A 57,671-nucleotide genomic window follows, 5' to 3' on the forward strand; every position below is an offset into this window, starting at 1 on the left:
TACCGCTGACGACGTCAAACCCGGTGCAACGGTCTTCGCCATCCATCCCACCCAGAAGGGCAAGGACGGAAAGCCGATCCCCATTATCTCAACGCAGCGCGTGGGAGCCGGCAAGGTGATTTTCAACGCCACCGACGATCTCTGGCGGTGGCGGGACCTGGTAGGTGACCTGTACTATTCCCGTTACTGGGTTCAGGCCATTCGCTACCTGAGTCGTTCAAAGCTGCTCAACCAGGAACAGGCCATCGAACTCACCCTGGATCGTAAAACATACCAGCAGGGAGATACGGTCCAGTTTCGCGTCAAGTTTCTCGACGAACGACTAATCCCGGGCGACTCTGAACCGGTCACGGTCATGCTCGAGCGCAAAGGGGAAGCGTCGCGGCCCGTACAGCTGACGCCCCGGGAAACCGCCCCCAATATTTTTGAGGGCAGTTATTCGAACATCCCGGAAGGCGCTTATCATACCTGGGTCGCACATCCCATCCTGGAAGGGACGCCCCCCTCAGACGATTTTCGAGTCGAAATTTCCCAGCAGGAACTGTTGAACCGGGATATGGATCGCAGCGATCTGCAGAAAACAGCCCGCGAAACCCGCGGAACGTATTTTCATATCCTGGACGCGGAACAATTGCCGGAAGCGGTTCCCGCCGGTCATCCGATTCCACTGGAAAATGAAGAACCGATCCCGCTCTGGAATCGCTGGGAATTTCTGATTCTCTTCACTTTGCTGATCTCGGTAGAATGGCTCTTAAGAAAACGTTTTCGACTGGTATAATAATCCTTTAGCGTTCTGTCTCCTAATTGGCTGAATCCATAAACATGTCTCATTCCATTCGAGCACAACTCGAGCATCTGCACCAGAAGATCCGACAGCTTATCTGGCTGAACGGGGTCTGCTGGGGGCTGACGATCCTGCTCGCTCTGGGGTTGCTCGCCGTCGCACTGGACTGGAGTCTGAATATCACCGACCCCGCGATTCGGCTCATCCTGGGTCTGAGCATTGGGGCGGCCCTGGTCTCGACGGTCTGGAAACGACTGCTGATCCCCTTAAAGACCCCCATCACCGATCTGGACCTGGCACTTAAAATTGAAAAACGCTATCCGGCTCTGAAAGACAGTTTTTCGAGCAGCATCGAATTCGAAAACCAACCGGCGGCGCATTACGCAGGCTCTGCCCAGATGCGACAGGCCGTCATTCAGGAATCCTACCAGCGGGCAGCCCAGATCAATTTTCTGGAACTGATTGATACCCACCCGATTCGCAAAGTTATGATTTCGGCAGCCCTGCTCTGCCTGCTGGTGTCGGGTCTCGCGATCCTGCATCCCCGGCAGGTCATGCTGGGCTTTCAGCGTCTGATACTCCCCTTCTCCGCTCCGGAGTGGCCTCAGAGTGTGGAACTGCTGATTCTGGATGAAAATCTGGTGCCCATCGAAACCAGCCCCGGCAATCCGTATCAGGTTGTGGAAGGACAGACGTTTCAGTTCTTTGTCGAAAACCGCAAAGGCGCTCCGCCCGAAGACCTGATGCTTGAGTATCAGAACAGCCAGCAGTCCCAACTCCGCCCGCAGATCTATTCTGAGCCGCTGCGAATTGTTTCGGTCCCCGACACCGCCACCGGCGTGGAACGCGATCTGGGAACCGGTTCCCTCGTGGTCTCCAGTAAAACACTCAAACTGAGAGCGGTTGGCGGCGATGACACCAGCATGCCCTGGCTGACAATTGAGTCGGTCCCCCCGACCACCATCAAGCTCGAGAAGGTCACACTCACTCCCCCGGAATATTCGCAACAGAAAGAAACCAGCCTGCCCGCGGGCATTGGTCATTTCAAAGCGCTCGTAGGAACCAGGGTCCAGATCGCAGCCAGTTCGAATAAATTGCTCAAATCGGTCGCGCTACGCGTGAAAGATCAGCCGCCTAAATCTGTGCAACTGGATCAGGACCGCAGGCATTTCACAACTGAATTTACCGTGACGGAACCAGGCACCTATTCCTACTGGTTCGACATCGAGAACGATCAGGGATTCCGTCCTCCCTCGCCCGATCGATATGAAATCACGGCGGTCCTCGATGCGCTGCCCGAGGTCTTTCTGGAAAAACCCGACACCGACCTGCAGGTCACGCCCGACGCTCAGATCCCATTGGCGGTCGCGATCCGCGATGACCTCGGCATCGCCAGTGCATTGATTCGCTATCAAAAATCGTCACGCGAAGAATCACTCTCACGGGCACTCCGTACAGATCGTCCCACGGAAACGTTTCCACTCGGATTCCAATCGCAGCAGCCGGCTACGGATGTGATCATCAAAGAGAACTGGAACCTGGCAGAGCTCTCTCTGGAAGAAGGCGACCGGATCATTTTCCGCGCGGAAGCCACCGACTTCTTTCAACCAATTATATCCGGGGAAACCGAAAGTGGTGTCAAAACTGACCCGCATACCGGCAGCAGTATTTCGCGTGTGCTGACGATTGTCAGCCCCGACTATAAATCAAACGAGTTGGTCAACCGTCATGCACAGTTACTGGAAGAACTGACGCGTGTGCTCAAAGACCAGCGACTGCTCAATACGGAGATCAAGGATGTGCAGCATCAGCTGGAACGCGTCGGTCAGGCACGCACACAGGAGCTCGACACCATCAAGCAGGTCGAGATGGACCAGAAGCGGGTCGCTTCCCAGCTGGCCAGCCCGCGTACCGGCCTGGAACCGCGCGCGAAAGAACTGCTGCAGGAACTGGAATGGAACCGTCTTCAGGACCCAGGCATGCAACAGCGCCTGACGGAACTAAGTACCGAGCTCTCCCGGCTGAACCAGGAACTCTTTCCGCAGATCCAGGAACAGATGACGCAGGCCCGTAAGAAACTGCAGTCCTCTGTCGATCAGGCCCCCGAATCAAAGGATGACCAGAAACAGAAACCGGCTGCCGGAAAACAGACATCAACGGACCAGGCTCCCGCGAAAAAATCAGACCGTGATGCAGAACCACTGGAAGCCCTGACCAGAGCCGAACAGGGACAGCGGCAGGTGATCGACCGGTTGGGTACGATGCTGCAGTCACTCTCACAGTGGCAGAAGACCCGGGACCTGGTCTCCGAACTGGACGAACAGATCGCACAACAATCCGAAATTCAGGAACAGACCACGGAACTGGCCAAACGCACGATCACCCGTTCGTTTTCCAACCTGAATCTGCAGGACCAGGCCGACCTCGAAAAACTGGCCAGCCGCCAGGAACGACAGTCAGACCAGTTCAAATCCTTCCGTGACCTGCTGGATAACATCCAGGCGGAATCAAAAGCGAATTCCCAGACCGACCAGTTTGAGAAGCAGGCGGCCCTTGATTTCCTGCGGAAACAGTCGTTACCCGAAAAAATGCGACAAACGGCAGACCGACTCAAGCAGAACCAGGTGGGACAGGCGATCCAGGAACAGCAGCAGATTCAGGAGTCGATGCAGAAACTCAAAGACATCTTTGAGAACCAGGCAGAGGAATCTCCCGACCAGCTGATCAAGAAGCTGAAACAGTCCGAGCAGGAACTCAGCCAGTTGAAGCAGAAACAACAGGACCTGCTGCAGAAACTGAAGACGGCTGCACAGGACACGAACAAGTCAGAGCTGAAAAAAGAGCTGGAGCAACTCGCCAAACAGGAGCAGGCACTCAAGCAGCAACTGGACCAGTTGGAAAACCAGTTGCAGAAACTGAGCCTGCACCGGGCCTCCGATTCAGTTCGCCGTGCCAGCCAGCGACTGTCTAAAGTCAATGACTCCCTGAGCCAGGGACAGACAGGTCAGGCCGAACAGGAAATGCGCGAATCACTGGATGACCTCGAACAGGCCCAGCGCGAACTGGCTTCACGCAGACAGGAACTGGAAGAAACCCTCGCATTCGAGGAGTTCACAAAACTCGAATCGGAAATCGAGTCCCTGATCGAACGTCAACAGGCTGTGATTACCGAAACCAACCGCCTCGAAACAGTACGTAAAGAACGTGGCCGCTGGTCGCGGGGACAGCTCAAGTCACTCAGACAGCTCGCGGAAGCTGAGCGTGATTTACAAAACCAGACACAAACCTTCGTCGATAAGATGGCAGCGGCTCCGGTCTTTGGACTGGCGATTCGCAAAGTTCGCGATCAACTGGAAATCGCAGTGATCCGACTGGAAGAGCGACTCACGGACGAGGAAACCCTGGCCGCAGAAACCGGTGCCCAGAACAGGCTGAAGGAAATTCTGGCGATCCTCAAATATCGCAAGAGTATGCCGAATCAGGAATCAGGCGACGGTACACCATCACAACAGATGCCCACCGATCAGATTCCACTGGTGGCCCAGCTGCGGCTGCTCAAACTGCTTCAGGAAGAACTCCTGCAGCAGACGACTCGCTTTAATGAATCCGTCGATCAGCAGAAAGAGCTGACACCCGAGCAACAGGAACTGCGTAAACGTCTCTCCCGGGATCAGGCCGACCTGGCAGAACTGTCGCAGGAACTGATGTCACTTTTTATCGGCTCCCAGTCTGACGAATCAGAACCATTACCCGAGACTGTCCCATGAAATGCGTTGCCCTACCACAGACGATTCGCACGCTGTGCCTGCTCTATCTGGCCGGACTCGCCGTGTTTCTGTACTCTCCGAAACTGCACGCTGCAGATGAACTGCTGAAAAAGAAAACCAAATCTCAACCGACTGAGACAGAAAATCCGGATAAACAAAAAGAGAATAAGCTCAAACTTCCGGAGACGAAGCTGGATCTCCCCGACCCGGATAAGCTCCCCAAAGCCAAACCCGGAAATCAATTACCAGTTGAACCAATCATCAAAGAAATGCAACGGGCCAGCAAATTGATTTCCGAACAGAAGACCGGAAAAGAAACCCAGCAGATTCAGCGCGAGGTGGTGCGGAACCTGGAAGAGCTGATTCAACTGATCGAGTCGAGCCCCGGCAAAACCATCCAACGCATGAGTTCGGGGAAAGAATCGGAATCCTCTCAACAGTCCGAGCAGAAACAGGCACAGAAAGACCAGCAGGGTAAGAACCAGCAGAAAGGGGAACAGCTCTCGCAGGGGCCGGCAAAGGAATCGACTGACCGACAGAATCAGGGAAAAGCGACCTCAGGTCAACTCGCGGACCGGAACGCGTATATCAAAGATGCCTGGGGACACTTGCCTCCCGCGATGCGACAACAGCTTTTGAATATCTACACGGAAAAATTTCTTCCCCGCTACGAGGATCAGGTTAAGCGTTATTATGAAGCGTTGGCCGAAAAAAACAGACAACAGCGCTGAACCTGTTCGTCTATTGATTCCCCTCCCATAAAAAAAGCGGCCTCAGGTCGTTGATCGGAGGCCGCTCGCTGTGTCGTTGATTCAACCAATCTTAGGGAGGGACGACATTAAAGGTATCACTACGAAAGATTGTCGTATCGTAGCTGTTCCCGCTGTAAAGTCGCACATAGTTCCAGCGACGTGCGCCCCGTAGTGCAAACCCGGGTGTGGTAGCGAGTTCTGGTACACGATAGGCAGAGCGGCTCTGAGGTCGTGGATAACGGGCAGCGACTTCCGGTGGCAGCTGGTGGCTGTAATAGGATCGATTATACATCCAGCTTTCAGCACGAACCTGTTGAGGATTCGAACTGAATCCGGCAGCGCCACTGGCGACAGCAATCAACAGGATTAATTTCGCGGCCAGTCTTCTGATGCTGACTGATTCTGTGTGTTTCATGAGACTTACCTCTTTCTCCACTGACTCAGCATGTTGCGAAACATCAACACGCTGATTCCGTTTTGAAACGAATGTTGCTCTAAATCAACATTCACTCTTCAATGGGGGGATAGAAGAGGTAAGACGCAGATCCCATGCCGAACAGAGATCAGTCGAGCGGAATTCCCGCTTCCTTGTAGAGCTCTGCTTTTTTCTTTTTATCCTCCAGGACCAGAATGTTCCCGGATTCAGCATCGTAGCCATACATTTTATAGGGGGGCAGTGCTGCAAACTCGACCCGGTTCTCTTTCATCATCTGCATGTATTCGTCGTAAGTGGGGAATCGATCATTCAAGGCTTTATGGGCCTTAATCGCCTGTTGCATTCCCAGGGTACTCACGCGGGACGACATTGAGACATAAGCACTTCCGGCTTGAGAGAAGGGATCGACGCCTTTGATCTTCCCGTCGACGACACTGATCTCGGGATTCTCCAATGCTTTCTTCGCATCCACCACGACAGCGGTCGTCTTCTGCAGAATGCTCTTCTTCTGGTCTCCGCCCGCCGGCTGGGCTGCTGGTTCAGGAGCTGCCTGTTCTGCGGCGGCGGGCATCTCCTCAGCTGCCCGCGCGGGGGCCTGCCCCTGGGCTTCATTTCCATCGGCCATTCCCTGCTTCCGGGCGATATCCTGTGGATCCTGACATCCCAGACCGGCGATGAACAGAAGCAGAGACAGCAGACCTGCTCGCGACAAAAACCCGGATTTCAACTCGCTTTGATTCATCAACAACGCTCTTTCCAATATTTCAGAAAAACCCGCTTTAATTTTGCTTCCAATGGACTACTACATCTGTAAGACTGATTTGTTTCCTCAAACCACTCTCTACCATCAGACTCCCTCTGCTCACATTAAATACGATTCCACTTGTAATTCACCACAAATCTGGTGAATTATATATGTTTTTCAAAAATTTGACATTAGATCTCACTGCTCACCGAACAACTCTTTATAGCCACCTGAGGTATTTTCCTGCCAGGAGAAATACCTAGATGCAGGTAGCAGAGTTTAATCAGAGTCAGGTCAGGCTTTCCGTTCTCACCTGAAGTTTGCAAGACTTGTTTTAATGCCAGATTTTTCCGAGTATAGTAATCTTCTGGCTGAACAGCAGACTCAACTGAACGGAGCGCCTTGTCGGTATGTCCATTACGACCTCATCTTCGGATCAAAATTCCGGAGAGACCTTTACATCATTGCTGGAGCAGGAGCGATTACGAATATTCGGTTATATTCGTACGCTTGTACCCCACAATTCTGATGCCGAGGACGTATACCAGCATGTATGCCTGACGCTCTGGAATAAATTCGACGAGTTTGATCAGGAACGCGACTTCTTTGCCTGGGCCTGTGGAATTGTATACTTCACCGTCTGCAACTTTCGGAGAAGTAACCAGCGTGATCGGCACTATTTCAGCCAGGAGTTAATTGAAACGATGTCACAGGAGCGAATGCAACATCTGAGCAACTACAATCTCAGGCTGGAGCTCCTGCAAGACTGTTTCTACAGCTTGAGCCAGGCGGACCAGGATCTGCTGATCCATTCCACCCAGGAAAAACAATCGATCAAGGAGTTTGCCTGCAAAGCGGGTAAGACCGTGCAGACACTCTACAACCGTCTCAGCGCACTCAGACGTGAATTGGCGCAATGCGTCAAACGAAAACTGAAACAGGAGGGAAGCCTGAGATGAGCCTGCAGGAAATTCCCCCGGAGTTTGACGAACTCCTGAATCAGTTTCTGGAAGACGAGCTCTCTGCAGACGAGTTTGCCGCCTTCGAAAAGACGTTGCGGGAGAATCCCCAGGCGCGGACTTACTATTTCGACGTACTGGATGTCAATTCCGGCATCGCCAGAAACCGTACCGATCGACTTCGTGAACTCGATAGAGTGATCCTGCAGGGAATCAAGGCTCCTCAGCCGGCTCAAGAGACTGCGACTTCGCCCACCAGTCGCAGTGGCGGACATGCCGTCGCATTTCTCCTGGTAGCAGCAGCTTCGGTTTCAGTCCTTCTGCTCACAGAATGGATCATGACCGGCCACTTCTTCTGGAATCAACCCGAGCAGGTCGTACAACCAGACAATAAAGCCAGTGAAGATCCTCCGCTGGCATTGAGCGATTCTTACGTCGCCACACTTTCACGGTCCTTTGACTGCAAATGGGGAAATGAAAACCCGCCACGTTTCTCCGGCCAGAGACTGCTCTCCAAAAATTTAACCCTGCTGCAAGGCATCGCGGAATTCCGCTTTGACAGCGGCGTCAGGCTCGTACTGGAAGGACCGACGACCATCAGCATCGATTCTGCGACCTGTGCGAAAATCGCCTCCGGTTCGGTGGTGCTGCACGGTTACGAATCTTCTCCCGAGTTTGAACTGGTGACCCCGCAGGCTCGCTTCTATGACATCGGCACCGAGTATGGTGCCAAAGTCGCTGAAGACGGGGGAACCGAGCTGCATGTTTTCCAGGGAGCGGTTCGCGTTCAGCCTGGAATTGAGCTGGCTCAGATTTCCGCTCCCCTGGTCGTGAATGAGGGAAATGCCCGCCTGATCGAACCAGAAACCAATAAGGAAATCAACCTCGAACCAACGCGATTCAAACGCGAAGTTCCCGGCCAACCCAAGGCCCTGACCGCGGTCCGCAAGGAACTGCTGGCCTATGACAGTTTTCATCCCCCGAAAATTGCCGACCCGGCTCGCTTCTCTGACTGGCGTAATTCCGGTTTCGGCTGGACAACCCCCTGGCGCAGCCGGGCGCAAAAACTGAGCGAAGCCCCAGGAAAAAGCCTGCCCCAGCTTTCGCTTCAACCTGATCAGAAATCCAAAGACCAAACCGGCAGCATTGAACTGGAACGGGGCAACACCGCCTGGCGATCCCTGGAAAAACCGATTCGTCTCGATACAGATGTGCTGTACTACGTCAGCTTCTTCATCCAGCAGGCTGCAGAACCAACGGCGGCAGGACTCCATTACGGGAATATTTCGCTGCAGTCCGATCAGATCGATAAACTGACCGGTCAACGAGACAAGATCATGTTTGGGGTGAATTCCCAGAATTACCCCACCCTGCTACTGAAAGGGCAGACCCAGGAAAAAGCACCTCCCCTTCTGCCGGAAACGACTTACTTTTATGTAGCGAAAATCGTCGCCAGCGAGAATGCCCCCGACCAGATTTTCCTGCGTGTCTTTTATGAAGATGAAACCATTCCCGATCAGGAACCGCTGATCTGGACCTGCGTCTCCACGCCCTTCAAAGATTCCAACATCTACCCCCACCTTCGTATCCATGCCGGCAAATCCAGTAAATACCGGTTTGATGAACTACGAATCGGGTCTTCCTGGGAGTCTGTTGTGAATTTCCAGGACCCCAACAAGCTGCCTGAATAGAGTCTCTCTCATCAAGTCCCGTTGATACAACGAACGCGAACCGAGGGAAATCCCTGTAACCGAGTGAGCAATAAATCCCTTACCGATGCGCTCACTCAGCTCTTTTCACAAAAAATTAAAAAATGATTGTTTTCCTGAGTAGGTTTTATCGAGGGCAGAACAATTACCTGACAGCAGGCAAATGTTTTGTGGATCCAAGGGTAGTTTGAGTTCGTACTATCCCACTAGTCCCTGAACGGCGGGGGTCATGCACGTGACGGCATGGCCCCCTTCTTATTTGATACACAGCGTATTTTGAGAATCAGATCAGATCCTCAAACTGCTGTCGGATCAACACGCGGGCATGTTCCCGATCCTGCCTGCGAATGGCACTGGCCAGTTCCGCATGCTCCCAGACGATCCGTGCAGATCTACCTGAATCCAGGCGGTCAATTTCCGGCAGACTATGAAAATACTCCGCAAGAATCTGCTGCATGCCGGCGACATATTTGGAACCGGTCATCTCCAGCACCAGGGAGTGAAACGCCAGATCCAGCTCAACTGATCGCTCCCATTCCTGATCTTCCAGGCAGGACTGCATCTCAGCTACCAGCGCATCCAACTGGTCCATCTGTGATTCCGTCGCATTCTTGACCGCCAGCTCGATCGCACCGATTTCTAATACATACCGCAGCAATTTCAGTTCATCACGTTCATGCGATGAGACAGTGAGCAGCGGCAGACTTTCCGATAACAGCTGAACCAGGTCCGGCCGCCTCACGACCAGCCCTTTGCGCTGCTTCCCATCCAGAATCCCCAGGGCACGCAGGCGACTGACAGCCTCCCGGACGATCGTCCTTGAAACCTGATATTCTTCAGCCAGTTGCCCTTCCGTCATAAACACATGGCCCGCCGGCAGCTGCTCCTCAGCGATGCGCGTACGGATTTGCTCAGCCAGTCGGGTCGCCATCGTATTTTGCGAAGAATCGGTTTTCATGCCGATATTATCATACAATTAAAACCCACATGTCAATTATCTCAGCCTGGAGATCTGCCTATCTCCTCATAAAACAGAGAATTATGTTATTTTAGACTCATTCCAGACTCACCTCCGATGAGCCTTGCAGTTTTTTTTATCCTACAATATTTTATGATTGTTAACACCGTCAGCTTCCAATCACCGCCGCGTGCCATCGTTGACAAAGGAAATCCTTAATGCGAATCAGTCGCGTCAAACAGAAACTCAACCAGAATAAACCGGTCCTCTTTACCCAGCTGCATCTGCTAGACCCCAGCGTCTTTGAACTGACCAGCCTGATGGGCTTCGATGGCATCTGGATGGACATGGAACATCACACCTACAGTGTGGAGACCGCCAACCAGTTAATGCGGGCAGCCCGGATCGGAAGTTCTGACATTCTGGCCCGGCCGGCCAACGGCGAGTTCATGCGACTGGGACGCATGCTGGAAGCGGGTGCCCAGGGCATCATGTACCCGCGCTGCAGCAGCGCAGAAGAAGCAGCGGAAGTGGTGAAATGGTCCAAGTTTGCCCCTCTGGGAAAACGGGGATTCGACGGCGGCAATCCGGACATGCCTTATTGCACGATGCCGATGGGTGAGTACATTCAGCAGGCAAACGAAAATACATTTATCATCATCCAGCTGGAAGAACAGGCAGCGGTCGACCAGGCGGAAGCCATTGCAGCAGTCCCGGGAGTTGATGCACTGATGCTGGGGCCGGGTGACTTCTCGATCCTGGAAGGCTTCCCCGGACAATTTGACCATCCACGCCTCCAGGCTGCCATCGACGCCATTGCTGCCGCCGCCGCAAACCAGGGCAAACACTGGGGCATGCCGACCTTTAACACCGAACACGCACAAGTACTGCTCAGCAAAGGTGCCCGGCTGTTGTTCCACATGGCGGATATTATTTTCATCAAGAATGGCCTGGAACTGATGCAGCAGCAGTTCAGCCAGATTGGGTTCACGTTCGATAATCAGCTCAACAAACCAGCCACAGCCTACCTGGAGGGCAAGAGTGATGAACAGCAAGCTTCCCGATGACAAGACACTCTTCGACCAGCAACTGAAGCAGTTTATACCCCCGGGCAGCTTCGACGCCCATGCCCACTTCTATCGCCCCCAGGATGCTATTGCTGGACTGCCCTCCTCTGCTGAAAATGCACAGGGCTTCTCCGGCTGGCAGGAATACTGTGACAAGCAGGAACCCTGGATGGGCTCGCTCCGCCCCTCTGCGGGCCTGTTCTTTGCGATTCCGAATCCCAAACTGGAACGGGACGGGGCCAACGAGTACGTCCTCAATCAAATCAAAGATCAGCCCGGTTCGCGTGCCCTGCTACTGGTCACCCCCGCAGACGATCCCGCTGAAGTCGAAGCCAAAATCAAAGCAGGCCCCTACAGTGGATTCAAGGTCTATCATGTCTACGCCGACCGCCCAGACACCCTGGAAGCGGAGCCCCAGGAATTCATACCGGAATGGGCCTGGGAACTGTCCGAACAATATAGTCTGGCTATCATGCTGCACATGGTCCGCGCCCGTGCTGTCGCAGATCCAGTCAATCAGAGCTATATCCGCAACCGTTGCCTGCAGTACCCCAACGCAAAACTGATCCTGGCGCATGCCGCCCGTGGCTTCTGTGGTAATCATACCACCGAAGGCATCGCCTCTCTGCGCGGTCTGGATAACGTCTTCTTCGACACCTCCGCCGTCTGTGAAGCGCAACCTTTCGAAGCCATTCTCCGCGAGTTCGGCACTACCCGCCTGATGTTTGGAACCGACTTCTCCGTCAGCGAACTTACGGGACGCTGCGTGAGTATCGGCGATGGCTTTCTCTGGCTGGGGGATCAGAACGTTAACTGGGAAACATCCAAGTTTGCCCAACCGGCGCGTGTGGGACTCGAATCCCTGCTGGCCCTCAAACAGGCCTGCCACACACTCAGACTGAATGATGCCGACGTCGAACGTATTTTCGGCACCAACGCACGGCAGATGCTGGGCATCCAGACTGCCTCCCCGCAGAATCAGACCCAGGAAACCTATCGACGTGCGAAGCAGTTGATTCCCGGCGGCACACAGTTACTCAGCAAGCGTCCCGAAATGTTTGCCCCGGACTGCTGGCCCGGCTATTACCGGGAAGCCAGCGGCTGCGAAGTGATTGACCTCGACGGTAGAAAGTATCACGATCTGGCGACGTCCGGAATCGGCTCCTGCCTGCTGGGCTATCGCGACCCCGATGTGACTGACGCTGTCGTACGACGGGTGCAGCTCGGCTCCATGAGTTCGCTGAATGCCCCGGAAGAAGTCGAACTCGCTGCACTGCTGACGGAACTGCATCCCTGGTCCGACCAGACCCGCTTCTGTCGCACCGGCGGCGAATCGATGTCGATCGCTGTTCGAATCGCCCGCGCCTCGACCGGCCGCGATGAGGTCGCTTTGTGCGGCTATCACGGATGGAGCGACTGGTACCTGGCCACCAACCTGCCCCGCAAGTCAGCCGAAACGGGAACCACTCTCGACAAGCACCTGCTGCCCGGCCTGGAACCGGCGGGCGTTCCCATGGGACTGGCAGAGACGACACACCCTTTCACCTACAACGATATCGATGCCCTGAAACAGATCGTGAAGGAACGCGGTTCAAAACTGGCTGCTGTCGTAATGGAACCCACGCGCTACACTCACCCCGAACCAGGCTTTCTGGAAGCGGTTCGCGAGATCTGTGACGAGTGCGGGGCGGTGCTGGTGATCGATGAAATCACCACCGGCTGGCGACTGACGCTGGGCGGCGCACATCTGCATTACGGAATCGAGCCTGATATCGCCGTGTTTGCAAAAGCACTCGGCAACGGACACCCGATTGCAGCCATCATCGGCAGGCGGAGTGTCATGGATGCCGCCGAGAACTCTTTCATCTCCAGCACTTACTGGACCGAAGGCGTCGGTCCGACAGCGGCGCTGGCGACCATCAAAAAAATGCGGTCTGTCGATGTCCGTCAGCACATTAACCAGATCGGGGAAGCGTTTCGTGCCGGCTGGAGCGAGCTGGGAGCACGCCATCAACTGCCCGTCAAAGTCTTCGGGCATGCAGTTCTGCTGCATCATACGTTCGACCATCCTCAGGCTGCCGAACTGGGGACGCTGTTTACGATTCGCATGCTGGATCACGGTTTCCTGACCGGCAGTGGATTCTATCCGACACTCGCCCATGAGCAGCGGCATGTCGACGCATACTTCCAGGCAGCAGACGCCGTGTTCGCCGAACTGAAGCAGGCACTTGACCAGGATGACTTAATGGCGCGATTGAGTACTCCGATCCGACACTCCGGATTTGCCCGGCTGACCCCCAGCCCGAAAAGCTGAATCAGCCGCTGGACGCAGTGAGGTTGAGGGATCACAGTTGATCCCCGTGCTGTGTCAGCACTCACCTATTTTAACTGGTCGAGCGATATGAAATTCGGTGCGGAAGAAGATTCTGAACTCGAAGGACAGCCGCTGCAGGAGCCGCCGGCACAGCCCGGGCGTTGTTTGAAAAAATGTACCAGACGTCGCAGAATGCACAATCCGGCTGTCGCGACGCAGAGTAATACGATCACCAGTTGCCAGTCGATCTGATTCATTGTTTCACCTCATTCATAATGAGTACCTGATACCTTAGCAGAGCCTCGGAGACACTACTGTCAGATCAGTAACATTCCCACCTGATAGCAGACCAGTGCTCCCAGGTAGGCCAGCGTGGTCATATATGTAAAGGAGACGGCCGGCCAGAACCAGCTGTTGGTTTCGCGACGCATTACCATTAAAGTCGCAGCGCACTGCGCACACAGGGCAAAGAAGACCATGATGGAGACCGCCACCGGAATATTGAAGACCTTACTGCCATCGGGCCAGGTCGCGGATCGAATGGAACCGATCAGCCCTTCGTCATCTTCGCCCACATCACCACCCAGACTGTAGATCGTCCCCAGAGTCGAGATAATCACTTCACGCGCGGGGAAGGATGCGATAACCCCTACCCCGATTTTCCAGTCCCAGCCCAGCGGTTTGACAACTGGTGCGATAAAATGTCCTGCCTGTCCCAGAAAACTGTTTTCTACCAGCTGGCTGCTGATCTGATTCTGTTTCTCCGCCAGGATCTCCTGTTCTGCACTGAGTTCGGCCTGCTGTGCCTGCAGGCCTTTGACGGCAGCCGGCTCCAGTACCTCCGCATCAGCGATCTGTGTTTCCAGCTCTGCCAGTGAAGCGTCAATGGTTTCCAGTCGGGTTTCCACTTTGAACTGTTCGGTGTGGTCGCCCGGGAAATATCCGGCGGCCCAGATCAGAATCGATGTAGCAAAAATCAACGTTCCGGCTTTGACCACAAAGGACTTGGCCCGGTTATACACACGATAAAACACGTGCCGGGGAGAAGGCCACTTGTAACCAGGCAGTTCCATCACGAAGGGAGCGACTTCTCCTTTGAAGCAGATCCGCTTGAGGAACCAGGCGACTGGAATCGCGATCAGGGCGCCAATCGAGGACATCGCGAACAGCACGATTCCCTGCAATGAGACAAGAGGACTGCCTGCGATCGAAAAGTAAACAATATTCGGAATAAAGGCCGCGATGAACAGAGTGTAAACGGGCCAGCGGGCCGAGCAACTCATCAGGGGAGCGACCAGAATTGTCGTGAGACGTTCGTGACGGTTCTCGATCACCCGGGTCGCCATGATCCCGGGGACGGCACAGGCAAAGGACGACATCAGTGGAATAAACGACTTCCCACTCAGCCCCAGGCTGCGCATCAGGCGGTCCATGATGTATGCAGCCCGCGCCATGTAACCACTGTCTTCCAGAACGGCGATGAAGAAATAGAGGATCACGATCTGCGGCAGAAAGATGAGCACTCCTCCCACCCCGGCAATCACACCATCGACCAGCAGGCTACGCAGGGGACCGGGACCGACCAGTGCCTGGGCTGTCTCTTCCACAATACCCTGACCTGATTCGATATACTCCATCGCGGGACCAGCCCAGGTGAAGACTGACTGGAAGACAAAGAACATCAGAAGGAAAAAGAACAGAAATCCGAGGACCGGGTGAGTCAGCCAGCGGTCAATTTTATCGGATACTGTCTCCTGATGATCCTGGGGATGTGTGAGTACGCCGCTTAACTGCTCCCGTGCCCAGGCATACCGCACACGGGCTTCCATCGCGGGCACTACACACCCCGACTCTTTCAAGCGGGTGCGGGATTCATGCAGCTGATCAATCAGGCCGTTCTGAGTATGATCCTCGAAATAAGCTTCCACATAGCCGCCGACATCCAGCAGCAGTCGATCGACCAAAAAATCGGGTGGCGTCTGATTCTCTTCGTTTTTCAGCTTCTCCTGCAACAGTTTCCGCTCTGCATAAAAATTCTCGGGAAACAGTTGCTGTGCTGTATGTTGGCGACCGGGTTCAATCTCCAGGATCGCCTGTTTCACATCGGCGATCCCGACGCCATGATGCGCCTCCGTGCAGATGACGGGAACATTTAACTTCTTTGACAGACCGGCCGCATCAATCTCAATTCCGCGCGAGCGGGCCAGGTCGTACATATTTAGTACGAGGATTACCGGAATCGTCAGGTCCATAATCTGGCTGAAGAGATACAGATTGCGCTCCAGATTAGAGGCATCCGCGATACAGATAATCGCATCGGGCCGATCGACCTGTTTCTGGCGTCCCAATAGTACGTCGACAGCGACCATTTCATCGATCGAACGGGGAGCCAGACTGTAGGTACCCGGCAGGTCAACCAGATCCAGCTCACGTCCCTCCCAATGTACGTGCCCCACCTTCTTTTCGACGGTCACTCCGGGAAAGTTACCGATATGAGCATGTCCGCCGGAAAGCAGGTTAAACAGAGTACTTTTACCGGTATTCGGATTACCGATAATGGCAACCGTCATTTTTTTCTGTGAGGTAGCAGGGGAGTTGATCATGAACTTAAAATCAGAAAGCGGCGCTTTCGGCTGGAGGGATCGACTGGTTGTCTTCCGACGCAATGAGGAGACTCGAATTAAACGAGTTCAATCTCGACACACCGGGCTTCGTTCAGACGTAAAGAAAGTCGATAGCCACGAATCGCAAATTCAAGCGGGTCACCCAGAGGCGCTTTTCCCAGCAACTGAATCTGCTCACCGTCGATCAAACCCATCTCCATCAGCCGGATGGAAATCGCATCCTCACCGGTAATGTTGGTAATGCGTGCGATCTGGCCTTTTACGATCTCGTTTAACGTCATCTCTTTACTGGTCTCAACTTAAAGGGATACAGCCACATGCGATTGATATACGATTCGCTCGGAACACTCTAATATAAGGAAATTGAGACTCAGTTTCAACTCCTCAAATCAGGGAAAATGAAGGTTAGCAGATCGCTCTCCGAGTCACTCTTCTGAGCCTCGTTGTTGCCGTGACAGAAAAACTCTCCCGAATCTGTCCCCTGGCTCGACTGCGGCCAAACCAAAGTGTGCACATAAACACATACAATAACAAAGCTTATAAATTATCCTCACAATTTTTTAATGTATTAAGATTGTGATTACCCTTCATCAAACCTTAAAATAGTGGGGTGATGATTCGCGGGTATCAGGTTCAACTGATACCTTGACGGAGCTCACAGACTGAATTTTCTATGTTTTTGTAAATTCGATGTTAAATTCCGTCTGATTCAACACAAATATATTTAACCAATCTATCAGGGCCCTCAGGCCTACTCCCGCTTTCTTCCCAGACAATTCACTGCGAAGAGAGTCCCTATATCTGAAACATTTTCTTCAACAAAACTTATTTGTTGTTTTTCATTACTCGTTTTCAGGGAGTTCCAGTTCATGGAAAAAGTGTTGCTCAAAAAGAAGCGTGGATTCACGCTGATCGAACTGCTGGTGGTCATTGCAATCATCGCGATTCTGATTGCACTTCTGTTGCCGGCCGTTCAGCAGGCACGCGAAGCAGCGCGTCGCTCGCAGTGTAAAAACAATCTGAAGCAGATTGGTCTGGCACTGCACAACTATCACGATAACTTCCAGTGTTTTCCCCCTGGTGATATCCGTAGAACCTACGGATCCGGCGTCACATCCTGGACGACCAGTCAGTTGGGTTGGATTCCCCGCATCCTGCCATTCCTGGATCAGGCCCCGCTCTATAACCAGATCAACTGGGAAATGGAACACGGTGTCAGCGCCGCTCCGAACAGCAATATCCGTAGAGAGAAGCTGCCGGTTCTCCGCTGCCCCAGTGACTCATCTCGTCAACCGGACGGAAACTATGCCCCGACAAACTACATGGCCTGTCGCAGTCTGGCTCTGACTTCTGACACTGCCGTGAGTAACATCACGGGATCCAACCAGGATGTCAATTCCATGTTCCGTATGAACAACAGCGTTCGCATCCGCGACGTTGAAGACGGAACCACCAACACCATGATGGTCTCCGAAACCTTCGCCAGCGCTCCGATGTGTAGCGAGTTGCCGACCAACAACAGTTGTGCTGCGACCTGTGCCACCGTCTATGGCAGTAATACCACCGGCTCTCAACAGGGCTACTCCTGGTTCTACGCCTCGCTGTATCAGTCGCACTATTATTGCACGGTATATACACCTAACTCCAAGATTCCTGACTGCGGTGCCGGTTCGAGCTCTACCAACGCGCTCCTGTCTGCTCGCAGCAAACACGTTGGAGGCGTGCATGTGCTGCTGGCTGACGGATCAATCCGCTTCGCTTCAGACAACGTCGATATCAACATCTGGCGTAACCTGGGTAACTACAACGATGCCAATGTTCTGGGTGAATGGTAAGCTTCGCTTTTGATTCTTAACTGTGATCGATACCTCGTCACTTGTCACAAGTGGCGAGGTGTTTTTACTCTGACGATATTCACTTACTCAATTCATGTTCTTTTTGGAAAAAGATAACCGATGACCAGAATTCTACGCTCGCTCTTATTCGTAATCTGTCTGACACCATTCCAGTTTGGGTGTGGTGGCGGTGCCCCCATGACACCAGAAACCGAAGCCGACCCCGTTGAAGAACTGGATCCGTCAGTCGAAGCAGAAGCACAGAAGAATGCGATGAAAAACAAGTAGGCAGACCAGACGGTCTGATCGATTGTTTTCAACAAATTTAAGCCAGAGTCAGTGCGGAATCATCAGCAGGCTCTGGCTTGATTTATTTATTCTCTGTCTGCAGTAACCTCCGCTTTCAGTTCTCAAATCGGCAGTTCTAAAGCCTGAATCAACCTGAAATAGTGATCATTTAATTGCAGGAAAGCCGATGTGTATACTGGACTTCTCAGCCACATCCCCCTAATATTACCACATCTGAGCATGCAGCACCTTGTGCACATTTGCATGCCACATCGCAACACATGATGTTGTGGTCCTCTTATTCTTGAGTTGGCTCTATATCGCCTGCCAACACTCACTCGAATAAACACTACTCTGAAAATACGAATATCGCACCAGGCCTGTTGCTCCGGTTTCTAACCGCAGGTACCCGTGCGTTCTTATTTGAAATGTAATCTGTACGTCTCAATTCATAGTTTCAGGAGTTCAATGAATGAAAAAAACGTTGCTCAACCAAAAGCGTGGATTCACGCTGATCGAACTGCTGGTGGTGATTGCTATTATCGCTATCTTAATCGCGCTACTTTTGCCGGCAGTTCAACAGGCTCGTGAAGCCGCCCGACGCTCTCAGTGTAAGAACAATCTCAAACAGATTGGCCTGGCACTCCATAACTACCATGACAACTTCCGCATGTTCCCCCCTGGTGATGTTCGCCGTACTTACGGAGGTGTAAACTCTTGGGAAACCAGCATGCTGGGTTGGATTCCCCGAATTCTGCCTTTCCTGGACCAGGCACCACTCTACAACCAGATCAACTGGGAAATGGAGACCGGCGTCAGTGCGACTCCCAACAGTGAGCTGCGCAAAGAAAAACTGACGGTCGTGCGCTGCCCCAGTGATTCTTCTCGACAACCCTCAGGAAGTTACGCTCCGACGAACTACCTGGCCTGTCGTGGTATTACGATGAACACAACCAGCAACAAAGGGACTTCGATGTTCTGGAACAACAGTAATACCAGAATCCGCGATGTTGAAGACGGAACTACCAATACCCTGCTGGTTTCCGAGACCTTCGCGAGTGCCAAATTTTGTACGGAGCACCCATCCGATGCGAACAGTCCTTGCCCTGCTACCTGCACCGAGTACACCAGCGGCACACAACAGGGCTTTTCCTGGTTCTATGGTGTGAACTACGAAGGAACTTACTTCGGAACCCGTTACACACCGAACCATCCACAGCCCGACTGTGGAGCTGGTTCCAGTTCGCAGGCAGCCCACCTGGCAGCCCGCAGTAAACACACCGGTGGTGTGCATGCACTGCTGGGAGACGGATCAGTTCGCTTTGCATCCAGTAACATCGATTCGCAGATCTGGATCAACCTGGGTGACCCCCAGGATGGTAATGTGATCGGTGAATGGTAATCAGACCTGAAAAAGGTATGATCGATACTTCAAAATCGCCACCTGGACTGTGAATCAGGTGGCGATTCTTTTTACTCAAGATCCTTAACAGACAACGGGAGAATATTTCTATGTCTCGGTTTTTGTTTCTGCTCCTGACCACTCTCTGCTTCACACCTCTCATCGCAGGCTGTGGGGAGGAAGAACCTATCGTCAAGGAAGGGGAGCACAATATTGCTGACGAACTGGACCCGGCTCAAGAAGCTGCTGCACAAAAGAAAGCAGCCAGAGAAAATCGCTGAATACACTTCCGGACGGATCAGATATTTAAAATTATCTGATTCGTCTATCTAACTCTCGCCTGAACGTCGCCCATCCATTTCATACCAGTTTCTTAAGGGGCTCCGAGTATCGGGCGGCGCAACGTACACCTAAACGCTTGCTCTGGAAGAATTTGAGTTATTTGTTTTATGCATTTTTTCCAGAAAACTTTTTGGATTTTACGATCCGATTGATTATAGTGAAGCGTCGATTCATTTATGAATATCACGTGAGTTTTCGAAGATATTCAGGGGTTTCATCCCCGCCCTTCTCAATCAGTATTCATGAACTCCAGGCTTAGTATTCACTTTCAGAGCCTGATTTCACCCAAACTCCAGACATTTTAATCAAAGACGACAATGGGTTTTCAGCCCTTTGTCTCGCTTCTTTACAAATACTTTGTCTAAGGAATCGTAGATGTCCTAATCATTTCTTTTTTTCAGGAGTAGGAGTTCAAGTAATGAAAAGTGTGTTGCTCAAAAGAAAACGAGGTTTCACTCTCATCGAACTGCTGGTTGTGATTGCTATCATTGCCATCTTAATTGCTTTATTGTTACCGGCAGTTCAACAGGCTCGTGAAGCCGCACGTCGTTCGCAGTGTAAAAACAATCTGAAACAGATTGGCCTGGCGCTGCACAACTACCACGACAATTTCCGGGTCTTCCCTCCGGGAGATGTTCGCAGAGAATATGGAGGTGCCTCATCCTGGACGACCAGCCAGTTAGGCTGGATTCCCCGCATTCTGCCCTTCCTGGACCAGGCTCCGCTCTACAATAAAATCAACTGGGAAATGGAAAACGGTGTGAGTGCGGCTCCCAACAACAGCCTCCGTAGGGAAAAACTGACCGTAGTTCGCTGCCCCAGTGATTCTTCTCGTCAGCCTTCCGGAAGTTATGGCCCCACTAATTACATGGCTTGCCGAGGTACAGAAGCAGGATCGGGAAGAGACAGATACAACTCTATGTTCAGCATGAATAGCCGTATCAGGATCCGTGATGTTGAAGATGGTACCTCCAACACCATGATGGTTTCCGAAACTTTCGCCAGCGCGAAACTCTGTTCAGAGCAACCGTCAGGTGGAGTCTGCACAACAACGTGTACTGATTATACAGGTGGAGCGCAGCAGGGTTACTCCTGGTTTTATGCCTCACTCTATGAATCTCACTATTACGGAACGGTGTATAATCCTAATAGTCCGACTCCTGACTGTGGTGGTGGTTCCAGTTCGACAGCCGCTCTGCTTGCAGCGCGCAGTAAGCACACGGGTGGCGTGCATGTCCTTCTGGCAGATGGTTCAGTCCGATTTGCTTCAAACAATATCGATAATACTCTCTGGAGAAATATCGGTAATCCCCAGGATGGTAACGTTCTGGGTGAATGGTAAGCCTATTCTGTTTCTAATTTAAGAACTTCCTCGCCACCTGTTCCTCAAGTGGCGAGGAAATTTCACCCTCTCGTTTCGCCACCTAAAGCTCCAACTATAAGATATTTAAGTCTCATCTAATCTTTGTATCAAATCAGTAGAGGCCAGTAATCGAACATGAGCAAATTCACTCAATCACTTTTACTATTGATTTGTCTGATACCATTCCAACTCGGTTGTGGTGAAGCAGAGCCGTTACAGCCTGCATCAGATGAACCTGTTGAAGAACTAGATCCTGCATCAGAAGCTGAATCTCTGAAGAAAATCAAATAAGCAATATTTTTATAACAGAATCTAATCCAAATTTTTTAAAAAGAATGACGAGAAGCCGCGGCCCAACCGTAGAAGAATGCTTATATTTATTGGTTGCTGACGCTTTCTCATGAATAAAACACAAGTTCCAGACATTCAAATTTTCCAACACAGCAAAGCAATTTGCTGTGTTTTTTTATACCCTCATAGAACTACTGGTCGTGTTCGCCATCTTAATTGCATCATGATTGCTGGCAGTGGTTCCACAACCGCGACAGTCTCTGCGCGAAGCAAGCACACCGGCAGCGTGCATGTATTGCTTACCGATGGCTCGGCACGCTTTGCCTCTTCCAATATTGATCTGAATTCCTGGCGACAGCTTGGTAATCACCAGGACGGTAACATCATCGGCGAGTGGTAAGCCTCTCTGAACAGATTCAGTTCACAAAGACCTCGTCACCGGACTCTGGAGACGAGGTTTTCCTGAATCAGTGCTCGAGAACTCTATTGATCCGATTTTGAATGATCGCATCAACATTTTTTAACAGGGTTGGATGCTCTACTTTTACAGGTACGATACAATGCCACGCACTCTCAAGATCATGCTGCTTCTGCTCAGTATCGTCCCAACCCACTGAGGCTGTGGCAACAACGAACCGCTCACTCCGGAAACAAACGCAGATCCGGTAGAGGAACAGGACCCTGCTTCAGAAGCAGAAGTCGTCAATGAAGCTCGCCGAGATACATAATAAATAAGCCAACAAAACATGTTGCCCGGTTCGCTAAAGAACCCCAGCTGAATTTCGCATCTGCAATCGATGGTTGATTTTTCATCGCACAGATCCGTGGGCATTTCGCATTTTCGATGACTATTCCCTTTCTCAATGATCAGGGCTGAACGCATTACATCCACCGAAGTTCTGTAAAATCAGAGTGTTATCACATGAATTCCCCTTGATGTAAGTTGAATGCCAACCATGATCTGTCAGACTCTAAGGACTGAGAATTGCCCTGAATTTTTGTTTGAGTGAAATACCTGCTCGCTGGTATCTTAGCTTTATTAACTGCCCGATGCACTTTTCATTTTTTTTGAAAACCATCTGGCAATAGTGAACCGATTCGTTATAGTGAATAAATGGGCTTATGGGGGTTTCGTAGGACTCTCTCTGATTAATTCCTTAAGTCCCCCGTCTTTTACTGTGTTCACATACAGCTTCGCTTCAATCGAATTTGAAGTGATCGATTAAATCTTTATTCAGATAGTTTAAGATTCTGTCACAGCAGAGCGCTTCGCTGGTTGCTGTGTTTTTTCACATCCTCGTGTAGCAGGAACTACGCCGATGTCATAATCATCATTCATTTCGTTTTCAGGAGATTCAAGTCATGAAAAAAATGTTGCTCAACAAGAAACGAGGTTTCACCCTCATCGAACTGCTGGTTGTGATCGCCATTATCGCGATCCTGATTGCTCTACTGTTACCAGCGGTCCAACAGGCACGCGAAGCTGCCCGTCGTTCCACGTGCAAAAACAATCTGAAACAGATTGGCCTGGCTCTGCACAATTACCATGATAACTTCAAAATGTTTCCTCCAGGGGCGATCCGTGATACTTACAGTGGTCTCGACTCCTGGTCGACCAGCCAGATCACCTGGATCGGTCGCATTCTGCCTTTCCTCGACCAGGCACCGCTCTATAACAAGATCAACTTTGAGCTGGCACCCGGTAATGGTGGAAGTAATGCCGCTTTGCGAAAAACCAAACTGCCTTCAGTCCGTTGCCCCAGCGATTCGTCCCGGCAACCCAACAGTGGTTATGCACCAACCAACTATCTGGCCTGCCGTGGTACAGAAGGCGGTGCAGGAAATGATCGTTTCGACTCCATGTTCAGCCTCAACAGCCGCATGAGAATTCGCGACGTCGACGATGGGACTTCGAATACGATGATGGTCTCGGAAACCTTTGCGAATGCACCGTTTTGTAGCGATCAACCTTCCAATTCGACGGTCAATGGCTGGCGCGTGGGAACCTGTCCTGCCAGTTGTCAGTCGGGTTCCGCCTATACTGGAGGCAATCAGCAGGGATACTCCTGGTTCTACGGTACTCATTATGAGTCCCATTACTACGGGACTGTCTACAACCCCAACAACAAGAACATGCCTGACTGCGGTGGTGGCTCCAGCACAACCGCAGCTCTGCTGGCCGCACGAAGTAAGCACACAGGTGGTGTGCATGTTCTGCTTGCTGATGGGGCAGTCAGATTTGCCTCAGACAACATCGACAACCAGACGTGGAGATTCCTCGGTCATCCGCAGGACAGTAACGTGCTCGGAGAATGGTAAGCCATTCTGTTAGTTGAGCTTCACAACTCTCGTCACTTTCCATCAGTGGCGAGAGTTTTTCCTGCTGTCTGTTCCGTGTCTGTCGATCCGTATGCAAGTCTACACGGACCTGAAACATCGATAACTTACCTCTCAGTTGAAGAAAAGAAGCGTTCCATGCACCGATTTTTATTATCACTTCTGTTGCTGCTTTGTCTGGCTCCCTTCCAGGTTGGCTGTGGGGGAGAAGAAGAACCATTACATCAGGAAGAAGAAGTTGACGATCAGATTGATCCGGAACAGGAAGCTGAAGACATGCGCAAACTCAAACAAAATTAGAGTCGACTACAGGTCAGCTCTCTTCAGTATTTTTTAAAACGTGATCGCAGGGAGTTTCAACCGCTCGCGGCAGGTATCCAGAATGTCGCGGGTGGCGCTGGCTCCGACACGACTGACTCCCAGGTCGCGAACTTCGAGTAGTTTATCCAGCGTGCGGATTCCGCCGGCGGCTTTCACCTGCACCTGACGCGGCGTATGCTCCCGCATCAGTTTTAAATCTTCTAGCGTCGCGCCGCCGGTACCATATCCGGTTGAAGTCTTAACCCAGTCCACATTGGCGGCACTGCAGATGCGACACAGTTCGATTTTGTGTTTATCTGCGAGGTAACAGTTTTCAAAGATCACTTTGATTTTCTGTCCTGCCTGATGAGCAGCGCGCGTCAAGAGACCAATCTCTGTCTCCACGTACTTCCAGTCTTCACTGAGAACACGCGACAAATTCACGACCACGTCCAACTCAGTACATCCGTCTTCCAGAGCCTGTTCTGCTTCACGCAGCTTGACCAGCATCGTATGACCGCCATGTGGAAATCCAACCGTCGTACTCGGTTCTACAGTCGAATGTTCCAGAATCTCAGCACAGCGTTTCAGATAGCAGGGCATGATACACACACTGGCAACATCATATGCCAGCGCCAGCTGACAGCCTGCTTCCAGCTCGGGGATAGTTAGAATCGGACTCAACAGTGAGTGGTCGATCATTTTGGCAATCTTCTGGTACTGTTCGTCCATGAGAATCACCTTCCAACGGGAATGAAGTTTCGCAAATAGGTATGGCACTGACGCAAAGCAGCCAGGCAGGACTCGGTCGAGTCCTCGTAGGCTCGATCTTCGACTTCGACACACACGGGCCCCTGGTAACCAATCTCGTTCAACTGGGAAAAGAAACTGCCCCACTCAACCTGCCCCAGCCCCGGCAGCTTGGGAGTATGATATTCGAGGGGATGTGCCAGAATTCCGACCTGGTCCAGGCGGTGCTGATCCACGCGTACATCTTTGGCATGCACATGAAAGATACGGTCGGCGAAATCTCGAATGGGTGCGAGATAATCCATGTGCATCCAGACCAGATGCGAGGGATCGTAATTTAACCCAAAGTATTCACTGGGAATATCTGCATACATCCGCTTCCAGATCGCCGGCGTACAGGCCAGGTTCTTACCGCCAGGCCATTCGTCTTTGGTAAACGACATCGGGCAGTTTTCGATTCCCACCCGCACGTGTTGCTGTTCGGCAAATTGAATGATGTCGGGCCAGGTTTCCAGAAAGCGCGGCCAGTTATCGTCAACCGACTTTGTCCAGTCCCGCCCGATGAAAGTATTCATGCGGTTGATTCCCAGCATGCGGGAAGCGGAGATCACTTTCTGAATGTGCTCTGCATACTTTCCAGCCTCTTCCAGATCCGGTGTGAGTGGATTGGGATAGTAACCCAAAGCACTGACCGAGATATCATATTCATCAGCGAGTTGACGAACAGTAGTCACATCTGATTCGGAAAACTCTTCGGCAGAGATATGCGTGATACCGGCATAACGCCGTGCGTCTTTCCCCTCTGGCCAGCACATGACTTCCACACAGTCGTAGCCAATCTCAGACGCGGCCTGAAAGACCTGCTTCAAATCGTAATCCGGCAGAATCGCAGTCACAAACCCCAGCTGCATCTCTCTGATCTCCTTCTCAACTCGCACTTCCATTGATACTACGGCACGAAACAGAACCGACTCCTAAATCATAAACGAGTCGTTCCAGCCGGTCTACAACAGCGGGCAGAATCTCTGCTCAGGAGGAGTGAATCAATCTTCGTGCGGGAGAGATCAGAAGGAGTTTTAGTGCTGTGGGAAAGAGTTTCAGGGGGGATGAGGCAGGTTACCAGATTTCTTTTAAATCGAATTCGTAAGCTTCAATCCGTCGACCTGGTTCAAATTCTTCAGGGGACTCAGACAGGACTCGTACCCAGACCTGATGCCCTTCATAGACAGCTTCGACGGAGACATGGGCCCCTAACTGGTCGTCATAGCTGACGGGGAGCGCCTGCCAGTAGAGAGCAGTAATTTCATCGAAGATATCACGGAGTTTGAGAATATCCAGGCAAAACTTGGAAGGCGCAAGCACGCCATCCCACTCTCCGCCAACAATCTCAGTGTTGGAAGCAAAGAGTGTGACTTCCCATTCATCACGGCTGTGGTGGTGAAAAAAATGACAACCAATGGGTGCCAGTACATCGACGTCGTACATCAATGCGGCAACCTGATTTGCCATCGTTTTCAGCCAGTCGGGAGGGGCAGGCATTAAATGATTTCAATCTAAATAAGTTTTGAACCGGTTCTTATTTCGAGTCGTAACTACTTTCCTTACAGTGCATCAGTTCAACAAACGAATCATCTTAACACACTGCGAAGGCCATGCTCTTTCACGCTGTGCCGTTATGCTGACTGCTTCAGATGTTGTGCCTTGCACCAGGCAACCAGTTCATGTGGCCCGAAGAACAGTTTTGCAAGACAGCGATTCCGGCATTATTCTCCGGAACCTTCAGGGATCCTGAAGCTGATCACTGATCCCTGGTTCAATTTATTCAAGCGCAGAACCCGCAAAAGAAATGCCAAACATCTGTTAGATCATATTTTCCCGATCATTGGCAACGCGAATCAAGTTAAACACCTGCATGCAATACTTTGCGTATAAAGTGAAATCATTGTGCAGAGAGATAATCTGATCACAAGCCGGAGTCGAAGCGGGAACGACCGAGAGATGTGTCAACAAAAAGAAACACCTTTGATTAACAAACTGTTCAAAGGTGTTTACATTTGGTTAATAAATTGAGAGTCGCGCCTGTGCGCATCAGCTCGAGAGTAGCCCGTTGATCATCATGATAGCCGCCGGTCCGACCAGCACCACGAAAATCCCGGGAAAGATGAACAGCACCAGCGGGAAGATCATTTTCACCGCCGTCATTGCTGCCTGCTCTTCCGCCAGCTGGCTGCGTTTGACACGCATACTGTCAGACTGAACGCGTAACGCCTGGGCGATTGAAGAACCAAACTTGTCTGCCTGAATCAGAATTGCCGAGAGCGCCCGCATATCATCGACGCCACTGCGAATTCCCAGGTCATGTAACACTTCACGTCGGGGACGTCCCATCTGTAACTGTAAGTTGCACAAAGCAAACTCGTTACAGACATCAGGCGCTGTTTCCTCAAGTTCCTCAGAGACGCGCCGCATCGCAGCATCCAGACCAAGGCCCGCTTCTACGCAGACAACAAGCAGGTCCAGCGCATCAGGCAGAGAGAGAAAGATGCGTTCGATCCGCGCCTTACACATGAAACGCAGTACGATTTCGGGTAGATAGAATCCAATCCCCCCGGCAATCACCAGCGAAGTCCAGCCGTTCTGAGTCAGACCGAAATTATAAAAACCGTAGCCGGATCCAATCAGTACGCCCAGTAACCCAAGGGTCACTTTGAGTGAAAGAAAGATGGACGGCGCATTCTCGGAGTTATACCCTGCGTTCGCCAGGCGTACCTTCAGCTGATTCTCTTCCAGTTCCGACTTGGGAGTCAGTGCTTTCGACAAAGTCGGCGCTGCTTTCTCCAACAGCGAGCTGGCCGAGGCCCCCTCTTCTCCGCCATTGCGTAGATGAGGATTGCGTAATTCATCCAGTCGTTCATTGGCCCGTGATTTATCGGAACTCAATTTATTGACCACGGCGATCACGCCCACGATCACCATCCCGAAGATCGCCCATGGTAGCAATTGAACATAATCCATAATTTCTTCCCCAAACTCAACCGTATTCTGGAAATGTATTCTGCTGTCTGATTCGTTCCTGCCCGAGATGCCTCCGGCAGAGTGTTCGTTCAGATCTTGATGTTAATAATCTTCTTGATCCAGACCGCTCCCAGGACCTGCAGTACGATTCCCCCCGCAATCATTTTGCGTCCGAGTTCATCTGTAAACAGCAGCATCACATAGTCCGGATTGAGATAGTAGACCGCAAAGAACAATGCGATCGGCAATGCCATCAGCACGACACCACTGATACGACCTTCCCCGGTCAATGCCTGAACCTGTCCCATGATCTTAAAACGCTGACGAATGATGTAACCAATTTTGTCGAGGATCTCTGCCAGGTCGCCCCCTGCCTGTCTTTGAATGACCACCGCTGTTACGAAGAACTTCAGGTCCAGGTTCGGCATCCGTTTCAACATGCTTTTCAGGGCAACATCGATCGGCACACCGAGGTTCTGTTCCTCATAGGCCATCGCGAATTCGGTGGCAATCGGAGATGGCATTTCCTGAACCACGACGCTCAGTCCTGAAGCGAGACTGTGACCGGAACGTAAGGCACGTCCTACCAGTTCCAGCGCATCAGGCAGCTGTTGTGCAAATTTCTTGAATCGTCGATTCCTACGAAACAGCAGCCACATGAAAGGCATGGCTCCTGCTCCCATCGCCGCAACCGGGCAGAGCGGGACCGGCGCGTTCGTGAACCAGGCGGCTGCAAAACCCAGCGAGGCAGCGACCGCGGTCATCAGCAGAAATGTATCTGCCTTGAACGGGGCTTCCGCCTGTTCGATAAGCAGCTTGAGATTTCCAAACTTTTCGAACCATTCCGAGATACGGTCCGAAAGGCTGGTCATCCCGCCTCTCACCATTTCCTCTTTGAGTAAGGAAGCTGTTTCCTCGGTGTGTCTTTTCTGTCCGGTGATTACGGCCAGTCGATCTTCCGCCTTACTGGACGAAAAATCCTTGAAGACGAACATGATCGCCCCGACAAACGCCACCATTCCCAGAAAAGCAGCAATAGAGATGATGAGTGTCTGATCCATCTCGCTTTACCTTTACCATTATTCATCTCGATCGCTCGAGATCTGATTATCTACTGTTATTTACTGCAGGACGCGATTGGCAAACAGATTCGAAGGCAGACGCACACCAGCGGCTTCCAGTTGATCCATGAATGCGGGACGAACACCAGTCGCTTCAAAGTGGCCATAAGCGCGGCCGTCCGCATCAATCCCATCCTGAACAAACAGGAAAATATCCTGCATGATCACGGTATCCTGTTCGAGGTTAAGCACCTCGGTCACATGAGTCACTTTTCGTGGCCCCCCCTGCAAGCGGTTCACCTGGATAATCAGGTTGACGGCTGCAGCGAACTGCTGCCGGAGTGCTTTCAGTGGCAGTTCCACGCCCCCCATTGTGATCATCGTTTCCAGACGGGAAACCGCGTCACGAGGGGTGTTAGCGTGAATCGTGGTCAACGAACCTTCGTGACCGGTATTCATCGCCTGGAGCATGTCCAGCGATTCGCCGCCACGACATTCCCCGATGATGATCCGGTCGGGACGCATACGCAGGGCGTTCTTTACGAGATCGGTCGCTGAAATCGCACCGCGCCCTTCAATGTTCGGCGGACGGGTTTCCAGCCGCAGCACGTGTTCCTGCTGCAGCTGAAGTTCCGCAGCGTCTTCAATCGTAATCACACGGTGATCCGGCTGAATGAAGCTGGAGAGTGTATTCAACAAGGTCGTTTTACCGGAACCGGTACCACCACTGATGATCGTATTGATGCGGGCCTTGATCGATCCTTCGAGCAACATCGCAATTTCGGGTGTGAATGCACCGAAGCGCAACAGGTCTTCCAACCCCAGGGGATTCGAACCGAACTTACGAATCGTGAGTGAAGGTCCATCCAGGGCCAGCGGTGGAATCACCGCGTTTAAACGTGAACCATCGGGCAGCCGGGCGTCAACCAGCGGCGATGTTTCATCGACGCGTCGACCAACCTTGGATACGATTCGGTCCAGAATCTGTAACAGGTGCTGATTATCGCGGAACACGACGTTAGAACGTTCAATTCGCCCCTTCTTTTCCACAAACACATGTTTGGGACCGTTGATCATGATGTCGGCAATATCCTGATCCTTCAGCAGCAGTTCCAGGGGACCGAAACCAAATGTTTCATCGAGGATTTCTTCAATCAGCCGTTCGCGTTCGGAACGGTTGAGCAAGGGGTTTTCGGTGTCGCAGAGATGCTCGATCACCAGACGGATTTCCCGTCGCAGAGAGTCTCCTTCGAGATCTCCTACTCGCGACAAGTCCAGTTTTTCAACCAGCTTGCTGTGAATTAACCGTTTCAGATCATCGAATGCCATATTGGGATCAGCGTGGGAAAGGCCATGACCTGCCATTTGCTCAAAACTCCTTCAATTTGTGTCTTTAATTTCAAAACCAGATGTGACTCTCAGAACGTCCCGGCAGGCAACTCGATTTGCGTGCGGGAATTCTCATGAGGTTTTTCCAGTAAAATCTAGTTCATAAAAAAGGCAGATGTCGCCAGAAGCATAAAATGATGCAAAAAAACAGCGCTGCACTATCAGAGAACCACTGCAGGTTCTGACGGTTGGAGGGATTCCAGGGATGTGTCGGGTCGGTTCCATTGTGACAGTTGAGCCTGTCACAATTCGTGGCGAGTTCTGTTTTGTTGAATTGCCCCTCTTTTAAGGAGAGTAAGGTGGCATTTACGCACCCTCCGGGCAAAAAATCATCATGCGCCCCTGCTCTGTGATTCAACCCGCCAATCACAGTTGTGACAAAATCAGAGCCTGCAACCGTTACTTTCCATAAAAGCCAGAACATTGCTGCAACTATCGATGATCGTCCCCACTTTGGGTGAGACAGACAATTTGGTCAGCAAACTACCCCGGTTTGCAGATGAGATCGCAGGCAGCGGACTGTCTGCCGAGCTGATACTGGTGACTGACGATCCCTCCCGGGAGCTCAAGCAGGCATGTGACGTTCTGAACCCGAGCCTGCCCGTCCAGCTGATTTACCCGGAACAGTCTCAATCTCCCACAACCGCGATTCTAGACGGTCTGCAGGCGGCCTCAGGCGAATTTCTGCTGGTACTCACCGACGAATCCTGTCTTTCCCGCGAACTGATTCAGGCACTGAGCACTCCGCTGCTGGAGCAACAGGCTGATTTCGTGATGGGAGCCCCAGAGAATAAATCCGGTTCGCCACTCGCCAACTGGCTGGTTCGACCACTGACGAAGGAAAAAGATCCATGGGCGGACTGTTTTGCCCTCTCCCGGGACAAGCTTGAACAATGTGCGGAGCACCTCACCCCTTCAAGTCCGTACCCTGCCCTGGAATTACTCGTCAAAGGGGAATTCGAGGATGTCGTCACAGTTCCACTTGATGATCACTCTCCTCGCAAACCAGCGTCTACTGTGGGTGAATGGTTTCGACTGGGGGTTCAGCTGAAAACGCTGTACGAGTTCAAATTCAAGAACTACGCTTACTTCCTGCAGTTCGCGATTGTCGGCTCTTCCGGAGTCATCGTGAACCTGTTGGCGCTTTCGCTGCTGCTGGATCTGATGATCCGCCCCCTCGCGGTGGCAACTGCGATCTGGATTGCCATGACCAGCAACTTTCTGCTGAACCGACACATCACATTTTCGTACGCGCGACATGCCCCGCTGCTGAAACAGTACCTGGCCTACTGCGGCAGTTGCCTGACGGGGAATTTCTTCAACTGGCTGACCACGATGGTGCTGTGTGGTACGTTTGCTTTCTTTGCTGCCCAACCACTGATGGCAGCTCTCATCGGAATCCTGGTCGGCATGGGCTTTAATTTTCTGCTCTGCCGTCTACTCGTGTTCGGAAAACAGAAAACCGCAAGCTCAGCCCCCGTCAACGAGCCTGTCGAAAACCACTCTTAAAGTTCGCCAGGCTGATCGCCGGGCGCAGGTGGTTGGCGTTTCTGCTGTTGGGCCATTTTGCGTTGAAACTGCTCGAACGAATGCGTCAGGGAATCGAGCAGTCGGGGAATGTTGGGAGCAGCCAGATGCACGCGTGCGGAAACACAGGAGCGGGGAAAGAATGTCGTGATGAAATCGAATGAAAACTCGGTCGCAGAATGGCCGATCCGGACTGCGTTCGCATAGACGCCGCTCAGCATTTCATCCGGCAGCTTCAATTCATCGTAAAGCTCTTCCGCGGAAGGTGGTTTCTGTGCCGCTTCTGTTGTTTTATCGGCTACGTGTGGCTGCGGTACAGCCTGTGGTGGATTCGCATCCGGTGTGACGGTCTCGCCGACAGCACCTGAGCCCCCAGCAGAGGTGCCTGAAGGAACATCTGAAACCGGGGGGGTCGGTGCATCAGGCTCGGGAGATTCCAGGCCGGCTCCTACGTTAATGGCATCGGAGGAACTGGTAACCTGCGGCGGCAGTGGAGCCGGCATCGCGGGGAAACCAAACCGGTTCTCGTAGTTGGTGAGATTGTCGCGCAGGGCCCGGATCATCTGCGGTACGACTCCAATCGGCAGCACGACGCGGGCGACGACCTGCTGGGGAGTTGAGATGCGCAACAGGAAGTCCAGAATAAATTCGTGTCCCCCCTGCAGAACGACAGCCCCCGTACTGAAGACGCCTCGGGAAACCCCTTCCGGGACCCGGGCACTCACCTGGGAATGACGGATTTCCTGAGTATGACGTTCCGGATTGAACTCTCCAGACGATTCATCGTTGTTCCCTGCTGGTGTTGATTCATCACTCATGGTTTCGATTTCGTTCTTTCAGAATTCTCAAGTTGTCTGTCATTGTCCGGATTGAATTCCGTTCGCGACTGCTCAGTCTTATGTTTCCAGGACGCGCAGTTCCCGAGGCAGAGGAAAGCGAACGGATTCGTTACGAATCGTCGCTGTCTCTACTTCCGCCTGATATTTTTCTGCTAAATGAGTGACCAGTTCATCAACGACGACTTCGGGTGCACTCGCACCTGCAGTAATCAGGATCGACTCACAACCCTCCAGCCATTCCGGGTTCAGTTCCTGAACCCCATCGATGAGATACGATGGTTTGCCGACCGTCTTGCCGATCTCCATCAGTCGTTTGCTGTTGGAACTGTTCTGGCTCCCGAGGACCAGTACCAGGTCGGCTCGGGGAACCAGTTCGGTCACCGCCTCCTGACGATTGGTCGTGGCATAACAGATGTCTTCCTTGGGAGGGCTTTCGATCTGCGGGTATTTCTGCTTCAGACTCTGAATCACCCGACCAGCTTCTTCCACGCTCAAAGTGGTCTGCGTCAGATAAGCCAGTTTCGCATCTTCCGGAAATGACAGATCAGCAACCTCTTCCGGGGTTTCGATCAGCGTGATGCTCTCCGGTGCTTCGCCCATCGTGCCAATGACTTCATCGTGTCCTTCATGGCCGATCAGAATGATGTTGTAACCGGACTGGGCGTATTTAATCGCTTCGGTATGAACTTTGGTTACCAGCGGGCAGGTCGCGTCAATCGTGCGAATGTTCCGATCGCGGGCTTCCTGACGAATCTGGGGAGACACCCCATGTGCACTGAAGACGAGAATCGAATTTTCCGGGACTTCACTCACCGTATCAACGAAGGTGACTCCCAGACTGGTAAACTTATTGACGACGTATTTATTGTGGACGATTTCGTGATAGACGTAGATCTCGCTACCGAAAATACGAATGACTTCTTCGAGACATTCGATCGCCATATTAACTCCCGCACAGAAACCGCGGGGATTTGCCAGAATGACTTTCATTGAATTTGGTACCACTAAAGCAGAGATGAACAGATCTGTTCCTGCAGCGAAATCCAGCAGCCTGCTCCCGAATTCACAATCATCAGAGAGTCAGCATGTCACTGGAATAACTCCGCCACACGGTGCAGGTCGCTTTCCAGCAGCCCTGCACCTGTATTCTATGACGAACGGCAGAGTAAACCAAATCCCTACGGTTGAAAAATCGGACTTTCTGTACAGGAATGCCCCTGTTTTACAGCGAAATCCTATTCCACGGTCACGCTTTTCGCCAGATTCCGCGGCCGGTCGACATTACAGCCTCGCTGGACCGCAATGTGATAGGACAGCAGTTGCAGCGGAATCGCAGTCACCAGCGGTTGCAGGAAATCATCGACATCCGGCACATAAATCACATCGTCGGCGATGTCGGCGATTTTGCGGTCCCCTTCACAGGCGATGGCAATGACGGGACCTTTCCGCGCTTTTACTTCTTCGAGGTTACTCATCACCTTGGGATAAATCTGACCCCGCGGCACCACAAAGACACTGGGGGTCTCTTCATCCACCAGTGCAATTGGGCCGTGCTTCATCTCAGCAGCAGGATACCCTTCTGCATGAATATAACTGATTTCCTTCAGCTTCAAGGCACCTTCCAATGCACCAGGGAAGTTATACAGTCTGCCGAGATAGAGGAAATTGTTGAAGTTGCAGTACTTCTGTGAGATCTCTTTGACCAGATCATTACATTCCAGGCACTTGCGTACCTGATCGGGAACCTGGTGAATGGCGTCGATAATCCGGCGACCGGCGGGATACGACAGGTGCCGCATGCGTCCCAGAAACAGTGCCAGCTGTATCAATACCATCACCTGGGAAGTGAATGCCTTGGTAGACGCGACTCCCACTTCGGGACCGGCGTGCAGATAGATTCCGCCATCGGCTTCACGGGCAATCGTCGAACCGACGACATTACAGATGGCCAACGTAGGATGTCCTTTGCGTTTACATTCCCGCATCGCTGCCAGCGTATCTGCCGTTTCACCACTCTGGGTGATGGCGAAGATCATTGTGTTTTCCGACATGGGAGGATTGCGATAACGCAGTTCGCTCGCGTATTCGACCTCCGTCGGAATCCGTGCGAATTCTTCCAGCAGGTATTCGCCTACCAGACCGGAGTGCCAACTGGTACCACAGGCGGTCAGCACCACGCGATCGATCTTGCGCAGCTGCTGTGGATCGAGATTCAGACCACCGAATTTCGCGGTGGCCTCATCTTCATCGATGCGTCCCCGCATCGCATTTTCCAGCGTTTGCGGCTGTTCGAAGATCTCTTTCAGCATGTAATGTTCAAAGTCACCCAGGTCGGCATCTTCGCTGACCTGGTCGAGTGTCTGAATCGAGGGTGTCTGCTGACCTTCATCCCGATGGAAGACTTCGACTTCATCCCGCGTGAGTACAGCGACTTCATGGTCCGAAAGATAAATCACTTCTTCGGTATAACCTATCAGCGGACTCGCATCGCTGGCAATAAAATGTTCGCCCTTGCCGACGCCGATCACCAGGGGGCTGCCCAGGCGGGCGGCGATCATGACATCGGGCAGTTCCCGGAACAGGATCACCAGACCGTAGGTTCCCTTCAGCTTGGAGAGGGTATTCTCCACCGCCTTCAGGTACGTGTTCGTATCATCCAGGCTTTCACCCAGTTTGATCTGTTCTTCCAGATGGTGCGAGAGCAGGTGCGCGATCGTCTCTGAATCGGTGGTTGTGCGGAAGACATAGCCCAGTGCCTGCAGCTTGGACCGCAGGGATGCGTAGTTTTCGATCACCCCGTTATGCACGATGATGACTTCACCGTTTCCGCCGACATGCGGATGTGAATTCTGGTCGTTGGTTTCGCCGTGAGTGGCCCAGCGGGTGTGTCCGATACCGACGCTGCCCTTGATCGGGCTCGACTTGTACAGGGCCGCCATCTCCATGACGCGCCCTTTTTTCTTGCGAACCTCAATATCGCTGCCCGTATGGACTGCGACACCGGCACTGTCATAGCCACGGTATTCCAGTTTCTGAAGCCCTTTGATCAGCAGCGGGCCCGCTGGCCGATGTCCAATATAGCCGACAATTCCACACATAAACTCGCGCTCCGTCGCTGGATGAGGGAAAACCGTTTAGATTTGAGAAACCTGTCTGGCGACACCAGCAGTCAGACTGCTCTCCGTCCGTGAGATTTCAGTCTGCAGGATTCCGTGATTTTATAAAAAGGATGGTCTCAAGCCGGACCGATGGCGAAACCACCGGCAGGAATGAGACCTGACAGGTACTTAGGGGAGCTGGAAGATATCACAAGTCTTGAAAATGAGTCAACCACGTTTCGCGGATCTCTCGAAGTTCTGCAGTGCGATTCTGATCCAGTTGTCTAGCCGCAAACTATTTGTTGCCAGAGCTTTAGCAAATCGGTCTCTGCAGAACGGGGAGAGAAGCCCAGAGTGGTGTACTTTCATTCCTTCAGCTGAACACGCTCTGCCGCCAGGCGGGCCACTGCGAATGCACAGGCGGCATCAGCGACGGAGGCATCAAAGATTTCCGCCACGTTCGTCAAACGAGCCTGGCTGAGCACCGGATGAGATTTGACGATCTTTTCGGCTAAAAAGACGGCACTTCCACTGATGAGTACCGCTGTGATCGGCTCTGTGACGCGAGCCAGTACCTGATCGATGGCCCGGTGGATCTGGTCCTGGTGACGCTCCGCCAGCCATTCCGCCATCTGCTGTACTTCTTCTGTTGAAATTTCTGTTAAATCGCAGCAGACGGAACGCGCCAGGCGTATCTCGGCTGCTTCCCGGGTTGCCGGCTGGCCGTTGGCGGTATCCAGGTCGGCCGCATCCTCGGGCCGCATGTTCAGTAAGAGGTACAAATCGAGGGTTGTCGCGAAGCTCTCCGCTGCCAGGGGGCACTGCTGGTCTCGTAACGGAACAGAGTGCGAAAGCATGGCGAGCGGCGTCCGTCGGCCCCCGGTGTAAACCAGCTCCCCTGAGAGCAGCCGTTCTACATCCGTCAGCCCTGCCGGTACGGGAAAGCCCTGTTCCAGTGGAATGATGTCGGTCGTTGTCGAGCCGATATCGATCAGCAGGCCCCCCGGTTCCTGAACCATCCGCCCGACCCAGGTAGCCAGAGCATGCCAGTTCGCTGCTGCTGCCAGTAAAGGATATTCGCGGGCGATGTCGGTCGTGATGAACTCGGCTCCCGTCGACCAGACGATGACCGGAGCCGGTGTTACCGCGGCTTCGATGGCAGACAGGATCTGATCCACGCCCGCAGCTTTCGTTTCAAAACAGTCAGCCAGTTCGCCGGTCATTGTTACCGCGACCAGGTCGGGGCGTGAAAAATTGGTCAGCAACTCTCGCAAAGCGTCTGCTAATAATTCTGGTGTCTTCCAGAGCGGGAACGGGACGGAATGCGCTTTCCCGTCACAGTCCGCCGCCTTCAGATTCGCACCGCCCACATCCAGACCGATTACATACATCACATGTCTTTCTCTGATTACGCAAGCCGTTGGAAACTTCCATCAGGCTGGAAGGACACAGCTTGCTCTAGATCCCACTTCAGGTTGGACGCTCCCGCGGAGAAACCTGTAACCCATGCAGCCAGATTATCGGGAGTTAACCGTCGATAACCGGTGTAAGCGGTCGTCAGGCGCGGATTGATTTCCACGAGCACAGGTGCAAGTGGTGTCCGGTCAGGCAACAGAATATCAAAGCCCACGTATCCCGCAAGTCCGGGGAGCAGATCACAGGTCTGAGAGATTAACTCCTGAATCGCGGATCTGGCGTCAGGTTCCAGTCGCGCGGGAATCCGGCCTCCCTGATAGAGAAACCGAGGTTCCCAAGAGAGAGTCTGTTCCCCGATCGGTAACAGTTCACAGCGCGCGTCCTGAATCAGAGCCGCAGCAGAAAGTGATTTTCCTTCCAGCCAGGGCTGCCAGATCAAGTCAGCTGCGCCTGCCTGTCTACCAGTAAACCAGTTGTGCCACTCTTCTGGTTGGTTGAATCGCAGTAATCCCATGCCGCCTGCTCCCCAGCGATGTTTGACCAGACAGGGAAAGCGGGTGGGAAGCTCGGCTGCTTCACTCAGCAATGCAGTCTCAATTGTGGGGATGCCCGCTTTCTGCAATACCTGATAGAGCTGCCACTTATCTGAGGTCAACTGAATCGTAGTTGGGTCGGGCCCCAGCACACAGGCTCCGGTTTCCACCGCCCAGCGGGTTCTCGTTAACAGTAGATCATCAAATTCGGGGGCAATCACCCAAACCAGATCGGCCTGCTGACAGGCCTGACAAAAGTACTCCGATTCAGTCTCAGGTTGATCCACGCGCTGGATGTAAAGTCGCTGCTCCTGTTCCGCCTGCTGAAATTCCGGAGCCGTCAGCAGGCCCGGTTGTACGCAGGTCCGGACCTGAATACCGGGAATCTGCAACAGATCAGACAAAACCGCTTCCAGCATCGCCGTCCCTTCAGCCAGCAGGGAGGGCTCAGATTCCGCCAGCGGGCAGCCACCACTACAGAGATATTCGGAGACAAAAACGGTCGATAACATGCCAGATTCGATTCAATTCAGTCTGATTTCAGACGCAGAGACGAAGCACGCCGGACCAGATATCCGTTATCAGGGGTATTGCCGAAACGAAGCGCACTATTTCCTCAGTCTAAAAACTCTGACAGGTTTTGTTAATTGACACTACTGTTGATCTCGCTGAATTCCTTCTGTTTTGGCTCGCCTCACTCTATCAGTCAAACAGTGCTGGAACTGTTGATTGTGTGGCTGGATTCATCCTTAAAAGCGACAAAGTTTCTGAAAACGGATTCTGCTGTTTGATCCCTGTTTTCAGGTCTGAATTCTCGCTCTTACTATTTAAAATTTCTGTCAATTGTCTGCCTGTTGCACTTAAGTTTGCATGATAAACTTTGAATGGAATCCGTTTCTTTTGAATTTAAGAGGATTGTTCATGCCGGGCATTGTGAATCGGCCAATTTTGAGAATGACTTCAGGAATGCTGCTGGTGCTGACACTGTCACTGACAGCCTGCACCGCCTTTGCGCCCAGTCAGCGTGCGTCCTGGAAGCTGACCGATCCACCACCGCTGGATCCTCAAAATCAGCCACTCAACAGTCCCCAGCCCGCAACACCCAATACCCAGTCACGAGAAACGCAACGCATCGGTCCGCAGCAGACGATTCCCCAGAAACAGGAACCGCCTGCACCACCCGACAACGATATGTTTGCAGTCCCCGAATCGATTGACCGCAATCAGCCGCCACAACCTTGTGATCTGCCTGAAGAAATACCGTCCCGTCCGCGGGTGGAGACGCCTCAGCCCCAGATGCGTTCTAAACCCGAAACGACTCCCCAGCGTCCCTCCGGACCGATGATGACTCCGCCGGCACAGGTGGGGCCGTTGGAAATGACGGTTGATGTCATCCCCAAACGCCAACTGGGCAGCGGCGCCACGTTCTACCTGATCGTGAAAAATACCAGTAACCAGTCCGTACGGAATGTGATTCTGGAGTGCGAGTTCGATTCCGCCCTGCTCTTTCCGGGTCGCAGAGAAAAGAAAATCGGGCAACGACTGGGAACGCTGCAGCCGGGTGAGTCCAAAGAAATCAATCTGACACTTTACAGCGACGCTCTGGGCAACCACTGCTGTCGCTTCCGCGCGATCGCTGAAGGCGAAGAACTGGTCTGGAAATCGGTCTGCGTCGAGTACGTCAAGAAGCAGCTGGAACTGTCTGTGATTGGTCCCTCGACGCGCACCATAGGCAGTCGCGCTGAGTACATCATCAAGCTCTCTAACGTCAACAATGTCGACCTTAAGAACGTTCTGGTGTCGGTCTCCTATGATGCGTCACTGATCCCGCGAGAGGCGTCCATCGGTTCCGAACGCGAAAGTGGCCAGTTGAAATGGCTGCTGGATACGATTCGTGTGGGAGAGGGCGTTCAACTGCAGGTCGAATTTGATTGTGAAGTCGCCGCGGAGTTTGCCTGCATGCGTGTGAATGTCAGCAGTCCGGAACTTCCCGACGAGCAGGCATCGGCGTGTCTGAAAGTGACTCCCACACAGGGAGTACTGGACGTGCACGTTCGCGACACCAAAGATCCGATCGCCCGTGGTGAGGAGACGACTTATGAAGTCAGCATCGAAAACCGTGGTCTGCAGCCGGCGCGGGGCATACAGCTGCAGGCGAAAATCCCCCGCATGTTCCGCGTAGTCTCAGTCGAAGCACACCAGGGAAACCAGAAGTTGAATCTGCGACCGGAAGTGAATCAGAATACGTTAAGCGTCTCCCCTGTGCAGGAACTGCCTGCGGATGCGTTCCTGCGGTATACGATTCAGGTCAAAGCCATCGGAAACGGCGATGGCGAATTCGAAGTGACAATTACCAGCGCCGATTCCGAACAGCTGGAAACGCGCGTCAGCGAAATCACAACCGTCAACCGCTGACCGACACTCAACGTTTTTGTGCGTGCTCCGGAAAATCATTCTGGTAGCGTTTCAGCAGTGCGTTCATGTCAGCCGGCACGATATAGATTTTGCCGTGAATCTTTTTGGTTTCTCCCGGCTGAAGTCCGCCGAGACGGAAATCAGCGTGGAGACAGCGAATCACTCCCTGGAACAGTTCCTGGTAAGGCTCGAAGGCGGTCGCGAAGATCCAGCGATCGTCGGCACTGTAGCAGCCGATCAAACCGTTGCTCGGGACTTCGCTGCTGAGAGGCCGCGGATTCACATCCGTGCGGGGTACATTCGCCGGACACCAGACCTGCCCCGGTATGTAACGGGCTGTCGTCGCCCAGTTGCGGGTCGGCATGAAGGCCGGCTTTCCATCGAGAAAGATAAACGACTTTCTGATGTAGGCATATTTGTCGTCTGTCTGCTCAGCCCCGAGTCCGGCGAAATCTCCGACACGGATACAGGGTTGAGCCCAATGCACTTCCGAACGCACCTGCGTCGGGTTGTGAGCCACGAGTTGAAAATCGACTTCGTCTGATTTCGCCGTGATCGTGTGCTCAACGGTAATGCCATCAGCGACCGTGCATTTCAGTTTGAGCACGGTCCGGTCATCGTTCAGATCGATCGTTTGAGTTTCGTGCTTGACGACCGTATGTTTTCCCCAGTCCGCATCCGTCGAACCGGCGCGACAATAGGCTTCCAGGTAATTAATCGGAATCGTGCCTCCCGGAATGTGGTCGCCGTGAATGTACAACATGTTCTTTTCACGGGAGAGCGTCAGGCGGGGCATCTGTTTGTCTGCGACCGTCTGTTGTGCGGCAGACTGTCGCGCGGCGGATGGTGCGAGCACCATCAGGACACATAATCCCAGCAGCAAAAGCGAATGAGCGAGCGACTTCATCACTTCCTCCGATTAGAAACCGTATTGATTGTCAGTTGTGAAAACTCTGGTCCTTATATGAAAAACAACCGGAATGTGACACACACGCCGGTTGTTTGAGTTTGTCGTTAATCAGTTCTCAGGAGACTTAGACGAATGGAGTCACACCCGGGTGAGCCACGGGAGGCTCGGGCAGTGACATGGCCATATCGTATTTCTCCGGCGAAAGGTCTTCTTTGGAGTTCATCGCCTGTTCCCAGGTGAGGGTCTTGCCGGTGTAGGCTGACATGCGGGCAATGATACCCATCATGGAGCTGTTAGCCATGTACTCACCGTTGTTAATGACTTCACCATTCCGCAGGGCTTTGTACATTTCGTTGTGTTCCAACTGATGCATGTTGGTACGTCGGCGGGCCCCTTTCCAGGGGTTCTTGCCTTCGATCTGGTATTTCATCAGTGTCGCGGTGCCTTCGGTTCCGGAAACGGTATCTACAAACATGGAGCTACAGCCCTGCTGATGCCGGGTAGAAGCCAGGAACTTGGTGCCGTTGGCGTATTCGTAAACCGTGCTGAAGTGGTCGTAGATGTGACCATACTCAGGTGCGGTCCGTGTCTGGCGACCGCCTGTGCTGTAGCATTTGACGGGATATTCGCCCATGACCCAGGATTGTTTATCCAGTTCATGCACGAACTGTTCGGTGTTGAAATCGCCGGACAGCCAGGTGTAGTAGTACCAGTTCCGCATCTGGTATTCCATGTCGGACCATTCGGGTTTGCGCTTGGCCATTTTGGCAACGCCGCCCAGGTAGCGGATGCTCTGCATGGAGATAATGTCTCCGATACCGCCATTATGAATTTTATCGACCATCTGCTGCATACCGGTTTCGTAACGCCAGCACAGACCGGAAACGATGGTCAGATTTTTCCGCTTGGCTTCCTTGGTAGTCTCGAGCACGGAACGGATACCGGGAGCATCGACGGCGACCGGTTTCTCACAGAAGACGTGTTTGCCGGCATCGATACAGGCTTTCAAGTGTTGCGGGCGGAAGTGGGGAGGTGTTGCCAGCAGCACCAGGTCCACACCGGAATCAATCAGTTTCTGGTAGGCGTCGAAACCGACGAACTTGTGTTCTGCATCAACTTTGACCCGATCCTGAACTTCGGTCTTCTTCAGGTTCTGATAGCTCTGTTCCAGTTGATCGCCGAATGCATCTGCAAGTGCCACAAGTTCCACATTGGGATCGGCACGCAGAGTCTGAGCCGCTGCCCCTGTTCCACGACCACCACAGCCGACGAGACCGACTTTAATCAGTTCGGTACTGGCCGCAAATGCGCCCGAGGTCAATGCGGGGTTCACAACCAGCCCGGTTGTCGCCAGCGTGGCCAGTGATTGTTTCATGAATGAGCGGCGTCCTTGAGAAGGCTGCTGTGGTGAGGCGTTTTCGGGCATCAGAAAGACCTTTCGTTCGATTTCAGCAATGATAGAGTAGTGGGACTCAGCAGACCGAGGTGCTATGAATCCGTAATCAGGCAGGAAGTATGAGGACAATCGTCGGCAACCGAAGCTACTTAACGATCTTTAATTATTATCAACTCAGCCTCAGGCAAGATCAAGAGCGCGATCCATGCGTTCGGAAATATCCTGTAATCTCTGGCGATCACCGCCTTTGACTTCCGCGGTGGCCCAGCCCTGTGTATAGCCGATATCCTTAAGCGCCTGACGGACTTCGGGCCAGTTACAGTCCCCCTCGGTGATTTCGACCTGAAAACCTTTCCAGAGCCCCTCATCCTTCTGTTTTGCGCGACTGTATTCTTTGATATCGAGTTTGACGATGCGCGGCCCCAGGATGCGAATCCACTGATCGGGCCAGCCGAAGCGGACTACGTTTCCGACATCGAAATACACGCCCGCCGCCGGGCTCTCCAGTTCATCAATGAAGCGGGCCATTTCCAGCGGACTGAGCAGGAAGTTATTCCACACATTTTCAACCAGCAGTTTAATGCCCTGCTTCTCTGCATAAGGTAGATGTTTCCTCAGCTTGGCCTGCTGCTGCTTGTAGACGACATCGTAGGGATTATCCTGGTCGACTCGTCCTGCGACCACCAGCACACTGGTGCCCCCGTAGTATTTGGCCTGATCGATCGAGTCCTTGAGTTCGTCCCGGCTGCTGTTCAGAAAGCCGTGGACCTGCACTCCCGTGGCGTCGATTGCTTTACGGACTTCTTTAGGATCGACCTTGGTACGGAAATGAATCTCAGTCCCGTCGAAACCCAGGTCCTTGAGCATTTTGAACTTGTCCATTACCGGAATTTTCTCGGTAATCATCTGATATTTGACTGCTTTTTTGATGCGGGCCTGTTTGTTGGAGGTCTTTTCTTCGCCAGCGAATCCGGCCAGCGGCTGCAAGACGGAACCGGCCAGCAGGGTGGCAGAGGTCTGCTGCAAAAAGGTTCTGCGTGTTGTTTCATTCGAGGGAACCACGTTCCCGGATTCTGATTGCGACATGCCTGCTCCTGTTCTCGCTCAAGTTGGATGATACATCAACCACGACTTATATCGAGCATACCCCGCTCAGCAAGGAGCCGCAAGATTGGGCTACTGTTCGGCAGTGGTACTCTGCGGCTGTGGCTGCCTGGTAACGGTGACTTGAACCGCTCCCTCATTATTGTGGAGTGAATCCCACGCATCATTTAAGCGGAAATAAAGCGTGCCGGTCGCCGGGACCATCCAGGTTGCTTGAGATCCCTGGGGATAGACCCGTAGCAGTGTCTGCATACGTGTGGGATCATTGTCCGGATCGGGGCGGATCATCATCAACAGTCGACCCAGTGGTTGTCCATTAAAATACTGAAACGTAATCCCGTCCGCTGTACTCTGCCAGGGTTTGGGTTTCTGCGCGAGTGAAAACATTCCGCTCGCAGACACCGCATACGTCTCCCCGCGGGTCACATGGACGCCACTCGACTGCCAGCCCCGATCGCTGGCGATTTCCTGTGTGACCGAAGCGTCTGTCGCGAGGTCCTTGCCTGGTTGAAACGTGATCATGGCCCGTTCGGAATCATAACCTGGCTGCAGATTGCGGACAAACAGCTGCCAGGCATCATTGGCGGCAATCAAATCGGGACCGATCATCGCTTTGATTTTCTCTGTGAACCCGGGGCCTTGCATGTGCCGCGCCAGTTTACGGAACTCAGCCTGGTACTGAGGATGCTTGTCAAAGAACTGACTCAGGGCCCACGACCAGGCATAGGATGCATTCGCATCGACAAAATCATCGGGCCCCAACTGCATCACTTCCAGCATCGTTCTGGGGGGCGCACTTTTTACGGCATCCTGGATTAATGAGATCCGTCCCAGACCGCCAAAATCGTTTTTATTATGAGGCATCACATTAAACTGAATTTTCCCATCCGCGTCGACATGGTGTGTCGCCATCGATTCCGCGATGCCTTCCAGGTACCAGACGGGCGCGCTGATGTCTTCCATGATCATGCTGTAACAGTGCGTGTATTCGTGCAGCATGAGATGCTTGAGATAGTATTCCTCGGTCTGCGCGTTCATCCAGAACTGAGCCCCCTGATGACGCCCGTTGATAATCTGGGCCAGCAACCCCGGAATCAAGTCTGCTTTCTCAAAGCGTTCCCGGTCCTGCATGATATACCCGGTGACTTGAAACTCAGTCCCTTCCCGATTGGGGGGTAACGGACCAAAATACTTTTGCAGTGCCGGATAAGCCTGTTCAAGTACAGCTGGTAGTTTTTTCGCCTGTTCCGGATCGATGTCCGTATAAAGTTTCAGATGCGGCGATTCATAACACTGGATACCCAATAGTTCCAGACGCTGATTGTTGTGCAGGGGACGTTGATCGCTGGGGCGATACACTTTCTGCTCAGCGTTTTGCATGGGTGATGTGGTCTGAGGTTCCCCAGATGCCTTGCCCGGGTCAGACTCCGTTTTTGTTTTCTCCCCTTTTACCTGAGGAGCCTGTGGTTGCTGCTGTGCTTCCGTGGGAGCCTCCGAGACAGCAGGTTCACTGGTGACGACGACCTCAGATTCTTCAGCGGCGCGCGGGGGTGTCGCGTCTGCACCACAGCCCGGGAGCAGCAGGCAGAGCCAGAGTAGAGAACTCGGATTCCATTCAAATCGCGACACAGGCATCTCAGAAAACTTTCAACCGATTTTCAGGACAATTCCTCGAGAGAATCGTGACGAGTCTAGAGCACTCCATCCATTGTGACCGATTTTGTCCCCGCCGTCGAGGAAGCATTCGTTTCGCTGTCCTGAGTTGATCCCCACGCATGATTATAGCAAAATGCGGTGTAGACGTCTGTTACGAAAATCAACCGGCTGGAATTCTTACGTCAGATTCCAGCAGATCGATAACCCAATCTCCCCGTTTTTCTCTGCGAGGAACTTCTTAATGAGCCCTTTCCGCTTTAGCCTGAACGCCAGTACGATCCGTACCACACCGCTGCTCGATAAAATCCGCGTCACTGCCGAAGCTGGATATGAGGGAATTGAACTCTGGTTTGATGAAGTCGAACAGTACCTGGCTGAGGGAGGGAAGCTGGAAACAATCTCGCAGGCTCTCAAAGATGGCGGACTGGCGGTGCCCACGATGATCATGTTACGCGACTGGTGGTCAGCGACAGAGGAAGAGTATCCGCGTGTATTTCAGACCTGCCTGGATCGCATCAAGCTGGCCTCTCAACTGGGGGCCGAATATGTGATTGCCTGCCCGCATCGCGATAAGAATCCGGACTACGAACTGGGTGCGAAACGATATCGCGAGTTGCTGGAAGCGGGCATCGAAGCCAGTGCGAAGCCAGCGGTTGAGTTTCTGGGCTTCGTAGCTGATGTCACCACCATTGAAGATGCATTGCGGATTGTCGAGAAATCAGGACATCCCGCAGCGACCCTCGTACTCGATCCGTTTCACGTATTCCGGGGAGGCGGATCCATGGAGACCATCGCACAACTCAAGCCCGAGCAGATCGCGATTTCCCATTTCAATGATGCCGTCGATACCCTGCCTCGCGAAACCCAGATGGATCCAGACCGCGTCCTCCCCGGTGACGGGCACCTGGACCTGGTGCATTACTGCCGCCTGCTGAAGCAGATTGGTTACGAGGGTTGGCTCTCACTGGAACTGTTCCGCGAAGATCTCTGGCAACAGGATCCGCTGCAGGTGGCGCAGGTGGGACTGGAACGCATGCAGATCGTAGCCGAGCACGCCTGATTCAATCCTGTTGACTCGCGGCGATAAATTCGGCCAGTGTCGAGAGATTCCGGACAAAGACCCGTGTATCGATAATGGGAACATTGTCGATATCGGCGCTGCGGATGTCTCCCTGGATGAGCCAGGCGCCGTCTTTGTTCAACGCGTTGACCACAGACTGTGCCCGCGCGGCCAGGGAGGGTGTTAAGCGCAGACGACGCTGCGGAAACTGCTGTGATTTGAGCTTTTCAGGGGATGCCTTCAGCAGCTTCTCGTAACGGCTTTCGAGCGAATCGACTTTGGAATCGATGATGAAACCATAGTGGGTCGGCAGATCGTTGTCTTTGTAGGTCAGATCATATTTCTTAGTGAAGTAGAGCGGTCGGTTGGTTTTCAGCTCATAAAAGCGAGCCAGCTTCCCCCCGGGCAGTTCTGACTTCTTCAGATAGGCCAGTGCTTTGGGAATCGGTGCCAGGTACTTTTTGTCGCCAGTATAAATGTAAATCTGCATCAGGGTTTTGATGATGCCCTGCGACTCGCCTCCGGTGACGGCCGGCGGTTCGAATTTGCGCGCCCAGGCCGGTTGCATCTGCTGATTGTACTGCTGTGCCCAGGCCGGCTGTGGTTCGGGCATCTGTGCCAGGAGGATAAAGTCTCCCGCCTTCAGTGCTGCTTCGCGATAGCGGTCGTCCTGGTAGACGTGATGCGCCAGGAACATCACATTGACCAGATCTTCAATGGTATTGTCGTTGAATGTGTAATAGTTGAGGTATTTCTGTTTGGGGAACGTACGCGACCAGCTTTCCGGATAGCTGGCTTTGAGCACGGGATAGTCTTGGGGATCGGGAAATTCATCGTAGCGCTGTGGCCAGCCTCCGTTGGGATACTGCGCTTTTAAAAAAGCGTCCAGAGCATACATCACGGCGCCATGCACGGCTTCATCTTTGAATTTCAGCTCCTGATCCAGCAGGATCAGAAAGTGGAGCGCGGATTGCGAGGTGTTGTCGTCGAAGGTCGTAGTGTTCCGAACCTTGGGACCACCTCCGTCAAAACGATACTGCATCTGGGCCCGGCGTTCGAAATCGATGTAATAGTTCCAGCCCCCGGATTTGAGTTGTCCTTTAATCAGGGCTTCGCCGGCGGCCCGCGCTGCATTCAGGAGATAGGCTTGACCGGTTTTCTGATATGCTTCGAGGTAAGCCGCTCCCACTGTGGGCGTTCCCGGAGGTTGCACCCAGACCATGGTATCGCGGGCACGGCCTTCGCCTTCCCGGTATTTCAGATCCCGACTGTAGTGCCAGAGATAGCCGCCCTCGGTCGAGACTTGAGTGGTGAAGTAGTCTGTCGCGCGACGCATTGCCTGCAGTGCTTCATCAACCGAGATATCGGCCTGCAGGGCGTTCTGTGCTCCCGCTCCCCAGACAAAGATGCAGATCAACAGCAGGCATTTTATTTGACGACACCAGGTGAGCACGGTCATGGGAGATCTTCCTTTTCTGCAGTATCAGGGAGGGACACGAAGCAGATTCATCCTACACAAAGCAGCAGGTCTGTGAAAGCAACCTTTTCTTAACCTTTTTCACTAAATCAGCCTCTCTGTTTTCTCGCGTAGACTGGGTTGCGTCGTGCCTCAATCTTTGTAATGCTCGTTAGCACTCACGATATACGCCTAAGATTTTCCCGGAGAAGCGCTTATGTTGGAAAACTACCCTTTTGTCATATTGGCGATCGGCATCGCCACTGTGATTGGCTTGATCATCTTTCTGAAAATCAACGCCTTTCTGGCGTTGATCACAGCAGCCATGGTCGTCAGCCTGCTGGGCCCCGCGTCTGCAGATGGGATCAACCGGATGAAACGAGTGGCGATCGCCTTTGGCGACTCGGTCTCGGGGATCGGGATCGTGATTGCGCTGGCTGCGATCATCGGTAAATGCATGATGGACAGTGGCGCCGCGGACAGGATAGTTCGTACGTTTCTCAAGGTGATGGGAGAAAAGAACGCCTCCTTTGCGCTGATGGGAAGTGGCTTCGTGCTGGCGGTGCCTGTCTTCTTTGATACCGTGTTCTATCTGCTGATTCCGCTGGCCCGTTCGCTGTATCGCAGTACTAAACGCAATTACCTGATGTATGTGATGGCAATTGCCGCCGGGGGCGCGATCACGCATACGCTGGTTCCCCCGACCCCCGGACCACTGGCGATGGCCGACAACCTGGGCGTCGACCTGGGCAAGATGATCTTCGTGGGCGCCCTGGTCGCCTTACCGGCTGCTTTTGTGGGGATCTTCTTCAGCATGTTCGCCAATAAAAAAATGGACATTCCCATGCGGGAAGTCGCCGAACATACTGAACCTGATCCGCTCAAAGAGGAAGAGCTCCCTTCCCTGATCGTTTCACTGTTACCGATTGTCCTGCCCGTTCTGATGATCACGGCCAACACCCTGGTCAACTCCCTGCTGGCCGGCGGCGTCGGTCCCCAGGCATTCCTGACCAGTGTCAGTCCTTTTACTTCGATTATCGGTGACGCCAACTTCGCCCTGCTGGTTGCGACAGCGATTTCGCTGATCATTCTCTTCCGACAACGGGACCTGACACTGCTCAAACTGGGAGCCACAGTTGAAGAAGCCCTGATGAGTGGGGGCGTGATTATTCTGATCACAGCCGGGGGCGGTGCCTTCGGAAAGATGCTGACCGTCGCCCAGATTGGTCCGGCGATTCAGGGCATGTTCAGCACCGAAGAAACGCAAGTAGCCGGCATGAGCTTTCTGATTCTCGGTTTCGGCATCGCAGCACTGCTTAAAATTGCACAGGGTTCCAGTACCGTAGCGATGATTACGACCTCCGCCATGCTGGCGACGATGAACGTCAATTCCGAAATACTGGGCTTCGATCCGGTTTACCTGGCGACGGCCATCGGTGCAGGTTCGCTGATCGGCTCCTGGATGAACGACAGTGGCTTCTGGATTTTCTGTAAGATGAGCGGTCTTACAGAAGAAGAGGCACTCAAATCATGGACACCTTTATTGCTCGTGCTGGGATGCACCAGTCTGGCATCGACGATCCTGCTGTCAATTGTCTGGCCGATGAGCTGATTTTTGAAACATGTTCGGTCTGCTTTACTCTGCCTGGAGTACCTCGTATGCTGAAAGCAGTATTGATCAGACAGAACCGCGACTGCTTTCGACAGGATCTTCGGTATGAGCCAGCTGTTTCCCGACTGCCAGATTGTCCCGCTCCCTGATTTTCAGTTCGCGTTTCAGATCAAAGGGAAGGAGCGGCTCAGGTGGCATCACTCTCCTGAATATTCGCGTCCCTTCTTTTATCCGCTTACAGGGCCGGCGGGAGTTCCGTTAACACGGATCGGACACCCGGGGGCGCCGAACCATGACCACCACCGTTCGGTCTGGTTCGCTCATCACCAGGTGCTGGGGATTAACTTCTGGGCGGAGAACACGGGAGCGACCATCCGGCAGAAGCGCTGGATCAGTATCGATGAGACCGACGCAGAAGCGATCCTGGCGGTCGAACTGGACTGGAATGATGGTCACAATCCGGCCCCCCTGCTGAGGCAGGAATTGATCGCCGCCGTCAGGGCAAATGAGGCAGACGAGCTGTTCCTGGAACTGCAGACGACGTTTCATCCCACGGCAGCAACTCTTGAATTTCAGAAAACCAATTTTGGCTTTCTGGCGGTGCGGGTGGCGCGTTCGATTTCGAGCTACTTCGGAGCCGGGACGATCACCAGTAGTACCGGACAGGTCGGGGAAAAGAATATCTTTGGCAAACCAGCGAACTGGATGGACTATTCCGGCCCGGTGACTCCCGAGGTCACAGAGGGAATCACTTATTTCTTCCATCCTGATAATCCGGTGGCAGGCACGGAGAGGCCGGTCTGCTGGCATGTCCGCGAGGATGGCTGGATGGGAGCTGCGCCCTGCATGCACGGGCCACTGGAAACGACGCGTCAGTCTCCGTTGACCTTTCGCTTTCTGCTGCACGCCCATGCGAATCAGTTGCACGCTGATCAGGCGGAACGAATCTACCAGGCTTTTGCTGCCAGTCCGGGCTACCAGATTCGGAAGCCCGAGAAACGTCACACGACAGCGACAGTCGTTCGCAAATCCTGATTACCAGATCAGTTCGATACCGGCGGTGATACCATCTGCAGAGAACTTGCTGTTGTCATCGCGAACCCGGGTACCGACGGCGGGGTTAGCTGCGGTACGATCTTCATTGTAGTCAATGATATTGAAGGCTCGTGAGATCTGGCCGACGAACAGGTAGTCATAGCCGACGAAGCAACGGAAGTGCTCATTCACATTCACTTTGGCGTACAAAGAAATCTGGAATGTAGGTGAGAACTCGTTGTTTTTATCGACGGTGACAATCCGGGGATCCGAAGGCTGGAACAGCTGTTCGGTCGCGACCTGGTTGGTATTCCGGTTGAAACCAAAGGTGAATTTGGGCTCAGCTCCGATGGAGAAGCGGCTATGCTTGAATTCGGTACGGGCACCAATGCTGGGACCAAAGACCCGGTTCTCGGTTTTGGAGTAGATCGTCGTTGTCCGGGGCAGACCAATGCCGCCGCCGGAATCGATTCCCACCTGATTCATGGTTTCCTGTAAATCGATGAAGCGGAAACCGAACATCGGCTGCAGACGGAAACCATCGCCGGGCAGGTGCGGATCCATGAAATAGTTGATTCCGGTACCGGCCATCTGGGTATCCAGATTGATGGTATAGCTGGTGTCATACACGTTGGTGTTGGAAGCGGGCGCTCCGTTAATTTTGAAGTTCGTCACAACGACGAGGTCATCGTCGGGGACGGAGTTCAACTGCGTGGCAAAAACGCTGTCGGTGGGACGAATCGATTTATTTTTGAAGATGCCCCAGACATTCCACTCCAGGCTACCTTCCGGCAGAGCGAATTCCAGTGCGGCCCGCATACCGTTGGTATCCATGGACTGATCGTTGTAATCCAGTTCAACCCCATCGCCACGGGCAATTCCAGTCGACCGGTCAAACACAGAATTGGGCTGAGTCGAATCGGTTACTCCCAGGATGGGAGTTCCCAGCAGCACGTCATCCGGCCCTTTTAAGGACCAGTGCAGATATTCCAGTTTGAGCTTGGAAGACTTAAACATATTTCCGATCTGTTTATCGATCGGAGAGTCATAAGTCCATCCGCGATCTACCGGCAACTGTCGGACGAGCGAGCGGGAATAAGTATGCATGCCGGAGAACAGACCGGGATCATTCATGTATTCCTCACCGGACATGTCCGCATCACCGTGCATGACATATTCTACGGTGTCTTTATCGCCGGCGACGACCGAACGAGTTGCCAGGGGCAAGCCGGTCGAGCACAGCAGCACCAGTAGTGCACTCAGTCTGAATGGAGTAATCATCATTACTTTCCAGGATGTGCGACTCATCGATTAAAACCTTGAAATATTGGATCAAAACACAATAGAGTGTCAGTTAAAACGAGACTTCAGTCAGGATCAGGGTAACAGGAAGTTATTCAAGCTGATTTGACCATCAAATGTACCCCCACCAGGATTGAACAGGATGAAGGTTCCGTTGTTGCCTACCGAGGTGACATTCACGACGTTGTTGATTCCCGTCCCCAGCTGCAGCGGACCATTCGTCATGGCGTTGAAGCTGACTGCCGATTCGACTTCGAAGATATCTCCATCAAAGATGCTCAGGGTATTCGCATCAATCACAACCGAAGAGCTGGTCGCATCGATCAGGTCAAAGTAGATCGCATCGCTTCCAATCCCGGACATATTGATAATGTTGTTATTGATCTGCACATTGGAGTTGGCTGCCAGATCGAGGAACCGCAGACCGAACGAATCAGCTCCTGCCATCACGATTCCCTGATCGTTGTTGTTCTGAATCAGGATATTCGAAGGACCTTCAGTCTGAACCTGAATACCTTCACTGTTTGTCCCCGCAATGGTGAAGTTGTTCTGTCCGACCACCTGCAGGGTCATCAGGTCAGCCAGATCGCTACTGGTGGCATCGATGTCGATACCCTGGTTGTTCGTAGCACCGGTACCCACAAAGTTGTTGGCGTTAGCCACAAGCACGTTCATGGGGCCTTCCCAGATCACAGCCAGACCAGCCGTATTGGAGACACTGGTTGTGATATCGTTGCCTTCCAGTGAGACATTCAACAGAGAGTCATCCAGCAGTCCGCCAGACTCGATGCGGATCGCATCGGCACTGTCGTCCGTAATGGTATTGTTCTGCAGGATCAGCGTGAAGCTGTCGTCATTGGTGTCATCCAGTTCGATATTCGCGAGGTATTGGAGTGAATGCTCATCAGCGGCGGTACCGTTATCCAACAGTTCCGAATCGATCATCTGGAATGTACGACCGTTGATAATCCGGATACCGTCTCCGGCCGAGTCTTCAACACGAACGCGTGTCAGGTTCAGACGGGGACCGTCGGCAACCGTAGTTTCGTGCCATTCGATACCGGATGTTGTCGGAATCTGAATTTCCAGACCGTCGATGTTCACCCGGTCAATATCTTCCATCCAGACACCGTGTCTGGCAGCAGTAATCGTACCACCGGAATCGATGGTGGCTCCATCACCGGCGATCGAGAACAAACCGGGAGTACGCACCAGGCGAATACCGGCACTGTTCAGATAGAAGGCGTTATCTCCGGCAGTGGAGATCCCGTTCAGGTCGGGACCTGAAGTCGGACCAGCTGTAACCGAGGTCAGGTTCATGGAGAGGCTGGTATCTTCGATGTCGATTGCAGCCGCATCTGTCACAGTGATGATACCACCCGATGAACTGATTGTTCCGGCGTTATTATTGGCGATGAATGCCAGGTTGTCTGTAGCGGTGATATTCAGGTCACCAAAGTTCACATTACCCGGGTTGTCCTGAACATAGACACCAACCGCAGGTACGATTGGCGGTGGAGCCGTGTAGGCGGCACTGTTCGCGGTTACGTTCAGAGAACCGAAGCTGACAATAGGTGTGTTGTTCAATATATGGACGACAGGCACTGTGGCACCGGTCGTTCCGGTGATTGTCGCATTGTTGAATGAAACCTGTCCCGCGGTGCCACCCTGTCCTGCATTATTGATTAACAGTACTGAATTCGTCGTACTGTTATTAGACAGAACAGCGTTACCAAATCGAAGGACGGGGCTGTCGTCCAGGACGATGATCGCTTCATTGGCAGTCCCGGTGACAGTTGTTGTGCCTGTCACACTGAAGACCCCTGTGTTGCCACCGCTATTGAACGAGATACCTTCGCCGTTACTTCCGGTGATTCCCAGGCTTCCACCGAAGGAGATGTTTCCGGATGTATTGTTTACGTCAATACCATGATCGGTTACCGCAGAGGCCCCGTTGGTCATGGTAGTATTTCCGACCACGGACATGTTACCAGACAGGTTTTCAACCAGGATACCGGCACCAGCCCGGTTCAGGATGTTGATGTCCTGCATCTGGAACACACCCTGGTAATCTTCGACAAAGATACTGGGGCCGGTTGCACCATCAATAATGGTTGCCGCCTGGGCTGTATTTCTGAAGGTAACAACTGCATTTGCAGTTCCACCGGTTACATAAATACCATCGTTGACTGTAGTGGGAACATAGGCCCCGCTTTTGGTAATGGTCACGTTATCCAAAACGGCACCACCACCAATGTTGTTGATCAAGATACCCTGGCCATCGGTGTCTTCGATTGAAGAATCCGTCATGTTGACTGAACCGCCGGTGGTATTCTGGACCAGAACTGCACGACCATCTCCGGTATTGGTAATGGTACCTGTGCTGTAGCGAAGCAGCGGATCTCCACCGTCCACTACGAAAGCGTTTCCAGCAGAGTTAGTTACATTAGTTGAAGTGAAGGCCAGGCTGCCGGTAGTACTGCTCAGGAAGATTCCCTCACCGGCTGCATTATTCACGTCGTTGAAATTAGCAATTGTTTCGGAGACACCAATTCCCACCATACCGCGTCCGGTGGGATTATTGAGAATAAACCCGGAGAATTCACTGTCAGACGCGAGGATGGCACCATCGCCGACGGTGTCGTTAAAGGTAGGCCGTACGAGGCTGTTCGGTCGCAGCGGGTCGCCATAGGAGGGCGAGTTGGGCAGCAGCTTCGAACCGAAGCCCTGTATATTGAAGTAATGGTTTACACTCTGCCCTTCACCCAGGATTCGGTCTCCCGAGACGAGTGAGATTGGTGGTCCATTGTTGAACTCACTACCTGCGTGGGTGAAGATGATGTCGCGATCAGGACCAGCCTGGGCATCGGCAATGGTCTGGTAAGGATCCAGTACCGCACCGGTACCGCCCGGTCCGGCAAGTGAATCGACGTGTGACACCGTCCAGGGTGTTCCCGTTGCCGGGTTGATGGCAGTCAGACCGGAGTCGACCACATCACGCTGTTCGATGACCACGTTGTAATTTCTGCGAACCCGCTCGGCCATGCGGTACATCTGAGTGGATTTTTCCATCTTGTTCCACTCGGGCTTGCCGGCAAAGGTCCAGGTGATATTGAAGAACACATTTGTTTTGAATGTGTCGTCGTTGGTGACCGACAATTCTGCCAGAACGTTAGGCAATGGTTCGGCCTGTAAACGACCACGCCAGCCCCAGACCTGCGGGCTGCCACTTGCCTGGAAATTGTAAGTACCGGCATAAACGCGGGTTTCAAATTTCTGGGCCAGTTCTCCCCAGACCGGGACACCGATTTCCGTATCGAAGCCACGCATGGCGGTTCCGATGGTACGAGTCTGGTCATAGAGGATGTTGAATCCGGAGTACCGCTGACTGCCGTTATTAAACTGCAGATCGAGTTGTTGCTGACGGTTGCCGAAGGGAATGTAAAAGTTGGCATTGGCATCCCAGTAGCGACCCATTGTTTCGACGTTCAGGGCTGCCTGCTGGAAAACTTTATTGGTCGAGTCATCACGATCGTAGTAGAAACCGAAACCAAAGATCCGGTCAGTGTCGTAGTTGTAGAAGCGATAAGCGATACCGCCGGTTCCCCCGAGATTGCCCCGGTTGGTCCGGAACAGTCTGAAGTTACCGAACAGCATTCCGGCGTCATCCGGGTTCTTGGTGTGGGTAAACAGGTACGGCATTGCTTCCAGGTGCGTGATTGATTCATTTAGACCAATGGTCTTGCCTGCCTGGTGACCGACGCGGAACAGAGCCCCCATCCCGTTCCCGGGAACGACCGAGGGGATTCCATCAAAGGTATCATCGACTTCACTTCCGTCTGCAATGATTGTTGTGAAATCACCTTCTTCATCTGCCAGTACTGTTCCCGACATGGCGGAGATTGCCAGCACGATAGCGCCCGCAATCAGGCGGAATGCAATTTTCATAAATCGTCCAGAATAGCTTGATGTCGACACAGGCATCTGTTTTACCTCGGCAAAGCACGCAGAGTGCAATTTGGCGTTTTTGTCCCGCTGTGTTGTATTTTGATCTGTCATGAAATTTTCTGGTTCTATGACAATTTTTTCAGGAAAACCCATGAGATTTATCTCAACAAGAAATCATCTGAATTCGGGAATGAGCCAGGGGAGCAGGCTCCTCAGACTCAATTGGTCAAGTCGTATCTACGCTACGTATCTGCACTCAATGACAGACGAAGTCTCCCCGGCAAGCAGACTGCTGCCGAATGGTGACACCTGTTATTGAACGTGATTAAATTTTATTGTGAATCAGGGAGGGTTCAGCCCGACCAGTCAGTAATCATCGAGAGAGAGTTGTGATCATTACGGATTCTCCGAAGAGAAACTGGTCCGACTTATATAGGATTTGTTGTAACGGGCCCCGGAAAAATCAGGTTTTTACCGGAAACATGTTACTGGTATTTGATAAGTATTCAGGTTGTTTTTAATGTGAAATGGTACTCGCAAGAATCCAGAGTCAGCCTTGAGGACAAGTTTGCTCTGTTTTGAACTGCTGATCAGCCAGAACTGGCTAGACCGTATACAGTCCAGAGAGAGAATGATTCTTTGAGTATAAGAGATGTTGGGCGGGAACATATTCCAAATTCAAAATCGACGAAAGGCGAATTTGACCTTTCCCCTCAGAATTTTTTGACAATTTTCAAAATAGTCTCGCTCAAAGAATACCCCGCCCCCGCCTTCTGTATTGAAAAATCACGATCGGTTTCATGAACCAGCAACCCTATTTAGTGCATCTTGCCTTGCGACTGGCAGCAGGCCTGGAACAATACTCTGCCTCCGATCTGAAGAAGCATCGCAGCTTCATTTGTTCCCAGCAGCAGCCCGATGGTGGTTTTTCCGGGAGAGAGGGAGGCTCAGACCTTTATTACACGGGATTTGCCGTTCGCAGTCTCGGAATTCTGGGAGGTCTGGAGCCGGCAGAAACGGAATCCCTCTGCGGTTATCTGAAGAGCTTTTCGCTGGAAACTCTTACCACAATTGATCTTTTGAGCTGGTTGTACTGCGCGTTAATCGTCCAGGCTTCCGGAGGCCCCGATCTGCTGGCTGAGGTGCCTGAAAACTGGAACACCCGGATTGCGGAACGGCTCGAAACGCTCCGGACTGAAGATGGCGGCTATGCGAAATCGGACCAGGGCGCACTGGGAAGCACCTATCACAGCTTCCTGATCGTGTTGATCTATCAGTTGATCGGTGTGGATGTTCCGTCGCCGAACCGGCTGATTCAGTTCCTGTTTGACATGCAGCGGGATGATGGCGGCTTCGTCGAAATTGCTCCCATGAAACGCAGCGGTACCAATCCGACCGCGGCTGCCGTTGCTACTCTGATCATCCTGGAAGCGATGGATGACGAGTTGAAAGCAGATGTGCGGGACTTTCTGAACCAGGTCAAAAGTTCTGAGGGAGGCTTTCAGGCCAATACCCGCATTCCGTTTGCGGATGGTCTCTCAACCTTTACCGGATTACTGACTGCGCAGGACCTGGGATTCAACGAGATCATGGATCTGGAACAGGTCCGGAAATTCATGCAGGAATGGCTTGAGTTTCCGACCGGTGGGTTTCGCGGTGCCAGCTGGGACGAACAGGCCGATGTGGAATATACGTTTTATGGCCTGGGAGTGCTCGCGTTACTCGGACAGGCGGCCCAATAAACCAGAACGAGAACACGCACCTGTGTCCTGCGTGATCCAATCGTCTTCCCTGCGCCTTACTCCAGGGTGTCATCCATATAGAGCAGACGTCCGCAGGACTTACAGAACACCAGCCGACCGGAATTCAGCTCGAC

General features: G+C 52.8%; 46 protein-coding genes (2 of these 46 cut by a window edge). 22 read left to right on the forward strand and 24 right to left on the reverse strand.

The genetic code is table 11. The features are described 5' to 3' along the window. The 3 genes in view from HG66A1_RS22675 to HG66A1_RS22685 are tightly spaced (at most 44 nt apart) and all read left to right on the forward strand, a layout consistent with a single transcriptional unit that may run on beyond the window. Nucleotides 1-778: the 3' portion of a hypothetical protein gene (locus HG66A1_RS22675; RefSeq protein WP_145189423.1), read on the forward strand. It extends 1,631 nt beyond the left edge of the window; the window shows 778 of its 2,409 coding nt (coding positions 1,632-2,409); its start codon lies off the left edge, out of view; the stop codon is at nt 776-778. 44 nt (nt 779-822) lie between these two features. Then, entirely contained in the window at nt 823-4,551 is a 3,729-nt protein-coding gene (locus tag HG66A1_RS22680; RefSeq protein WP_145189426.1) for a DUF4175 family protein, read from the forward strand. Continuing rightward, nucleotides 4,548-5,282 carry a hypothetical protein gene (locus HG66A1_RS22685; protein ID WP_145189429.1) on the forward strand — a complete coding sequence of 245 codons (735 nt, stop codon included), beginning with the start codon at nt 4,548-4,550 and terminating at the stop codon, nt 5,280-5,282. The genes HG66A1_RS22680 and HG66A1_RS22685 overlap by 4 nt, the downstream gene beginning before the upstream one ends. Nucleotides 5,283-5,373: 91 nt before the next feature. On the opposite strand, the gene HG66A1_RS22690 is transcribed toward HG66A1_RS22685, so the two are convergent. Together HG66A1_RS22690 and HG66A1_RS22695 are read right to left on the reverse strand one after the other, a co-directional pair. Next, entirely contained in the window at nt 5,374-5,718 is a 345-nt protein-coding gene (locus HG66A1_RS22690; RefSeq protein WP_145189432.1) for a hypothetical protein, read from the reverse strand. 148 nt (nt 5,719-5,866) lie between these two features. Beyond that, nucleotides 5,867-6,481 carry a hypothetical protein gene (locus HG66A1_RS22695; RefSeq protein ID WP_145189435.1) on the reverse strand — a complete coding sequence of 205 codons (615 nt, stop codon included), beginning with the start codon at nt 6,479-6,481 and terminating at the stop codon, nt 5,867-5,869. Between the two features lie 413 nt (nt 6,482-6,894). On the opposite strand from HG66A1_RS22695, the gene HG66A1_RS22700 reads away from it, so the two are divergent. Then, the gene (locus HG66A1_RS22700) at nt 6,895-7,443 is read left to right on the forward strand and encodes a sigma-70 family RNA polymerase sigma factor (protein ID WP_145189438.1); all 549 of its coding nucleotides are present in this window, start codon (nt 6,895-6,897) and stop codon (nt 7,441-7,443) included. Continuing rightward, on the forward strand, nt 7,440-9,134 hold the full coding sequence (locus HG66A1_RS22705) for a hypothetical protein (protein WP_145189441.1): 1,695 nt from the start codon (nt 7,440-7,442) through the stop codon (nt 9,132-9,134). The genes HG66A1_RS22700 and HG66A1_RS22705 overlap by 4 nt, the downstream gene beginning before the upstream one ends. Before the next feature lie 301 nt (nt 9,135-9,435). Here the strand turns inward: HG66A1_RS22705 and HG66A1_RS22710 are convergent, their stop codons facing one another. Beyond that, nucleotides 9,436-10,110, reverse strand: a complete 675-nt coding sequence (locus tag HG66A1_RS22710; RefSeq protein ID WP_145189444.1) for a FadR/GntR family transcriptional regulator — start codon at nt 10,108-10,110, stop codon at nt 9,436-9,438. 218 nt (nt 10,111-10,328) lie between these two features. On the opposite strand from HG66A1_RS22710, the gene HG66A1_RS22715 reads away from it, so the two are divergent. From HG66A1_RS22715 to HG66A1_RS22725, 3 genes are read left to right on the forward strand one after another with little or no spacing between them, the layout of a single operon-like run. Then, nucleotides 10,329-11,177 carry an HpcH/HpaI aldolase family protein gene (locus tag HG66A1_RS22715; protein ID WP_145189447.1) on the forward strand — a complete coding sequence of 283 codons (849 nt, stop codon included), beginning with the start codon at nt 10,329-10,331 and terminating at the stop codon, nt 11,175-11,177. Further along, a complete protein-coding gene (locus HG66A1_RS22720) occupies nt 11,155-13,491 on the forward strand; it encodes an aminotransferase class III-fold pyridoxal phosphate-dependent enzyme (RefSeq protein ID WP_145189450.1) in 2,337 nt (778 codons plus the stop codon). Before HG66A1_RS22715 ends, HG66A1_RS22720 begins: the two co-directional genes overlap by 23 nt. Before the next feature lie 51 nt (nt 13,492-13,542). Continuing rightward, entirely contained in the window at nt 13,543-13,743 is a 201-nt protein-coding gene (locus tag HG66A1_RS22725) for a hypothetical protein (RefSeq protein WP_145189453.1), read from the forward strand. 65 nt (nt 13,744-13,808) lie between these two features. Here HG66A1_RS22725 and feoB read toward each other — a convergent pair whose 3' ends face one another. Together feoB and HG66A1_RS22735 are read right to left on the reverse strand one after the other, a co-directional pair. Continuing rightward, a complete protein-coding gene (feoB, locus tag HG66A1_RS22730; protein WP_145189457.1) occupies nt 13,809-16,094 on the reverse strand; it encodes a ferrous iron transport protein B in 2,286 nt (761 codons plus the stop codon). A gap of 77 nt (nt 16,095-16,171) precedes the next feature. After that, entirely contained in the window at nt 16,172-16,396 is a 225-nt protein-coding gene (locus tag HG66A1_RS22735; protein WP_145042658.1) for a ferrous iron transport protein A, read from the reverse strand. Nucleotides 16,397-16,984: 588 nt separating this feature from the next. Between HG66A1_RS22735 and HG66A1_RS22740 the strand changes: the two genes are divergently transcribed. The 8 genes from HG66A1_RS22740 (at nt 16,985) to HG66A1_RS32165 (ending at nt 24,273) form a co-directional block, all read left to right on the forward strand. Then, on the forward strand, nt 16,985-17,950 hold the full coding sequence (locus HG66A1_RS22740) for a DUF1559 domain-containing protein (RefSeq protein WP_145189460.1): 966 nt from the start codon (nt 16,985-16,987) through the stop codon (nt 17,948-17,950). 120 nt (nt 17,951-18,070) lie between these two features. Beyond that, nucleotides 18,071-18,238, forward strand: a complete 168-nt coding sequence (locus HG66A1_RS32150; protein WP_155365951.1) for a hypothetical protein — start codon at nt 18,071-18,073, stop codon at nt 18,236-18,238. 472 nt (nt 18,239-18,710) lie between these two features. Further along, nucleotides 18,711-19,640, forward strand: coding sequence for a DUF1559 domain-containing protein (locus HG66A1_RS22745; RefSeq protein WP_145189462.1), 930 nt, complete (start codon nt 18,711-18,713; stop codon nt 19,638-19,640). Between the two features lie 110 nt (nt 19,641-19,750). Then, entirely contained in the window at nt 19,751-19,921 is a 171-nt protein-coding gene (locus HG66A1_RS32155) for a hypothetical protein (protein WP_197996755.1), read from the forward strand. Nucleotides 19,922-20,400: 479 nt separating this feature from the next. After that, nucleotides 20,401-21,324, forward strand: coding sequence for a DUF1559 domain-containing protein (locus HG66A1_RS22750; RefSeq protein WP_145189465.1), 924 nt, complete (start codon nt 20,401-20,403; stop codon nt 21,322-21,324). 535 nt (nt 21,325-21,859) lie between these two features. Next, nucleotides 21,860-22,036, forward strand: a complete 177-nt coding sequence (locus HG66A1_RS32510; RefSeq protein ID WP_232106648.1) for a DUF1559 domain-containing protein — start codon at nt 21,860-21,862, stop codon at nt 22,034-22,036. A 962-nt stretch (nt 22,037-22,998) separates the two neighbouring features. Further along, nucleotides 22,999-23,955: a DUF1559 domain-containing protein gene (locus tag HG66A1_RS22760; protein WP_145189471.1), complete on the forward strand. Its 957-nt coding sequence runs from the start codon at nt 22,999-23,001 to the stop codon at nt 23,953-23,955. A 156-nt stretch (nt 23,956-24,111) separates the two neighbouring features. Then, complete coding sequence (locus HG66A1_RS32165; protein ID WP_197993618.1) at nt 24,112-24,273, forward strand: hypothetical protein; 162 nt, start codon at nt 24,112-24,114, stop codon at nt 24,271-24,273. 33 nt (nt 24,274-24,306) lie between these two features. Here the strand turns inward: HG66A1_RS32165 and deoC are convergent, their stop codons facing one another. The 6 genes from deoC to HG66A1_RS22790 form a co-directional block, all read right to left on the reverse strand. Next, the gene (deoC, locus tag HG66A1_RS22765; protein ID WP_145189474.1) at nt 24,307-25,005 is read right to left on the reverse strand and encodes a deoxyribose-phosphate aldolase; all 699 of its coding nucleotides are present in this window, start codon (nt 25,003-25,005) and stop codon (nt 24,307-24,309) included. Nucleotides 25,006-25,010: 5 nt separating this feature from the next. Beyond that, the gene (locus tag HG66A1_RS22770; protein ID WP_145189477.1) at nt 25,011-25,934 is read right to left on the reverse strand and encodes a sugar phosphate isomerase/epimerase family protein; all 924 of its coding nucleotides are present in this window, start codon (nt 25,932-25,934) and stop codon (nt 25,011-25,013) included. A gap of 205 nt (nt 25,935-26,139) precedes the next feature. After that, a complete protein-coding gene (locus HG66A1_RS22775; protein ID WP_145189480.1) occupies nt 26,140-26,562 on the reverse strand; it encodes a hypothetical protein in 423 nt (140 codons plus the stop codon). 549 nt (nt 26,563-27,111) lie between these two features. Beyond that, nucleotides 27,112-28,038 carry a type II secretion system F family protein gene (locus tag HG66A1_RS22780; protein WP_145189483.1) on the reverse strand — a complete coding sequence of 309 codons (927 nt, stop codon included), beginning with the start codon at nt 28,036-28,038 and terminating at the stop codon, nt 27,112-27,114. Between the two features lie 89 nt (nt 28,039-28,127). After that, entirely contained in the window at nt 28,128-29,099 is a 972-nt protein-coding gene (locus tag HG66A1_RS22785) for a type II secretion system F family protein (protein ID WP_145189486.1), read from the reverse strand. A gap of 60 nt (nt 29,100-29,159) precedes the next feature. Continuing rightward, the gene (locus HG66A1_RS22790) at nt 29,160-30,464 is read right to left on the reverse strand and encodes a CpaF family protein (protein ID WP_145189489.1); all 1,305 of its coding nucleotides are present in this window, start codon (nt 30,462-30,464) and stop codon (nt 29,160-29,162) included. 462 nt (nt 30,465-30,926) lie between these two features. Between HG66A1_RS22790 and HG66A1_RS22795 the strand changes: the two genes are divergently transcribed. Beyond that, on the forward strand, nt 30,927-31,997 hold the full coding sequence (locus tag HG66A1_RS22795) for a GtrA family protein (RefSeq protein WP_145189493.1): 1,071 nt from the start codon (nt 30,927-30,929) through the stop codon (nt 31,995-31,997). On the opposite strand, the gene HG66A1_RS22800 is transcribed toward HG66A1_RS22795, so the two are convergent. From HG66A1_RS22800 to HG66A1_RS22820, 5 genes are all read right to left on the reverse strand, one after another. Continuing rightward, nucleotides 31,994-32,833 carry a DUF3467 domain-containing protein gene (locus HG66A1_RS22800; protein ID WP_197996757.1) on the reverse strand — a complete coding sequence of 280 codons (840 nt, stop codon included), beginning with the start codon at nt 32,831-32,833 and terminating at the stop codon, nt 31,994-31,996. The genes HG66A1_RS22795 and HG66A1_RS22800 overlap by 4 nt on opposite strands. A 78-nt stretch (nt 32,834-32,911) precedes the next feature. Next, complete coding sequence (gene ispH, locus HG66A1_RS22805; protein ID WP_145189496.1) at nt 32,912-33,844, reverse strand: 4-hydroxy-3-methylbut-2-enyl diphosphate reductase; 933 nt, start codon at nt 33,842-33,844, stop codon at nt 32,912-32,914. 245 nt (nt 33,845-34,089) lie between these two features. Then, nucleotides 34,090-35,952, reverse strand: coding sequence for a glutamine--fructose-6-phosphate transaminase (isomerizing) (glmS, locus tag HG66A1_RS22810; protein WP_145189499.1), 1,863 nt, complete (start codon nt 35,950-35,952; stop codon nt 34,090-34,092). A 365-nt stretch (nt 35,953-36,317) separates the two neighbouring features. Then, nucleotides 36,318-37,343 carry a hydantoinase/oxoprolinase family protein gene (locus HG66A1_RS22815; protein WP_145189503.1) on the reverse strand — a complete coding sequence of 342 codons (1,026 nt, stop codon included), beginning with the start codon at nt 37,341-37,343 and terminating at the stop codon, nt 36,318-36,320. 17 nt (nt 37,344-37,360) lie between these two features. Continuing rightward, nucleotides 37,361-38,413, reverse strand: coding sequence for an ATP-grasp domain-containing protein (locus HG66A1_RS22820; protein ID WP_145189506.1), 1,053 nt, complete (start codon nt 38,411-38,413; stop codon nt 37,361-37,363). A gap of 463 nt (nt 38,414-38,876) precedes the next feature. Between HG66A1_RS22820 and HG66A1_RS22825 the strand changes: the two genes are divergently transcribed. After that, complete coding sequence (locus HG66A1_RS22825; protein WP_145189509.1) at nt 38,877-40,316, forward strand: DUF11 domain-containing protein; 1,440 nt, start codon at nt 38,877-38,879, stop codon at nt 40,314-40,316. Nucleotides 40,317-40,323: 7 nt separating this feature from the next. On the opposite strand, the gene HG66A1_RS22830 is transcribed toward HG66A1_RS22825, so the two are convergent. The 4 genes from HG66A1_RS22830 to HG66A1_RS22845 all read right to left on the reverse strand — a co-directional run bounded on the left by HG66A1_RS22830 (nt 40,324) and on the right by HG66A1_RS22845 (nt 45,361). Next, on the reverse strand, nt 40,324-41,223 hold the full coding sequence (locus HG66A1_RS22830) for a hypothetical protein (RefSeq protein WP_145189512.1): 900 nt from the start codon (nt 41,221-41,223) through the stop codon (nt 40,324-40,326). 127 nt (nt 41,224-41,350) lie between these two features. Beyond that, nucleotides 41,351-42,601 carry a Gfo/Idh/MocA family protein gene (locus tag HG66A1_RS22835; RefSeq protein ID WP_232106650.1) on the reverse strand — a complete coding sequence of 417 codons (1,251 nt, stop codon included), beginning with the start codon at nt 42,599-42,601 and terminating at the stop codon, nt 41,351-41,353. 201 nt (nt 42,602-42,802) lie between these two features. Further along, the gene (locus HG66A1_RS22840) at nt 42,803-43,708 is read right to left on the reverse strand and encodes a sugar phosphate isomerase/epimerase family protein (RefSeq protein WP_145189518.1); all 906 of its coding nucleotides are present in this window, start codon (nt 43,706-43,708) and stop codon (nt 42,803-42,805) included. 90 nt (nt 43,709-43,798) lie between these two features. After that, a complete protein-coding gene (locus HG66A1_RS22845; protein WP_145189521.1) occupies nt 43,799-45,361 on the reverse strand; it encodes a hypothetical protein in 1,563 nt (520 codons plus the stop codon). A 262-nt stretch (nt 45,362-45,623) separates the two neighbouring features. Between HG66A1_RS22845 and HG66A1_RS22850 the strand changes: the two genes are divergently transcribed. Further along, nucleotides 45,624-46,442: a sugar phosphate isomerase/epimerase family protein gene (locus tag HG66A1_RS22850; RefSeq protein ID WP_145189526.1), complete on the forward strand. Its 819-nt coding sequence runs from the start codon at nt 45,624-45,626 to the stop codon at nt 46,440-46,442. A gap of 1 nt (nt 46,443) precedes the next feature. On the opposite strand, the gene HG66A1_RS22855 is transcribed toward HG66A1_RS22850, so the two are convergent. Then, nucleotides 46,444-47,901: a pectate lyase gene (locus tag HG66A1_RS22855; RefSeq protein WP_145189529.1), complete on the reverse strand. Its 1,458-nt coding sequence runs from the start codon at nt 47,899-47,901 to the stop codon at nt 46,444-46,446. Between the two features lie 214 nt (nt 47,902-48,115). Here HG66A1_RS22855 and HG66A1_RS22860 point away from each other — a divergent pair, with 214 nt between their 5' ends. Both HG66A1_RS22860 and HG66A1_RS22865 read left to right on the forward strand, forming a co-directional pair. Continuing rightward, nucleotides 48,116-49,510 carry a GntP family permease gene (locus HG66A1_RS22860; RefSeq protein WP_145189532.1) on the forward strand — a complete coding sequence of 465 codons (1,395 nt, stop codon included), beginning with the start codon at nt 48,116-48,118 and terminating at the stop codon, nt 49,508-49,510. Between the two features lie 105 nt (nt 49,511-49,615). Beyond that, nucleotides 49,616-50,545 carry a PmoA family protein gene (locus HG66A1_RS22865; RefSeq protein WP_145189535.1) on the forward strand — a complete coding sequence of 310 codons (930 nt, stop codon included), beginning with the start codon at nt 49,616-49,618 and terminating at the stop codon, nt 50,543-50,545. On the opposite strand, the gene HG66A1_RS22870 is transcribed toward HG66A1_RS22865, so the two are convergent. After that, nucleotides 50,546-51,853 carry a BBP7 family outer membrane beta-barrel protein gene (locus HG66A1_RS22870; protein WP_145189538.1) on the reverse strand — a complete coding sequence of 436 codons (1,308 nt, stop codon included), beginning with the start codon at nt 51,851-51,853 and terminating at the stop codon, nt 50,546-50,548. A gap of 69 nt (nt 51,854-51,922) precedes the next feature. Next, the gene (locus HG66A1_RS22875; protein ID WP_145189541.1) at nt 51,923-55,795 is read right to left on the reverse strand and encodes a beta strand repeat-containing protein; all 3,873 of its coding nucleotides are present in this window, start codon (nt 55,793-55,795) and stop codon (nt 51,923-51,925) included. An 800-nt stretch (nt 55,796-56,595) separates the two neighbouring features. On the opposite strand from HG66A1_RS22875, the gene HG66A1_RS22880 reads away from it, so the two are divergent. Then, nucleotides 56,596-57,537, forward strand: coding sequence for a prenyltransferase/squalene oxidase repeat-containing protein (locus tag HG66A1_RS22880; protein WP_145189544.1), 942 nt, complete (start codon nt 56,596-56,598; stop codon nt 57,535-57,537). A gap of 56 nt (nt 57,538-57,593) precedes the next feature. Here the strand turns inward: HG66A1_RS22880 and HG66A1_RS22885 are convergent, their stop codons facing one another. Next, a protein-coding gene (locus HG66A1_RS22885; protein WP_145189547.1) for a zinc ribbon domain-containing protein crosses the window boundary here: on the reverse strand, nt 57,594-57,671 show its final stretch. It continues 633 nt past the right edge of the window; the window shows 78 of its 711 coding nt (coding positions 634-711); the start codon falls outside the window, past its right edge; it ends in the stop codon at nt 57,594-57,596.

Source organism: Gimesia chilikensis (assembly GCF_007744075.1).
Lineage (GTDB): Bacteria > Planctomycetota > Planctomycetia > Planctomycetales > Planctomycetaceae > Gimesia > Gimesia chilikensis_A.

What these genes read in the sequence shown, in the direction of transcription:
- HG66A1_RS22680 (WP_145189426.1), top strand. Translation starts at nt 823, where the DNA reads ATGTCTCATTCCATTCGAGCACAACTCGAGCATCTGCACCAGAAGATC.
- HG66A1_RS22685 (WP_145189429.1), top strand. Translation starts at nt 4,548, where the DNA reads ATGAAATGCGTTGCCCTACCACAGACGATTCGCACGCTGTGCCTGCTC.
- HG66A1_RS22690 (WP_145189432.1), bottom strand. Translation starts at nt 5,718, where the DNA reads ATGAAACACACAGAATCAGTCAGCATCAGAAGACTGGCCGCGAAATTA.
- HG66A1_RS22695 (WP_145189435.1), bottom strand. Translation starts at nt 6,481, where the DNA reads ATGAATCAAAGCGAGTTGAAATCCGGGTTTTTGTCGCGAGCAGGTCTG.
- HG66A1_RS22700 (WP_145189438.1), top strand. Translation starts at nt 6,895, where the DNA reads ATGTCCATTACGACCTCATCTTCGGATCAAAATTCCGGAGAGACCTTT.
- HG66A1_RS22705 (WP_145189441.1), top strand. Translation starts at nt 7,440, where the DNA reads ATGAGCCTGCAGGAAATTCCCCCGGAGTTTGACGAACTCCTGAATCAG.
- HG66A1_RS22710 (WP_145189444.1), bottom strand. Translation starts at nt 10,110, where the DNA reads ATGAAAACCGATTCTTCGCAAAATACGATGGCGACCCGACTGGCTGAG.
- HG66A1_RS22715 (WP_145189447.1), top strand. Translation starts at nt 10,329, where the DNA reads ATGCGAATCAGTCGCGTCAAACAGAAACTCAACCAGAATAAACCGGTC.
- HG66A1_RS22720 (WP_145189450.1), top strand. Translation starts at nt 11,155, where the DNA reads ATGAACAGCAAGCTTCCCGATGACAAGACACTCTTCGACCAGCAACTG.
- feoB (WP_145189457.1), bottom strand. Translation starts at nt 16,094, where the DNA reads ATGATCAACTCCCCTGCTACCTCACAGAAAAAAATGACGGTTGCCATT.
- HG66A1_RS22735 (WP_145042658.1), bottom strand. Translation starts at nt 16,396, where the DNA reads ATGACGTTAAACGAGATCGTAAAAGGCCAGATCGCACGCATTACCAAC.
- HG66A1_RS22740 (WP_145189460.1), top strand. Translation starts at nt 16,985, where the DNA reads ATGGAAAAAGTGTTGCTCAAAAAGAAGCGTGGATTCACGCTGATCGAA.
- HG66A1_RS32150 (WP_155365951.1), top strand. Translation starts at nt 18,071, where the DNA reads ATGACCAGAATTCTACGCTCGCTCTTATTCGTAATCTGTCTGACACCA.
- HG66A1_RS22745 (WP_145189462.1), top strand. Translation starts at nt 18,711, where the DNA reads ATGAAAAAAACGTTGCTCAACCAAAAGCGTGGATTCACGCTGATCGAA.
- HG66A1_RS32155 (WP_197996755.1), top strand. Translation starts at nt 19,751, where the DNA reads ATGTCTCGGTTTTTGTTTCTGCTCCTGACCACTCTCTGCTTCACACCT.
- HG66A1_RS22750 (WP_145189465.1), top strand. Translation starts at nt 20,401, where the DNA reads ATGAAAAGTGTGTTGCTCAAAAGAAAACGAGGTTTCACTCTCATCGAA.
- HG66A1_RS32510 (WP_232106648.1), top strand. Translation starts at nt 21,860, where the DNA reads ATGATTGCTGGCAGTGGTTCCACAACCGCGACAGTCTCTGCGCGAAGC.
- HG66A1_RS22760 (WP_145189471.1), top strand. Translation starts at nt 22,999, where the DNA reads ATGAAAAAAATGTTGCTCAACAAGAAACGAGGTTTCACCCTCATCGAA.
- HG66A1_RS32165 (WP_197993618.1), top strand. Translation starts at nt 24,112, where the DNA reads ATGCACCGATTTTTATTATCACTTCTGTTGCTGCTTTGTCTGGCTCCC.
- deoC (WP_145189474.1), bottom strand. Translation starts at nt 25,005, where the DNA reads ATGGACGAACAGTACCAGAAGATTGCCAAAATGATCGACCACTCACTG.
- HG66A1_RS22770 (WP_145189477.1), bottom strand. Translation starts at nt 25,934, where the DNA reads ATGCAGCTGGGGTTTGTGACTGCGATTCTGCCGGATTACGATTTGAAG.
- HG66A1_RS22775 (WP_145189480.1), bottom strand. Translation starts at nt 26,562, where the DNA reads ATGCCTGCCCCTCCCGACTGGCTGAAAACGATGGCAAATCAGGTTGCC.
- HG66A1_RS22780 (WP_145189483.1), bottom strand. Translation starts at nt 28,038, where the DNA reads ATGGATTATGTTCAATTGCTACCATGGGCGATCTTCGGGATGGTGATC.
- HG66A1_RS22785 (WP_145189486.1), bottom strand. Translation starts at nt 29,099, where the DNA reads ATGGATCAGACACTCATCATCTCTATTGCTGCTTTTCTGGGAATGGTG.
- HG66A1_RS22790 (WP_145189489.1), bottom strand. Translation starts at nt 30,464, where the DNA reads ATGGCAGGTCATGGCCTTTCCCACGCTGATCCCAATATGGCATTCGAT.
- HG66A1_RS22795 (WP_145189493.1), top strand. Translation starts at nt 30,927, where the DNA reads ATGATCGTCCCCACTTTGGGTGAGACAGACAATTTGGTCAGCAAACTA.
- HG66A1_RS22800 (WP_197996757.1), bottom strand. Translation starts at nt 32,833, where the DNA reads ATGAGTGATGAATCAACACCAGCAGGGAACAACGATGAATCGTCTGGA.
- ispH (WP_145189496.1), bottom strand. Translation starts at nt 33,844, where the DNA reads ATGAAAGTCATTCTGGCAAATCCCCGCGGTTTCTGTGCGGGAGTTAAT.
- glmS (WP_145189499.1), bottom strand. Translation starts at nt 35,952, where the DNA reads ATGTGTGGAATTGTCGGCTATATTGGACATCGGCCAGCGGGCCCGCTG.
- HG66A1_RS22815 (WP_145189503.1), bottom strand. Translation starts at nt 37,343, where the DNA reads ATGTATGTAATCGGTCTGGATGTGGGCGGTGCGAATCTGAAGGCGGCG.
- HG66A1_RS22820 (WP_145189506.1), bottom strand. Translation starts at nt 38,413, where the DNA reads ATGTTATCGACCGTTTTTGTCTCCGAATATCTCTGTAGTGGTGGCTGC.
- HG66A1_RS22830 (WP_145189512.1), bottom strand. Translation starts at nt 41,223, where the DNA reads ATGAAGTCGCTCGCTCATTCGCTTTTGCTGCTGGGATTATGTGTCCTG.
- HG66A1_RS22835 (WP_232106650.1), bottom strand. Translation starts at nt 42,601, where the DNA reads ATGAAACAATCACTGGCCACGCTGGCGACAACCGGGCTGGTTGTGAAC.
- HG66A1_RS22840 (WP_145189518.1), bottom strand. Translation starts at nt 43,708, where the DNA reads ATGTCGCAATCAGAATCCGGGAACGTGGTTCCCTCGAATGAAACAACA.
- HG66A1_RS22845 (WP_145189521.1), bottom strand. Translation starts at nt 45,361, where the DNA reads ATGCCTGTGTCGCGATTTGAATGGAATCCGAGTTCTCTACTCTGGCTC.
- HG66A1_RS22850 (WP_145189526.1), top strand. Translation starts at nt 45,624, where the DNA reads ATGAGCCCTTTCCGCTTTAGCCTGAACGCCAGTACGATCCGTACCACA.
- HG66A1_RS22855 (WP_145189529.1), bottom strand. Translation starts at nt 47,901, where the DNA reads ATGACCGTGCTCACCTGGTGTCGTCAAATAAAATGCCTGCTGTTGATC.
- HG66A1_RS22860 (WP_145189532.1), top strand. Translation starts at nt 48,116, where the DNA reads ATGTTGGAAAACTACCCTTTTGTCATATTGGCGATCGGCATCGCCACT.
- HG66A1_RS22865 (WP_145189535.1), top strand. Translation starts at nt 49,616, where the DNA reads ATGAGCCAGCTGTTTCCCGACTGCCAGATTGTCCCGCTCCCTGATTTT.
- HG66A1_RS22870 (WP_145189538.1), bottom strand. Translation starts at nt 51,853, where the DNA reads ATGAGTCGCACATCCTGGAAAGTAATGATGATTACTCCATTCAGACTG.
- HG66A1_RS22875 (WP_145189541.1), bottom strand. Translation starts at nt 55,795, where the DNA reads ATGAAAATTGCATTCCGCCTGATTGCGGGCGCTATCGTGCTGGCAATC.
- HG66A1_RS22880 (WP_145189544.1), top strand. Translation starts at nt 56,596, where the DNA reads ATGAACCAGCAACCCTATTTAGTGCATCTTGCCTTGCGACTGGCAGCA.